The sequence below is a fragment of the Paenibacillus sp. PAMC 26794 genome, assembly GCF_000316035.1.
Taxonomy (GTDB): Bacteria; Bacillota; Bacilli; order Paenibacillales; family Paenibacillaceae; genus Paenibacillus.
Genome location: NZ_ANHX01000066.1, coordinates 1 through 57,671, shown reverse-complemented (window position 1 = coordinate 57,671; position 57,671 = coordinate 1). Strand labels below are relative to the sequence as shown.

Genomic DNA, 57,671 nt, shown 5'->3' with positions numbered 1-57,671 from the left:
TGAAGGGATGAAAAAGAAGGGTCTGGTATGGGCAATGTTGTTGATGATGGTCTGGGTTACTGCCTGTGGGAATAGCGGAGGTGCTGCTTCGGATGATCCGAATGCCGATGATACGGTAACGGTATGGACCTATCCTGTACATGGCACATATGAAGATGAACTGAAGGATCTAATCTCTGATTTCAATAAAGAACACCCGAACATTACCGTGAAGACGGAAATGCTCTCCTGGGCGGAAGGGCCCAAAAAATTCGATGTCGCTTTGAACGCGGGCAACCCGCCGGATCTTTACTTTCATAGTGTAGACGGCACATATGTGAATACGGGATTGGCACTTGAGCTGGACAGCTACCTGACACCTGAGATCAAGGACGACTACCTGCCAGGTACGCTTGATTTAGGCCAGATTCAGGGGAAACAGTACGGACTACCGTTGTATCAATTCCAATGGGCATGGGGTGGTAACAAACGCATTCTGGAGGAAGCGGGCATTGATTGGAAGTCCATTCAACAAAATGGCTGGACCTGGTCCGAATTCAACGATGCTGCTGCCAAGCTGACCAAAACGCTGGATGGCGGGGCCAAGCAATATGCACTGGTTACCGACGGAACCTCGCTTGACTTCATTGAAATGCTGTCCCGGAATAACGGGATGATTGATGTTCTTGATAAAGACGGCACGTTCCAATGGAATGATGGGCGCATTCTGGATACCCTCTCTTTTATCAAAAACCTGATGGATCAAGGGTATATGCCGAAGGAAACGGCGGCTCTTGCTCCAGCAAAGCGGACGGATATGTTCTACGCGGGAGAAACGGCGATCATCTCCAAAGCGATTCCTTATTATGATGTGATGATTCAGAACCGCAATAAGGACATCAATGATGGCAAGGTGCAGGGAGAGAAGATTGATTTTGTCCTGCTGCCTGTACCGCATAATGATGATCAACCTGCGGCCACGACAATGGGCGGCGAAGGGTATGTAGCCTTCAAACAGAAAAAGGACAAGGGCGAACAGCATGCCAAAAATACGTTCCTGGTGATGGAGGCGCTTAGTGGTGCCAAAGCAGGGAACTCGGCCAATGAACTTGCGCTTCCATTCGTAAGACAGTCCCAAGTGGATCTGTTTAAAGGAAAAGAGCTTGGTCAACCGGATAATCTGGCTGCTGCAAAAGTCATGGCAGAGAATATCGCGATGCCGGTTGTACTGGAACTGGATATCGACAAGGCATCTCAGCAAAAACAATTCAAGGAACAGGTTGTGAAGCCTAATATTCAGGCGCTGTTCTCGGGTGAAAAATCACCGGAGCAGATCGCAGAAGACTTCAAGAGCAAAGGCCAGCAGATGTTCGGACAATAACTCGGACCATTCTTTCGGGTGTTAATCGGACCATAAGCAACATGCATAATCACACTGATTAGGAGAGGAGGATTCGCCATGCAGACCGCCCTTGCGCCAAAACCGTCTGTGCCCCGGACTTCCCGGGTTGCCCGGTTTTGGCGAGACTACGGGTGGGCGTATTTGTTTATTTTGGCGCCTGTCCTGCTGTTTCTCATTTTCACACTGTATCCCGTTCTGACGGCTCTTGTGATGAGCTTCCAGAAATACAACATTATGAACTCGACGTGGGTTGGATTGGATAACTACGAGCGACTGGTGAAAGATGAGACGTTCTGGAAGTCGATTAAAAATACGGTGATCTTCACCGTAGGCACAGTCCCGGTCAATATTCTCATTACATTTGTACTGTCCTATTTCATCTATCAAATGAAAAGCAAATGGCAGACATTTTTCAAAGCTACCATGTATCTGCCTGCGGTAGCCTCCGGGGTGACCATCTCCATTGTATGGCTGGCGATCTTTGACCCGACGGATTCAGGACTGCTCAACCGTTTCCTCGGTCTGTTCGGCCTTGACCCGGTAATCTGGCTGGGCCAGTCGGGAACGGCACTCTTTTCCCTCATTCTGATGAACTGGCTTGGATCGCACGGAGCGGGCATTATTCTGTATCTGGCAGCCATGGGTGGTATTCCGAAATCGCTGTACGAGGCGGCGGATATTGATCATGCCAGCGGCTGGACCCAGTTCAGCAAGATTACATGGCCGCTGCTCAAACCAACGACGCTGTATCTGCTCGTCACGGGTGTCATTACATCCTTCCAGGTGTTTATCTCGGTATATCTGATGACACAGGGTGGACCAAACTTTGCGACAACTACAATCGCTTATCTGATCTATGAGACGGCATTCAAGTTCTATGAGTTCGGATTGGCTTCGGCTCAGTCGTTCGTACTGGCGATTATCATCATTGTCATCTCCGTCATACAGTTCAAATATTTCTCCAGCGATATTGAGTATTAGAGGTAGTTCAAAACACGGACTATTAGAGCACGTTGCATTAAGCATCCGGGGGTGAATAAAATCCATGAAATCAACACAGAAAAAGATCCTGCTCGTTGTTGCATCCATTCTGCTGGTGGTCTGGGCGCTGGTGACGGTCATTCCGATGTATTGGATGCTCGTTGGTTCGGTGCAGGATAGTGCGATGTCGGCTTCGTTTAAACCACAGATGATTCCGGAGCAGTTGTCATTATCACCATATGAGCGCTTCTTTGCCAAAACTGATGCCTGGCGCTGGCTGTACAATTCGCTGCTTATCTCGATCATTCTGACCGTAACGAATGTATTCTTCGCCTCCCTGGCGGGATATGCGTTTGCCAAACTGAAGTTTCCTGGTAGTCAGGCGGTATTCTGGACTTTGCTTGGGACCATGATGATCCCGGCGCAGGTTACACTGATTCCTTTGTACATTCTGATGGTCAACGTGTTTGACCTAGGGGACACGTATACGGCCATTATTCTGCCTGCTGCCGTTAGTGTAGGCAACATTTTCTTGATGAAACAGTTCATGTCTACGCTGCCCACATCGCTGATACATGCGGCGCGTATCGATGCATGTAGTGAGTTCGGCATCTTCTGGAAAGTCATTTTGCCGATGGCGAAGCCAGGAATCGCGGTGCTGGCGATATTCACGTTTGTAGCTTCGTGGAATGAATTCTTCTGGCCGTTCCTCATTACCAATTCCAACGAGATGCGTACCATTCAGGTGGGGCTGGCCTCGTTTGTATTTGCCGAATCAACGGACTTCGGCGCAATGATGGCTGGGGCTACAATAGGTGCGCTGCCCATGATCATTCTGTTTTTCTCACTGCAACGTTATTTCCTACAGGGCATTACGATCGGTGCGGTAAAAGGTTAACTGTTAGTTCAGGACAAGCGATAACGTAAAGGGGGATCTACCTATGGCACGCGTGGAGTTTCGCCAAGTGCGCAAAGAATTCAAAGACGATCATAAAGGAACGTTCACGGCTGTGGCCGGCTCGGACTTTGTTATAGAAGATAAGGAATTCGTAGTGTTTGTGGGTCCTTCGGGCTGTGGCAAGACGACGTCACTGCGGATGATTGCCGGACTTGAAAAGCAAACGAGCGGTGATATTGTGATCGGTGACCGGCTTGTTAACGATCTGCATCCGAAGGATCGGGATATCGCAATGGTGTTTCAGGATTATGCACTCTATCCGCATATGACCATCCGTGAGAATCTTTCCTTTGGCCTGAAAAATCTGAAAAAGCCAAAGTCCTATATTGATGAACAGGTGCAGAATGCGGCCTCCATTCTTGGACTGGAAGCAATGCTGGAGCGCAAACCACGCGAGCTGTCTGGTGGTCAGCGCCAGCGTGTTGCGGTGGGACGGGCAATCGTCCGTGATCCGCAGGTATTTTTATTCGACGAACCACTGTCCAATCTGGATGCCAAGTTGCGGGTGCAGATGCGGGTGGAGTTGGGAGAGCTGCATAAACGTCTCGGTGCCACGATTGTGTATGTGACACATGATCAGGTTGAGGCCATGACACTTGGGGAACGCATCGTGGTCATGAACCATGGAGATATCCAGCAGGTGGCTTCACCGAAAGAACTGTATGCGAGTCCGCGGAATATGTTTGTTGCCGGATTTATCGGTTCCCCGGCGATGAATTTCATTGATGCCCGGATTGAAGGCACGCAGGTTGTCATCGAGGGAGCATCATTCACTTTGCCAGCAGATGTACTCGCTCGTCTTCAGAGTCATCAAGGCAAGCCGGTGATTATGGGTCTGCGTCCAGAGCATATTTTTGGTGACGATGTCGCTCCGAATATCCCGACAGACCATATGCTGCAGGCGCGAGTTCAGGTTGTAGAACATCTGGGATCCGAGAATTTGGTGTATTTCCATTCCGGTGCCCGTACCGTTACGGCTAAGGTTCACCCCGAAACACATGCTTATGTAGGCATGGACAAAAATTTTGTATTGGACCTGCGTAAGGCACACTTTTTCGATCCAGAGACGGAGCTTGCGATTGGACGGGAGTAAGTGCGGCTGTCCTAAAAGCAATGAGCGTGAATGTGTATTATTCTTTGCTCGTTATCATTTGGTTTTAAGGAACCTTACACACGTTATTCGCTCTCATTTGCACCGGTTTGAAATGTAACGAATCACAGAGACGTTATTTACTCGAAGATGTTGTTTTTTAGGCTCTGACACCTTGTTTGTACCGAAATAACGGCACTGAAGTTCGTTACAATTGGCATGCCTCGAAAATCCGTCGTTTAAGGTGCGGTAGATTCGTTAGCACGTTGCAAGTTTGGTACAACATACTGACCGGCGGTGCGGCCAAGCCAACCGAAATGGGGAGCCCTTTTAAGACAGCCCTTGTGGGCTAACGCTTCGCTTCTCCAGATTTGTTCTGTTTTCTCCGTTATCGTGTAAATGTTTAGCCCAACTTATATAGAAGGGAGAATAAAAATGCGTAAGCTGAGTGAAGTATTGATCAAGTCGGGCGCGGAAATCTATCGGGATATTATTCCGGTGGCCTTGTACAGTGTCGTTAGTTCCATCGTATTGGTTCCCATTCTGATGTTTGCTCCGCTGCCGATCGCTATACTGCTTCTGGCCTTGATATATATGCCCATCCTGTTCGGTGTCTGTTATGCCGTGCATCACAGATTGGAACGTAAGGAACGGCGCAATGGGCTTAAGGATATCTGGATCGGAACGTTGAAGGGAATAATCCCGGGAGGCTCGGTGGGTGTGCTTTTCGCGGTGCTTGGCTTCATTCTATGGTCAACCTGGTGGTATTACGGTGGACAGGGTGGAATTACAGGTACAGCAGTGGGCGTATTCCAGACGTTCTTTGTTCTCATGGCGCTGATGTCACAGTTCTATACCTGGCAGCTTGTTTTACAAAAAAACATGGGCATCGTTCAGGCAATGGGGGAAAGTGTAAAGCTGTTCTTTCGTCACCCGGGGTACACGATGGGCGCTTGCATTCAGGCCATGTGCCTGACTGCTTTGCTGATGCTGACTGTTGTTGGTTTCGGAGCGCTGTTTGGAGGTATGATTGCCATCTATCAGCATAAGGTCGCTCTTAATGTGCTGGAGCCTGAAGAAGAGCCTGTCGTAACAGGCGGTAATGATCACCAGCATACAGGCTGGATCAGCCAGGGGAATGTGTGATGGGGCAGTTGAAGGGGACCGAGCAGATCCCGGCTGTAAAAACGGGAGTTGATCTTCTGTCCAGAGGGCTATCGCATCCATGGATAACGGGTAATCGAATCGGTCTAATTACAAACCCGACTGGTATTACAGCGGATTTTGTATCGACAATAGATGTGTGCGCAGGACTGGCTAATGCCGAGCTTACAGCGCTCTATGCGTGTGAGCACGGACTGGATGGAGAGCTTCAGGCGGGTGTCAGATTCGGAGATATGCTTCATCCACGTCTGGACATTCCGGTGTTCAGCCTGTATGGAAATTACAAGAAACCTACGCCTGCAATGCTGGCTGGAGTGGATACGGTACTGTTCGACATTCAGGATGTGGGCATCCGTTATTACACGTATGCCTCAACCTTGTTCCATATGATGGATGCATGTGCTGGAGCAGGCAAACGTATGCTGATTCTGGACCGTCCCAATCCGCTGGGTGGAAACGTTGTGGAAGGCGGTGTGCTGAACGCGGGGTATGAATCACTCGTTGGCGCTTGGGGTGTACCTGTACGTACCGGATTGACGGTAGGTGAACTCGCCCTGATGGTCAACAGCGAGATGGATGTACCTTGCGAATTGGACGTGGTTGCCATGGAAGGATGGCAGCGCTCCATGGAGTTTGCGGATTGTGGGCTACCCTGGATGCTACCCTCTCCCAATATGCCCACGCTGGACAGTGTGCGGGTATATGCGGGTACGTGCCTGTTCGAAGGCACTAATGTATCGGAGGGCAGGGGCACGACCCGCCCATTCGAGTGGATTGGAGCACCCTGGGTTGAGGGGGAGCGTTTGGCGGAACGATTTCGGGAATACAAGCTGGAAGGTGTGCATGTGCATCCAGTGTACATGTCCCCAACATTCTCCAAACATGCAGGTGAGCTGTGTGGTGGTGTAAGGATTTTTGTAACGGACAGCAGGAAATTCCGGGCGGTAGAGACAGGGTTGGTGCTTCTGCATGAACTGGTTTCACTCTATCCGGAGCAATTCTGCTGGCTTGAGCCACCACAGCCGAGTTCCCGCTATTTCATTGATCTGTTAACCGGGGGCAGGGGAGTCAGGGAAGGCATTCATGACCGCGCGGGCTTCGTTCGTTTAATGGAAGCGTGGAATGCACAGGCAGCGGAATGGAAGGAACGGCGGAAGCCGTTTTTCCTGTACCCATAAAGATTAATGTTGATGAATGGATGATCGCATAATGCACTGAGATTTGTCATTGGGAGGAGGTAAGGAATGAGTAGGCAAAAAGAGTTATACAAGTCGAAGCTGAAACAGATGACCTTGCGTGAGAAAGTCGGGCAAATGCTGCTTTGCGGCTTTCATGGTACTGAAGCTGCTGGCGATGTGGAGCCCTTTCTCCGAAATTATCCCATCGGTGGCGTGATCTACTTTGCACGCAACGTTGAGTCGCCAGAGCAGGTAGAGCAGTTATCGTTAGGGTTACAACAGATTGCCAAAAGCAGCGGTAATGTGCCGCTCTGGATATCCATGGATCAGGAGGGTGGGATGGTTGCCCGCATTACCGAAGGGATCGCTCTGATGCCTGGACAAATGGCTATTGCCGCTGCCGGTTCCATTGACGATGCGTATCAGGCGGCATATATCAGTGGGTTGGAGCTGAAGTCCATGGGCATTAACATGAACTTTGCTCCGGTATTGGATGTGAACAATAACGCAGCCAATCCGGTCATCGGTGTACGATCATTCGGCGAATCTCCACAATCCGTTGCAGAATATGGAGCCAGAACCATTGCGGGAATACAGGACGCTGGGATTGCAGCCACAGCCAAGCATTTCCCGGGGCATGGGGATACGGATACCGATTCCCATCTGGACCTCCCGATCATCACTCATGATCGGGAACGGGTGGAGCGACTGGAGTTGATTCCATTCCGAGCCGCTATCGCCGAAGGTGTCGATGCCATGATGTCGGCCCATATTTATTTCCCTGCACTGGAGCCAGAGCGTCTGCCCGTAACGTTATCACAAACCGTATTAAGCGGTCTGCTTCGCCAGGAACTGGGTTATCAGGGCATGATCGTGACAGATTGCATGGAGATGGATGCCATTGCCGTGAATTATGGTACTGTCGATGCAGCCGTAATGGCGGTAGAGGCCGGGGCAGATCTGGTGTTAATTAGCCATACGGCTAAGCTTCAAGCAGAGGCATTTGAAGCATTGTTAGCAGCTGTGAGGAGCGGGCGGATTAGCGAGAGACGTATTGATGAGTCGGTGAATCGTTTGCTGATGTACAAGGCGAAGCGTGGTTTGTTGGAGAGTGGAATGGGCGGTGCAGGTGATGATGAAGTGTATGGTGTAGTATCGAATGCATCATTGCCAAAGGCATCCAACGCTCCTGCTATATCCAGTGGGTCGGAGCGCAACAGTTCATTACATCAAGAGGTTGCCCGCCGTATTAACGAGAATAGTATCACACTGGTGCGCGATCAGCTGAATATGCTGCCTTTGAAGCCGGAACGCACGCTGGTCATAACGGTTGCCACGTCCGTGACGACAATTGCCGACGAACAGCTGACTCAGGCGTTCACTTTAGGATCAGCCTTATCCAACTATGGTCTGGATGTTGTCGATCTGACGGTCACGACCGAAGAGGTTGCCATCTGTTCCGCCCGTCTGCTTCAGGCGGCGGAAGAGGAAGACATTCGGCAGATTGTGGTGGGGACGTACAATGCAGGAAGCCCCTCCGGCGATCCGCAGTGCAGATTGATCGGCTGGTTGCAGCAATTGGGCAAACCATTGACGGTTGTGGCACTGCGAAGCCCCTATGATCTGCTGGCGATTCCGGATGTCCAGGTCTATGTAGCGGCTTACGAGAGCCGACCATTTGCCATGGATAGCGTCGCTCGGGCGCTGATGGGACGTATTCCTTTTGCGGGGAAACTTCCTGTATCCATAGATAGACAATAACGATATATCGGCAACATAAACATATGAATAAAATAAGGGGCTGTTCTATACGTCATGAGCATGACAGGGGACGCCCCTTATTGGTGTTGTTATAACTTTAATTCAGTTTGACGAGCAGAGGAAGTGAGTGATAATATTAAAAAGCACAAAAAACCAAAAAACAAAAACTCTTGAGGTGCATTCATGCCACTTACGAAACGACGGTTGCAATTGTTGAGGAAACTGGTTGAACTGTATCAGCGCAGCAGCTTGCCTATTCATTATGAGACATTGGCCCGTTCATTGGGAGTCAGCAAATGGACTGCGTATGACATGCTGAAGGAAATCGAGAAACTCGGGTTTGTGACTCGTAGCTATGAAGTGAACTCCAAGGAAACTGGACGTTCACAGGTCGTGTTTGCTCCCACAGGCAAGGCTGCCGATTTGTTTAAGCAAAACCTAAGCGATTCCTATAATCTGGCCGACTGGGAACAGACCGTGGCTCATATCCGCAGTCTGCTGAAAAACGTAAAGAATGGCAATATTAACGACCTGATCCGAAATTTGATGAATGAAATTCCCTCCAAGTCATCCAACATCGAGTTTTGCGGCTATATTCTCGGACTGCTGCTTGTTTATGTAAAGAAGCTTGGTGGCAGAACTGAAATGTTGATCCGTATGGTGGTCAGCAAAACACCGAACAGTGAGAATGGAACGCTTATGTTTGTTGGGACGGTTCTCGGTACGATTATCCAAGCCATCAATGACGAACTTGGGGACGAATTTACAGGACTGGTATCCGAATTTCTCCGTATCATGGACGAGCTGTCGAGTCAGGACCGACGACTGTTGTCAGATATGCTGCACGAAGCTTTAGCTTGACAAAGCTTCTGCTTTTGGAGTTTTTGGGTCTTTTGTGTTTTTTGAAAGGAGATTGACTATGAACCACTCCCGGAGGATATCCAGCACATGTTTTTTATTAACCAAGTTGGCTTGATGTACTGCCTTATTCTTACGATCCTGCTATGGTGGGTGGTTCAAGATTTATCCATATGCACAGCAATGCTTACCGGAACTCTGTTGTACAGCTTTTATGCGCAATGGAGGCATTTTGTGGCACATCGTCCAATTACACCGGGATCAGCAGAAGTAAATTATCCTGAAATACAGAAAACCCGATAGAAGTGGAGTGCAATATGGGGAAAACAGGACTTGTTTTGGGCGGTGGAGCTGTCAGGGGGCTGGCGCATCTAGGGGTTTTGAAGGCTTTTGAGAGACATGAAATCCAGATAGATCGTATCGTGGGCACAAGCATGGGTGGGGCAATTGGGGGCTTGTATGCTGCAGGTATCCCTGCTTGGGATATTGAACAGTTGCTGCTTAAAACACCAAAGTATCGTTTGCTAGATTTAGGAATACGGAACCGAGGCTTGTTTGCCGGCAATACGGTTCATAATACGATCAACGAATTGCTGCAAAGACATGGTAAACATGACTTGCGAATTGAACAGTTCCCAATCGAATTCAGAGCAATCGCGGTTGATCTGAACAAAGGTAAGCAGGTGGTGCTGGATGAAGGTGAGTTAGGCACTGCCCTCCGAGCCACCACTGCATTTCCAGGTGTTTTTGCGCCACTGATGGATGGAGATCAAATGCTTGTGGATGGCGGGGTATTGAACAATTTGCCGGTGGAGGAGGCAATGAGCGAGGATACCGCCTTTGTTATTGCCGTGGATGTGGCGAGAGAGCATGAGAATAAGCCGCCCCGCAATATGTTCGAAGTGGTTTATCGCTCGTACAGCCTAATGACAGCGGAGCGTAAACATGCAAGCCTGAGACTGGCAGATTTTGTGATCCGTCCCGACGTGGGCTCTTATGCAGCCTTTGACTTTACCAAGACACAGGAATGCATCAATGCGGGAGAAGAGGCTGCTGAACGAAGTATGGAAGAGCTTAAGCATCAAATTCGTATGGCAAAAAGTAAATCATTATCTTAAAGGAGCTGAAATAATGAAAACAACGTTAGAAAAAGCGATGCTGCTGGGGATTGGTTTGGCGGCTACAGGTAAAGAACAAATCACATTAACCGTGGGTGAGTTAGTTAAAAAAGGAGAGGTGGGACGTCTGGAGATCCGCTCATTAGCAGATAAGCTGGTCCACCGTAAGGAAGAAGAGGAGCGCCAGATGGAAGCAAGGGTTACCGAAAGGGTTCAAACGATATGGTCTGAACAAAGCCAAGTGGTCTTGGAGGAGCTTGAGCAGTTAAAGCTTCGTGTGCTTGCACTTGAGCAAAATAAAGATTTGCACAACTAACGGGGGTGCCAGTGTTGCTCCATCAGTGGGGGGACAAACGATACTCTGGAGGCTTCTTATACGGTGTATCCCTAGTTTTTGGGTCTTTTGTGTATAAACAATAGAATTGGAGTGAGAGAATTGTTTCTAAAAAATCTTTTTAACAACTTAGGAATGTTGATAACCAAACGAGCTATTTTGCTTGTTATCATTATGGCATTAATTACTGGAGGAATGGGGTATGGACTAACTCGTGTTGAGGTAAAAACGAGTGTGGATATGCTGCTGTCCAAGGATTCTCCAGTGTCCATTCACAATGAACGCTTTCAGAATCAATTTGGGGGAGAAAGTCTCGTATTGTTACTGCGCGGAAGTGACAATCTACTTTTGAATAATGAAACACTGGCGAGGCTAAACAGCCTTCAGCAGGAACTTGCCGCAAGTGACAAGGTCTTTTCAGTGACCAGCCCGGTATCCATTGCCAATGCTTTTGCACAGCAGGCTGAGCAGCAATCGAGTCAAATGCAAGAACAAATGACAAACCAAATTCAGCAAGCAATGACTGAGGCAGCGACTGCTGTAAAGATGAAAGGGGGAGATGAGAAACAACAAGCACAGGCAGTTGATGCGGCGAAACAACAAGCAGAACAGGCAATCGCTGCTCAATATGGAGAACAGATTCGTCAAATGAACGAGATTGGTGAATTGACCTCGACCAATGAGGCTTTTGTGCGCTATGCCCTGTTTGATGAGTCGGGTGCACCTCAAAAAGCCGTTGCACAGTTACTACCAGAAAATGGTCACAGTGTTTTATTCAATATACAGCTTAAAAGTGGGTTGACCTTACAAGAAATGTCGGAAGCGACCGATCAGTTAGAGCAGATCATTAATGAACATTCGATTGAACAAACCCATTCTTTGTTTTCCGGAATACCCGCTATATCCAAAACCATAGATGACTTCATCTCAAAAGACATTGGCACTATGTTGCTGACAGTCATTATATTAATGATAATAGTGCTGCTGCTTATATTCCCAGTTCGTTGGCGTTTACTATCGTTACCTGTTGTTATGATAGGTATGGTGTGGGTTTTTGGACTTATGGGCTACATGGATATGCCGCTGAGTATAGCAACCATGGCGTTGTTACCTATATTGATCGGGCTTGGTACTGACTTTGCACTACAGTTCCATAACCGTTACGAAGAGGAATTAGTAAAAAAAGAGGATTCATCCAAAGCAATGGCTGCTGCTGTAAGACATATGGCTCCTGCTGTTGGTATAGCGGTCATCATTATGGCTGCCGGCTTCCTAACCTTGCTGTTCTCGGAGATGCCGATGATCAAAGATTTTGGTCTAATGTTAGCAGTAGGCGTATGTATCATGTACACGGTAGGTCTTTTTCTTCTCCTTCCCATCCTTACACTTAGAGATCGCAAGGGCATTAAGTTGCGTAAAGGAAAGGCTGGCAATGTGGTCGAACGCGCTTTAGGTGGCTTGGCGAAGTACGTGATTAAACATCCCAAAGCAATGCTGATCCTTCCCCTTATTGTGGCCATCGCAGGGTTTAGTGTGGACCACAAACTGAATGTAGAGAGTAATATTGAGAAACTCATGCCTCAAAAAGCTCCTGCTTTGGTTGAATTAAATGAGATTCGCGAGGTGATGGGCAACACATTGACCTTGGATTGGATGATCGAAGCGCAGGATGTAACACAACCAGAAGTTATACAGTGGATGGATTCGTTTCAAAAGCATGCCGCTATGGATAACCCAGAGATAACGCAGAGCGCAAGTATCATTAATGCCATGTCTGCGATTCAGCCTGATGTTGTCACAGCTGACTCCACCACTATTGAGAAGATATTAGATCAACTCCCATCAGAGATCACTGCTCCGTATTTGTCAGAAGATCGGAGTATGGCTCATATTTCTTTTACTATTGATAATATTAGCACCCAGGATCAAGAGAAACTGCTGAGTCGCTTGGAGCAATATAGCAATCTTCCTGATGGAGTTAGTGCTAACCCAGTTGGTATTCAAGTTTTACAGGTAAAAAGCCTAAATGGTCTGACGGATAGCCGGCACACATCGTTATTTACTGGACTAATTGCCATTTTGTTAGGACTATTTATAATTTACCGCAGTTTTAAACGAGCTTTCTTTCCGATCCTACCTATTATCTTGGTTAATGGTTGGTCGACAGCGTTACTCTTCATACTAGGGATTGACATCAACCCATTAACGGCTGTCCTTGGTGCACTTGTGTTAGGCATTGGTACCGAATTTACAATATTGTTTATGGAGCGTTATTTGGAAGAAAAGGCAAACGGTTTGGATAAAAAGGCAGCCATTGTTACGGCGATGACAAAAGTAGGACGTGCTATTACAGCTTCGGGTCTCACTGTGGTAGGGGGTTTCAGCGCTCTGATGTTTACTAACTTTGAAGTGGTCAAGCTATTTGGGGTGACTACTGTCCTGGATACTTTACTGTGCTTGCTTAGTACCTTAATTGTACTTCCGGCGATCATTGTTCTTTTGGACAAAGACAAAGACGTTACTGAATTGTCGGGGAGAAATATTTAACGAATTACAGAGACGTTATTCCGTCAATTGGGCGATTTGTAAGTATCGACACCATGTTATGACGGAATAACGTTACTGTGGTTTGTTGGTGATTGGAGCGAGAGGGGAACCCGATTTGGGGTAGCCCCCCTTTGTATAAGCGATTAATTATGGATTATTGCAATTGTAGTGCTTTGGCTGTCTGTGCCTCAACTTCATCCAAAAGTGAAGTCATGTCCATACCTGCGTGGTTGCCGAGCAGGATAATGGTGATATCATCGGACAGATTACGTGAAAAGGCTGTAGCAAACCCGCCACCACTACCGTTGTGGAAGACGGTACGGTTGGTGCCATTCTCTTTGAGAATCCAGGCGTAGCCATAGTTTTTATCGGAGTAAGGCTCATACATCTGTTCAATCGTATCCTGGCTTAGAATCTTGTCCGTATACAACGCACGATCCCATTTCAGCATATCGTCCACTGTGGAATAGATGGTTCCTGACCCGGATTGAGACACATAGTAAGGCGCAGTTACCCATGTGTTATTTTGTTGAACAAAACCACTAATCGTATGCACTTTACGGGAAGCCTCTCCCGAATTTTTCATGCCAAGTGGTTTCAATATCGTCTGCTGCACATAATCGGCATAACTCATACCGGATACCCGTTCAACGACGTATGCAAGCAAAACATACCCGCTGTTGCTGTATAGATAGGCACTCCCCGGTTCAAACTTCAGCGTTTTGTGACGAATCTCTTCTACAGTCTCTTCCATGGAAGTTCCTTCATCCCGACCAAATGCGGATGGCAGACCTGAAGTCTGGGATAACAGCATATGCAGCGTGATCTGATCTCCCTTCGGTATACCGGAGATATACTTGGAGATTGGATCTTGCACATTAATCTTACCCTCCTCCACGAGACTCAGAATGGACGCGGCCGTGAAGGATTTGCTCAGCGATGCGATTCGGGTCTTCTGATCCGGGCGATTCAGCGTCTGTTCATCGGCAAGTCCGTAGCCTTGTCTTAGCAGAACATCACCATCGCGGGCAATCAGCGCCATACCTGGATAGTTGATCTCGCGCAGATATGTATCCACGCTGGCAACCTCGCTATTCAGCAGGCTGACCTGATCAGTGACCATATTGACACTCATCTGACCCGTGGCTGTGCGTTGGACCTTAATGTCTGCCTTGATTGCATTAGCCATGGCCCGGACAGGTACCATCAACGTACCGTTAACGGTACGTGAATTCACACCTGTAGCCAGATCGACCTGGTTTACCTTAATGGAATTGCTGCCAGCCTGATGGACCAGCTTGTCTCTGCCAACGGTAACGGTAGCTGTCTTGGTGCGAGCATCCCATTTCAACGTGCCTTTAACGGATGTGACCACATCCCGCAGTGGAACAAACGTTGAGCCTTTGATTATAAGTGGAGCGTTCTTCCAGGATTGCTGCTCACCATTCACTTCAATGTGAACTGCTTGCGTTGCCTGCGCTGCGGATGCCGTGATACCGGCTTGTCCCAGGATCGGGCCTGCGCACAGGATGAGCGCTAACAGGATACGGAACATGGATGAATATACCGTGGAAACAGGTTGTTGCACGTGTGACTTACGTAAGATTTGAATCCTCCCCTTCCAATCGTTTCATGAATAGACAACTTATGAGCATTGTAAACGATCTCGCTTAGAGGGTCAAAAACGATTAGCGGATATAATCTATATCATCTGATCAGATCATTTGAATTTGTACTAATTTAGTATCTATACATAATATTTTTACAGCAATTGTCCGATAAAAGGATGGGTGAAGATTATGATGGGGGATAGTTAAATGAAGAAAAGGATTCGAAACTGGTTTACTTTAACCGTAAAAAAACGTCTGATCGCGGCTTTGCTCCTGTTTCTGATAGTACCGAGCATTACCGTTGGTTGGTTATCTTATGAGAAAGCTGCTGAACAGGTCAAGCTGGAAATCATTCGTTCCGCACAGGCCAAAACAGAAATGCTTAGTCTGCAAATAAGTGAGATGCTGGAAATGGAGAAGGATAACGTAGCACAGATGGCGGCGGGTATTACTTCTAACGATATTATTAATAATTCCCCGGCGCTTCGAAGGCAGATGGATCGGATGTCCCAGAACCATAAAGAACTGGATGCAGTTACTGCAGGTGCAGAAGATGGCAGTTGGATGAAGTCCCCTGATCCTGGAGCACAAGTCTTTGATCCGCGGGAACGTTCATGGTATAAGCTGGCTATATCTCAGGACGTACCTGTAATCTCGGATACGTTCCAGTCCGTAGTGACGGGCGAATGGGTTGTAACGGCGGCAGCGAAGCTGGCTGATGGCAAAGGAGTATTCGGGGCCAATGTTAGTCTTAATCATCTGAAAGAATCCGTAGATCAGATACGTATTGGTAAAGAAGGAAAACTGTACATGCTGGATAACGGGGGTAAATTCCTGTTCCACTACAATATTGAATCCGGTACACAGTCGGATGAACCTTACATCAATGAGATGTATACGAAGGAAAGTGGAACCGTGAAGTATACATATGATGGTCACGAAGTGGAAGCAGTGTATTCCACCAATCCGGTGACCGGTTGGAAAATTGTTGGTGAGATGGTTCCTTCCGAAGCAACGGAAGCCGTAATGCCTATTTTGATCCGTGCAGTAAGTGTTGTGGGTGCTGCATTGGTTATTGGCTTGATTCTGCTTATTTTCATTATCCGCAGCATTCACCGGCCATTACTGCAATTAACACAGGCAGCATCCAAAGTAAGCGCAGGAGATCTCACCGTTCGTGTAGGCTTACAGCGTCGGGATGAGTTCGGACAGCTCGGGGAAAGCTTCGACACGATGACGACTTCACTACGTAGTGTGCTTGGAGAGGTGCATGATACGTCCAGCCAGCTGGCAGCATCTTCTGAAGAACTGATGGCAAGTTCCGAGCAGACATCCAAAGCCACAGAACAGGTGGCTGAACTGATGCAGGATGCAGCTGCGGGAACGACTTTGCAGAACAATAGTCTTGCTACTACAGGTCAACTCGTGGGCGAAATGTCCATTGGAGTCAAAGAGATCTCATCAAGTGCTGAAGACACCGCTCGTATCGCTCTGGATGCTTCCACCAAGTCGGAAGCGGGTATGGTTACAGTGGAAGAAGCGGTTACCCATATTCAACAGGTGAATGATGAGAGCAAAGCCATGTCTGTGGTCATTGAGGATCTGCGCGCAAAAAATGAAGAGATTCTTGTGATTGTGGCCGAGATTACGGCCATTGCCAAGCAGACGAACATTCTCGCATTGAATGCATCCATTGAAGCTTCAAGAGCTGGCGAGCAAGGGCGCGGATTCGCGGTCGTAGCCAACGAAGTGAAGACACTGGCTCACAGTTCAGGCGCTTCAGCCGAGCGGATTAATGAGCTTATGCATGAGATGCAGGAGAAAACCAATGCGGTGCAATCCACTTTTGCCCGTACGGGAGAAGGTATGATGAAGAGTTCGCAGATGGTTACAGAAGCGGGCGAAGCATTCCATAACATTCGTACTGCGGTTCAGTTGGTGGCTGCACAAGCTGGAGAAGTATCCGCGGCTTCCCGTCAGATTGATGGCGGCATGAGTCATGTCAACAAGGCAGTAAGTGATACAATGGTTCTGTCGGACAGAATTGCCTCTGGAACGGAAGATGGATCAGCGGCGGCTCAAGAGCAGTTAGCTACAATGGAAGAGGTTGCAGCTTCTTCGGCAGCATTGTCACGTATGGCTGAAGATCTGCAAAGCATAATTGAACGGTTTAAGTTGTAACAGGGATTGAAATGAGACAATGTGTCATGATGAATACTTAAGGAAGGAACTGAAATGCCCTTTCTGCGATAAGAGGAGACTGCAGGGTTGCGACCCTGCGGTCTTTTTTCTGTTGAACAAGGGGTGTCCGTTATGTTTTCACACACAGCATCCTTTCAGTTGTGTTGACATGTAATAAACAAAATTATATTATGTCTATAAATAAACAAACAAAAATATATAATGTTAATTAATATTCGATTAAACTGACCATAACAATGATAAGAGGAGCTTTGCTATGAAATCATCGGAATCCTGGTTGCAAACCGCTTCATTGGAAGAGATCAAGCGTGGTTATATGGAGGAGGGTGCTGCCTATACATGCGTATGCTGCGGATACAGGACGGAAGCGGGAATTATCTATCCTGAAGAAGGAGTCCTCTATGAGGCAGCCCGTTATATGCGAGTGCATATTGAGAAGGTTCATGGATCGGTATTTGAGTATTTGCTGGAGCTGGATAAAAGCGTAACCGGATTGTCTGATGTCCAGCGGGGCTTGTTGTCACAATTCTATGAAGGCAAGAAGGATGCTGAAGTACAGAAGACCCTTGGCATCGGGAGTGCTTCCACGATCCGGAATCATCGGTTTGTATTAAAGGAGAAGGAACGGCAGGCCAAGATATTCCTGGCATTAATGGAACTTCTCAAAAGTAAGGATACCCAGGCTCCAGCCGAATGGGTGTCGCCGGTGACAAGGCATGAACATACGATCCATCGTGATTCATTTGATATTACAGAACAGGATCGGGAAAAGGTGCTAAACAAGTATTTTCCAGAGGGCACCAGTGGTCCACTGACGACGTTTCATATGCAGCAAAAGCATAAATATATCGTGCTCATCGAAATTGCCAAACGATTCGAGACAGAGCGCAAATATTCCGAGAAACAGGTCAATGAACTGCTGAAGGAAGTTCATGATGATTACGTGGAAATACGGAGGTATCTCATCGACTATGGTTTGCTGGAACGTGAGCCAGACGGCAGTCAGTATTGGCTGGGAAGCCACGCAGATCAACAGAGTGCCAAAGTTGGAAAACAGGAGCGCAAAAAAAAGGGGGAGCAGGAGAAGATGAATCGTCGCAAAGAATTGCAGGAACAGGCCAAAGAAGTTAAAACGGAAGCGGGCGTCTACCAGATTCGGAATGAACATAACGGCAAAGTTTATATCGACAGCACACTTAACCTGAAAACCATTAACGGACAACGGTTTATGTTACAGATGGGTAGCCATCTGAATCGAAGGTTGCAGGCTGAATGGAATGAATATGGAGAGAATGCGTTTGTGATCGAGGTGCTGGAGACATTGAAGCAAGACGATAACCCGTATTACGATCCCAAAGATGCACTCGCCAAATGTCTGAATCGCTGGTTTGAACAGTTAGAGCCCTATGGAGACCAAGGGTACCACGGAGATAAAAAGCAATCTGCTGAATAGGAGAGGCATTTTCCTCTCCAAATTTCATGGCCTTTCATTACCAAAATCCCCTCTGCCAATATGATGGCAAAGGGGATTTTGATGTTACCGGCTACTTATTATCTAAGTTGAACTAATCTTTTGCACGATAACAGCGATTGGAAGGTTGTTCTGTCATCGTAGTGTCGGTGTAACTAATCTTTAGTTCAACGATTACAGCTTGAGTTGTTCCACGAGCTTCTGCAGCTTGTGAGCCAGATGGGCAAGGGAATCAGCAGAGGATGATATCTCCTGCATGGAAGCCACTTGCTCCTCCGTAGCAGCAGAGATGTTCTCCGTTCCATCGGCATTGGTTTCGGATATGGCGTGGATCTGATCAATGGATTGCACCACTTCGGCTGTGCTTGCAGACATCTGTTGTGAGGCGGCTGCAATGTTCTCAAGCTGATGATTGACGACCCCAACAGCCTCCCTAATCTGGGCAAAAGCTTCATCTGCAAACTGAACGGCACGAATGCCGTTGCTTACATCCTGTTGCCCGATCTGTACATTGTGATTGGCCATTGAAATCTCCTGTTGAATCGCTCCGACCATCTCTACGATCTTCTGGCCGGACAGGCTGGATTGTTCCGCGAGCTTGCGGACTTCGCTGGCAACAACGGAGAAGCCACGTCCATGCTCACCTGCACGTGCTGCTTCTATAGAAGCATTGAGAGCAAGCAAATTGGTCTGTGCAGCGATATCTGTAATGACAGATACCATCTCACCAATGGATGTGGAATGCTGTTCAAGTCGTCCAGCAGTATCTGCCATACCTTGCACAAAGCGACTCACGGAACTCATCTCGGATACGGCCGTCTGCATGGTTGCATTCCCTTTATCCGCGAGCTCACTTGCTTGCATGGCAGCTTCGGATACTTGCTGTGTGCTGTTCGTTACCTGTCCTACACCTCCAGCAAGCTCATTCATCTGTAGTGCCGTATGTTTCAGGCTGCTTGTTTGTTTCTCAAGTCCAGCTGCGGATTCTTCCGTGATCAAGGCGACTTGCTCTGTTGCTTTGGTTGTCTCCGATGAGTTGACTGCCAATTGTGTGGATGAGGCGGTTAACTCGTCAGCCGTGTGTCGCACGTCCTGAATAACGGTTCGCAGGGATTCGCTCATCTTATTGAAGCTGGTGCTCAGCTTGCCGAATTCATCCTGTCCCAATACAGCAACTTCGATGGTCAGATTACCATTACTAATTTCGTCAGATGCCTTCACCAGGCGGTTCAGTGGTTTGGTGATTGATTGCACAATCCAGAAAATAATGATGGAGCTTACCGCAATTGCAATCGCTACAACAATAAGTGTGGTGTATAGGATCGGACGGACAGAAGCCGTCACTTCCCCACTGTCAATGACACCAACCACGGTCCAGCCCGTCGTTTCATTAGTGGAGAAAAAAGCATGTTCCTGGTTTCCATTTAGTGTATAGGTCAGACTTCCGTTTTTCTGTGCAAAAATATCTTTATAGGGTGCCATGGTTCCTTCGGTCCCCGGTTTTTCGGTAGGATGTACAATGATTTTGTTGGCATTATCAATGATATAGATATAACCCTTCTCGCCAATCTTCGTGGAATTAACCGTCTTCGAGAGGGCTTCAAGTGACAGGCTGACAGAGACGACACCATGGCCATCCGCTGAGGTCTGAGCTACCGAAGCAACAACATTGCCGGTATTGCTTGATAAGTAGGGGGTGATTACGGTAGGGACATCTTTGTTCTGCGTAGCAGCCTGATACCACGGGCGTTCGCGCGGGTCATATCCTTCTTTGTTCACCGCAGTTACAGGGGAGTTAATATACACGCCCTGATCGGTACCGATGGAGGCAAGTTCCACGTCATCATGGGTTTCCTTATACGCGTCGAGCAAGGTACGGATGGTATCGGTTTCGTCACCCTGATTGGGTCCGACATTGCCTGCGTCCAGCTGACTTGCTAGGAAATCAACATTTTTGCGTGTTGCACCAATAATCTGGTCAATGGTCTGGTTTAGCACAGTAACACTGCTGATCGCGTTCTCATACATTTTCTCTTCAACCTTGGCTTCGGCTGTTTGGAAAGAGATAATGCCCAGACTGATTGTTGGAATGAGTAGTACGATGGCAAATGACAAAATCAGTTTCTCTCTCATCTGCAGCGTTCTTTTGACCCCTTGTTTACGAATTTTCTTCATACACATTCCCCCTCTGTGTAACCCATCCCCATGTCTAGTGGACAAGCCCATCTGGTAAAAGATATTTCATTCCATCCTTTCCAGAAGTTTCTGGTGCTATCGTATGACAAATTTCGCGTTTATTCAACACAATTTATGAGTTTTACGAAAATATTTTTCGATTTTATAGGTATTTAGGATTACATCTGTTCTATAAAAATTAATCTGTCTCTCCCTTAGTGCACATCTTGTGGTATATTTCTGAATTAATGTGACACGAAGAATGGACCTGGATGGATCTACATCCATATATATCGGTTTATAGGGACAAAAATTGGAGAGGGGTTGTACGGCAGTTGGACCAAAGTACACTACAGATATCTGGACAGGAGAACATGGAAGAGGTCCAGGATCAGGCTACATTCATGCAGGGGGTCAAAGATTGTATCCCAACCCTGCTTGGTTATTTGAGTATTGGCTTTGCGGCGGGTGTCATTGAAATGACCGCAGGTCTGAGTCTGGCGGAAACAGCTCTGCTCAGCCTGATTTTATATGCAGGATCGGCTCAGTTCATTGCAGCAGGCATGCTCGCATCGAATGGCTCAGCAGTAGCCATCATGTTCACCATATTTTTTGTGAATCTTCGCCATTTGCTGCTCAGTGCGGCTGTATAACCGTATTTTCGGCATCTGACCCCACTTAAAAATATGTGGATTGGTTCATTGCTTACCGATGAGTCTTTCGGCGTGGCGATGACACGTGCGATTGGCAGGGAAAGGCTTAGTGAACGCTGGATGCACGGTCTGAATATTACCGCATATCTGAACTGGTTCGTGGCTAATATGGCGGGAGCGTACTTTGGACGCTGGATCACTAACCCGGAACGACTGGGTCTGGATTATGCCCTGCCAGCGATGTTTATTGGACTGGTCGTACTCCAGTTGGTGCATCGCAAAAACAAAAAAATACACATTAATGTGGCTATGATCGCCGTTGTCTGTGTAATCTTCGCCAGCATGGCTTCACTTGGCAGCATGAGTGTCATTGTGGCTGCGGTCATTGCGGCAACGATGGGAGTGTTCATGGAACGATGGAAGTAAGATGGGATGTATTCTGGATTATTATGGGCTCGGCACTGTTAACATTTATCCCGCGTGTACTGCCGCTAATGCTGTTCAGCAAGATACAGATTCCAATGTGGTTGTTACGCTGGCTGGAGTATGTACCCGTAGCGGTCATGGCAGCGCTGATTGGTCAGGAACTGTTCATGTCGGGCAACCAGTTCGTGCCGATTACGCACAATGCAGCTCTGTGGGCATCCCTGCCTACGATTGCAGTAGCGATCTGGACACGCAGTCTGCTGGGAACCGTATTGGTCGGTATTGTGGCTATGATGATCTTGCGATACTGGATCGGATAATTGCTAGGAGAGTCATAAGATGGCGACACTCAGTGATGAAAACGCTATTTTCTATTATGGCCGAAAGGGATAAAATGGAGACTGAGGTGTTCAGTGTTTCCATTTTGCACAAGAGGAAGGAACGATTTCAATCATGAGTACAAGTCCATCCGTTATATTGTTTCAGGGAGACTCGATTACAGATGGGGGAAGATCACGTAATGATGATCCGAATCATTTTCTCGGACACGGGTATGCGTATCTGATCTCCAGCAAACTGGGTATGGAACTGGCGGGTAAGCAAAAGACCTTCTATAACAGAGGTATCAGCGGGGATCGGGCATCCGATCTGTACGCACGCTGGAATGAGGATACCATTAGCCTGAAACCGGACCTGATCAGTATCCTGATTGGGGTTAATGATGCCTGGCGCACGATGAATGGTGAACCTAGCGGGGTAACGGATCGTTTCGGACGGGCGTATCGCCATTTGCTCGAAGAAACTCGAGAAGTGATGCCAGATACGGGGCTGATTTTGATGGAGCCGTTTATTCTTAGAACCGGAGCGACCGCGGAGAAATGGGAAGCCTGGGAAGAGTATATCGGTCAATATCAGAAGCTTGCTCAAGGTCTTGCTGAAGAATTTGGAGCTGTGTGGGTGCCATTGCAACAGACGTTTAATGACGCTCTGAAGCAGGCGGATGCAGCGTACTGGTTATGGGATGGCGTACATCCAACCGCGGCAGGTCATGAGCTGATTGCACGCCAATGGTTGTCTGTTGTACAGAATTCTCCGCTTGCGATTGTGTAATAACAACAGCGGACAGTTGCGATATGGCAGCAGCATTATAGGTATACAGGATTAATTGAGGATGAGGATATAAGATAGTTAAGAATATGAGATAACCATAAAAAGCCTGTGGTGACAGGCAGAATGCAACGGAGAACCTGACGAAGGTTCTTCGTTTTTTTTTGTGTTGGGAAGGAAAAGGAAGTAACGTCGTGGAAAGGGTTCTAATGGATAATTCTTCAAAAGTGCTATCATATCCAGTAAAATGAAATCGATTACATTATAATTTTGGTATGACAATCCATTAACGAAGAGTGGTGAATCCAGTGGAAGATTCCATTCACGAAGTCGAAAATGAAAATATAAATCAACATGGAAAAGAGAGCAAAGTATTGAGTTCCTTAAGTGCCGACAGACTCTTAGAGAAGTTATCCCGGCCTGAATTGGCCACGTTATACACAGACTTGAAGGCTTACGGTGAACGTGCCTTGAAAGAACCCATGCCACCCTTGTCGTTCCGTCTATATCGACAGTTCAGCGATACGGGTGAGCGGAAAGCCTATGAAGAGGCTTATTTCGATCGAAGGGGCAGACTTGCTGCTGTGGCGATGCTCGCCTTGGACACGGCTAGGCCGGATGCACTGCAAGCGCTGGAAGAAATGTTGTGGGACGTGTGTGGTGAGTATACGTGGTGTTTGCCCGCGCATCTGGGTACGGGAGAGGTCAACCAGGTGAAGGGGAACATCGATCTGTTCGCTGCTGAGACGGTACATATGCTGGCCGAGATTGTGACCATTCACGCCGAGCAGCTCGATCGCCTTGTCCTAGAACGGATCAGGTCTGAAGCAGAACGGCGAATCTTCACTCCGCTTTACCGGGAGCAACGGAAGTTCCACTGGCAGACAGCGGATCACAACTGGTCGGCGGTCTGTGGTGGCTGCTGTGGCATGGCCGCATTGTTGCTGCTCGAGGATGAGTCCACACTAAAGGAATCGATCTGCCAAACAGTCAGCTGTATGAACGCATTCTTGAGCGGATATGGCGAGGATGGCGGCTGTGCCGAAGGCATTGGATACTGGGTATATGGCTTTGGATATTTCACCTATTATGCCGAGATGCTTCGTGAGTATAGTGAGGGCGAACTAGATCTGCTAGTGGGTTCCAAAATCGCAGACATCGCCGCATTCCCGCTGCGAGTTCATCTGTCAGGTGGCACATTCGTGAATTATTCGGACAGTTCCGAACAGGAAGAGATCCCTTCCGGATTACTCTCCCTGCTTGCATCCCGGGTTGGGTTGCAGGTGGATCTGCCGCTTCATATTCCACTGCTTACCGATGATCCCTGTCATCGCTGGGCTCATCTGTTGCGGAACGTGATGTGGAGCGATCCGCCAGTGTACGGTGATGAAGGTGCCTCTGGGCAGGCTGAACGAGGATTTATTTTTCGAAATCTGGGCTGGATGATTGCAAAAGGATCGCTCGATTCCCGGGATACAAAACAAGCGAACGGCGCACCCCTTCATGTGGCTATTTCCATTAAAGGCGGGCATAACGATGAACCTCACAACCATAATGATCTGGGGCAGTTCATTATCCATTGCGGTGGTGAGAATATTCTGTGTGATCCAGGAGCAGGGTTGTACAGCCAAGCGTATTTTGCACCAGGCAGAGAGCAGCTGTTCCACATCTCGTCATCCGGTCATAACGTTCCGCTCATTGAAGGCAAGGAGCAATGCTCCGGTCGGCAAGCGCAATCCCATGTGTTAGAGGCAAGGCTGGCAGAGGGTGGCGGTGAGCTGAATGCAACAATGGATCTAACATCCGCATACTCTGGGGCTGCTTCACTGGCTCAGTATACGCGCCAATTTCATTGGGAAATGTCTCCTGACGGTAGCAAAGATAGAGCAGAATTGCGTTTGATTGACCGTTTTCAATGGAAAAGCAGCATGGTGTCTTCGGCAGAACGATTCTCTTCGGTGGATGATTCAGATGCAGGATGTTCGAGCGTTGTGGAGCGATGGATGAGTAGAGTACAGCCTGAGGTGGTGAAGAGCGGTAATCTTCGCTGGCAAGGTGTACATGGAACGGTCCATATGACATATGATGCGAACCAGTGGCAGGTCTTTACGGAGGCTATGAACACAGTTGATCATGACAATGTTCCGGTCACATTCTATCGGACGTCACTATCATGGACAGGTGTGATCGATGAGACGGATGTTCAGACAGAACGCCCTAATCCGCTTGAAACGGTATGTGAGGTACGCTTCATCATTGAACCGAAAATGGGAGAAATCGAGGTGAGCATGCGTGAGTAAATATACATCTGCGTCCACGTATCCATGGAAAGACGAACTTGAACGTTACCGTACATTGGCAGAACAAGCGGGTCCCCCTCCGGCAGACGGCTGGAATAGGGAGCGCAAGTTGCCACTTGTTGAAAGTGTTGTTCGCGCTTACACACCATATCAGGATAGCCAGGGTGCAATTATCGACCCGTTCTCGGGTGTGGAGAGATATTATTCTACACCGGCCTATGCGATGGCTGCGGCAGTTCTGGTTGATGCGGGCCGTACAGATCTGCTTGATTCCGCAGCGGCAGCGCTATCACAGAGCATTGATGCCGTAGTCAATGGTAGTGCACCTGGCAATCATCCTGATTTTTTTCCGGTGCTCATGATGAGAGCTTATATGTTGTTGAAGTCACATCTGCCTGAACAAGCACAGATCTGGGCTGAGGCACTCAAGACGATCCACCCTGAACAAGATTATGTATTTACGATGAGCAAGATGAACAATCCCAATCGCATGATTAACTGGAACGCCATTATGATCTCTGGTGAATATCTGCGGTGGCATGAACAGCTGGCGAATGAGGGTACAGCGTGGATGGATCGTTATCTGGAAGCCTATCATGTGCCCCGATTTACGGCCCTTGGGTTGTATCAGGATGGACCGCTGGATCGACCCAATTGTCCATTTTCCTATGATATTGCCACCCGTTATCACCTTGAGGTGATGCTCCAAGCTGGTTACGAGGGAACGACTGCCGATACGTTACGTGAGCAGCTGCGCCATGGTGCCTTCAGCTCGCTACTGACGCTCTCGCCGCTAGGTGAGATTCCACCGCGTGGTCGCAGCTCCCAGCATCAGTGGAATGAAGCGGCGGCGGCTTATGTATGTTCTACACATGCAACACTAGCTTTGCAGGCGGGAGATCGGGTGATGGCCGGTGCTTTCGCACGTGCTGCTAATCGGTGTTTTGCTGCTGTGGAGCGCTGGAAAATGGAAGATGGGCGTCTGAAAATCGTGCGCAATGAATACAAGCCAGAAGATCGCCACGGCTACGAAATCTATACCAACCATACCTGTTACAATCTGTGGACGGCAGCAGCGCTGGGTCACGCTTGTCTCAGTGATCCAGGAGAGGATGTGGGCGAAGTATACCTTCCTTCCGAACTGGGTAGCAGAGTTTTGCAGACCGATGGGTGGTTCGAAACGGTGATTGCTTCCATACCTGGTCAGCAACTGGTATTACACACGGCGATGAATGATCCGTATACGATCCCTGGTTTGGTGCGGATTCAGCAGACGGGGTTACCTGGTCTGATTGGTCCGTCCGCTGCCAGCCATGTGCAGGCCGGATTTACGGAATTTGCCGAAGGGGCGGTTCGTCCGCTCAGCTACTGTCCTGCCTGGAAGACACCAGATGGGGTATGGCACAGTCTTGCAGAGGGGATTCCATCCGGTGGTGCATATGATCGTGACGTTGGATTGGACCCTGCACAGGGAGGAGGTTCCGTTGTGTACGAGAAGGTGGACCATGATACCCGGAATCAAGTGGAGCAGCATCTGGCGGAAAGAGCGGCAGAAGATGGCATAACTGTCTTGGAGAATGCTTTTGCCGTGACATGGGTCGGTCCATTACCCGGAATTGAAACATTGCGTACTCATTATGTGCAACAGGCGGATGTGCTGACCATAACGTATAAATTCGAAGGTGAGATCACGGCGGCAGGTGCACTCATTCCATTGATGTTCCATGATGGTCGTGAACAGGCGGTGATTACTCAAACGGATCATAGTGTACGAACGGAGTATCGGGGAGCGTATGTAGAATCTACAGCGCTGGATCAGGAAGCCATTATTCATCTGGAGGAACAGGCTGTGGCTTCACGTAATGGGTTGCTGAAGGAAGCACGGATTGAAGCGAACGGAGCACGTAGGTTGTCATTTACGATCCGATTGGGCGAGGTTAAATGAATCGAGGAGGGATATGTTCATGAACACATCAACGTCGGTAAAATGGCTCGAGGAAGCGTGGCAACAGGGGGCTGCCAAGACGATTCGGAATGCAAAGCGGATCAAGGATACATTCCCGCACATTGCCCCGCAAGGGACGTATGACCGGAATGATCCGGAATGGTGGACAGCAGGTTTCTGGCCTGGATTGTTATGGCTGGTCTATGAGGATGCGCCGGAAAGTGAAGCGGTCGCTCCGTTACATCGCATTGCCGAAAGCTGTGAGCGGCAACTGGAGGGTTGTCTGCGTGATCCCGAATCGGTGGATCACGATCTGGGGTTCATCTGGCTGCTTAGTGGCGTAGCCAACTACCGCCAGACGGGCAGCATGGATGGACGGCGGCGTGGCATGCTTGCCGCCAACCTGCTCGCTGCCCGGTTCCACGTGCGCGGTGAGTTCATCCGCGCATGGAACTTCAGCTCGTCAGCAATGGATACGCGCGGCGTAGCCATCATTGACAGCATGATGAACCTGCCGCTGCTCTACTGGGCATCCGAGCAGAGCGGCGATCCTCGCTTCCGCTGGCTGGCGGAAGCACACGCGGACACCGTGGCGCGCGAATTCATCCGCGCTGACGGGTCCATCTGCCACGTGGTGGAGTTTGATCCACACACGGGGCAGAAGTTGCGAGAGCATGGCGGACAGGGCCATGCTCCAGGTTCGGCTTGGGCGCGGGGCACCGCCTGGGCGTTGCACGGGTTTGCGCTGTCTTTCCGGTATACGGGCGAAGCCCGATATCTGGAGACAGCGGAGCGTGCGGCCGATTTCTTCCTCGCCATGCTTGGCGAAGAGATCGTGCCGGTGTGGGATTTCCGCGCACCTGCGGAGCATCAGGTGGCGTGGGACTCGTCCGCTGCGGCGATTGCCGCGAGCGGGTTGCTCGAGCTGGCGAAGCTGTCGCCACGCGGTGAGACCTATGCTGCCGCGGGAGAACGTATCGTCCGCGGCTTGCATGAGCACTATAGCTCCGGCGACTCGGCAGCGGAAGAAGGTCTGATCATGCAGGGAACGGTGCATTACCCGGAAGGGCGAGGGTTGAATGTGCCGATTATATACGGCGATTATTTCTATATGGAAGCGCTGGCGAAGCTGCGTGGACATGCGGGGTTATTTTAAAAGAAGAATTGAGAACTATGCATGAGAGAAACTGAGGGTGAGAACGGATTAGTAAGGTCGTAGTGGTATGAGCCTTCGAGTTGTTAGCAAACCATCATCACTTGTCCGCATAAGGCTGTCTCCAGTATCAGGAACGATATTCCTTCCATTGGAGACGGAGTATATCTAAGTTTGAGCTTTGAATAGACAAAACAAGGTGAGCGGACAGGCGGATGGTGTACATAATCGAAGGAAGACAAAAGAATACCTGGCATATCAATATCGCATTCTTACGGTTCCAGTTGGGGTGCAGACTTAGCTATGCTTTACTGAAAGAATCGATTTTCACTTCGAGGGCATGCGTCTCAGGATAACAAAGTCGGCAGAAGATTGATCCGGGTATCGCTGCGGAATAATCTCATGAACTTTGAAATCAGGGTAGTCGAAGAGATAATCGAACAGATTACGGTCCTGGATTGTATCAATCCCCGGGTTGCCGTTTTCTTTCAAACGGGTGTAAAGTACCACCCATGCTGTTGAAGAGTGCAGAATATCATAGAGGGTATTGCGAAAATCTGTTTCATCCGTGATGTGATATAACACATCCAGACAGACCGTCAGATCGGCTTGCAGGAAACCTCGGTTAATCCATAGGCCTGGTGTATACAACATGAAGCTCTTGGAATAATCCTTGGCAAATTGGGAAGCACAACGCTTTACTGAAGAAGCCGCCACATCCACGCCCAGGTAGTCCTCATAATTCATGTATTGCAACTGGTTGCCATCCCCACATCCAAACTCAATGACACGATGAATCCCTTCACGTTGAATCAGTCCGTTCACGACCTCGGCCTTGAATTCAGCCAAAACCCCGTATGACCCCCTCCCAGAACTTTCACCCGAACGATATGTTTCCTCCCAATACCCGATGTAATCAAAAGGCTGACGCATTATGTTTCCTCCAATCCTGTTAAAAGAAGTTCAAGACAGTCAATATACATAGGTATGCGCAATATTCGCAGGTATGATCGGTTGAAACAGGAATAGAAGATAAATTAATTTCCATAGAATTCCCTGAAAATTTCCTGAAAGTCTAAACATCTGGAAAGGACTTGCCGACATAAAACATAAGGAAAAAAATGATGATAATCGGGGGGAAATGATGTTAAAGCCAAGATTGACCAAGTACATGGTGATGATGCTGGTGTTGATGCTGAGTATTTCCAACGTAGGCTTGGCCGCTGCGGCAGATAAAGAACTGTCCAAAATTGTGGTTTCCAAGAATGAGATGTCGCTCGAAGTTGGTGATTCTGGGTCTGTTACGGTGACAGGGGTATATTCAGATAATACCTCGGCTAATGTAACGATTAGTACAACCTGGAGTAGCGAAGATACTTCGATAGCAACTGTATATAATGGTGCAATCACGGCCAAAAAGGAAGGTAAAGCGACGATTACCGCAGCTTATCAGGGTCAGAGTCAGACCGTTCAAGTGAAAGTAACGAAGAAGGTCAAAGCTCTTTCGAAAAACGTGCAAAGTCTGGATTTGCGCACGGGAGATACAAAAGAAATTATTTTGACAGCAACGTATAGTGACAATGAAACAAATAATGCAGCAGCAAGTACGGCAGAATGGTCTACCAGTGACGAGAAGGTTGCTACCGTTGTGAATGGTAAAGTAACTGGACAAAGCGCGGGTACGGCAGTTATTACTGCGAAAGTTGGCAGCCAGAGCGTGACGGTGGATGTTAACGTTGAAGTGGTTAAACGTGTAGATGTAGATAAACAGCAGGTTAACCTGTTGTTGAACAAAAGTGAAAGTGTGAAAGTGACGGCTACTTACCCAGATGGCACAACCAAAGATGTAACGGATCTGGCGGAGTGGACATCAAGCAATGAGAAGGTCGCAGACGTTCTTAAAGGCGAAATTACAGGATACTCGGCAGGTTCTGCCAAGATCACAGCCAAATACGGTACAAAATCAGTATCCGTTGACGTGGATGTGGATCTGACGAGCAAGCTGAGTGTGGAGAAACAAAGTATTTTCTTCCGTTTGAGCGAGACAACCAAAACGGCTAATGTCGTTGTAACGGCTTCTTATCCAAACAGCAGCGATGTGAATGTAACGGATCAGGCAACTTGGACATCCAGCAACGAGAAGGTTGCAACGGTGTTTAAGGGACAGATCACAGCCATTAGCGCAGGTTCAACAACGATCAAAGCAACCTATAGTGGAAAAACTGTAGAAATTGCTGTAGATGTAGATACGGCAAGATATCTGGATATCAAAGATGTAAATGACAAGCTCGCCATGAGTGTTACCGGTGATAACAAGTCTAAGACATTGGTAGCCAATGCCGAATATATTGATGCCAGTACAGAAAATGTAACTTCCAAAGCAACATGGACTTCAAGCAATCCAGATGTCGTATATGTATCAAACGGCGATCTGATTGCATACAAATCCGGTACGGCTACGATCACTGTAGCTTATGGCGGTAAAACGGTTAAATTCACAGTGAATGTAGACGTAGCAGACAAGTATGAGATGGACAAGAAGAAAGCATCGGTAGCCGTTGGTGGAACGACTTCTGCCAAAGTACTGGCGTTGTATGGTGAAACATCCAAAGATGTATCTGAAGATGCAACTTGGAGCAGCAGCAGCGACAAAATCGCTGAGGTAGATAGCAAAGGGGTTATCACAGGTGTTGCTACAGGTAAAGTAACCATTACCGCGAAGATTGAAGGCAAAACGCTGACTCTGCCTGTTGAAGTAGGTATGGCAAGTGGACTGGAAGCAGATGTGAACTTCGTCGTATTGTCTGCCAAAGAAACACAGAACATCCTTCTAACAGGTACGGATGAGGACGGCAACACGTTGGATGTAACATCCGAAGCAACCTGGAAATCGAGCAATGCACGTGTAGCGGATGTGAAAAAAGGCGTGATCACGGGTAACAGCAGTGGTAAAGCCAACATTACAGCAGAATACGGCTCCCAAAAAGTGACCATTCAAGTTGAAGTGGATGTCATCTCACGTATTGAAGCTTCTGAGCCGGTTCTTTCCCTGAAATCAGGCGATACAGCTGATCTGACGGTAACTGCCTTTTTGAGTGACGGTAGCGAGCGTGATGTTACGGACAAAGCTGAATGGAAAACGAACAGCTACAAAGTAGCTCAAGTGACCAAAGGTAAAGTCAAAGCTACGGGTTCCGGTAAAGCCAAAATTACTGCAAAATACGGTAGCAAGTCTGTAACGATTGCTCTAGATGTGGATACACTGAAATATTTGCAGACGGATAAAGTAACGTTGACCATGAAACCTGGTGAAAAGGTAACCGTGGCTGCAACTGCAACGTATGCCGATGGCAGTGAAGCTAATGTATCCAAACCGGCTCTCTGGAAATCTTCCCGGATTGCAACAGCATCGGTGAAAGATGGAATTATTCAGGCAAATGGCAAAGGTAAAGCAACGATTACGGTGACATTTGCAGGTGTGAAAACCAAAGTGACGGTAGTGGTTGAAGCGAAGTAATTGCTTTTCCATATGTGAGCGTGAAACGCGCAAATAAAAACGGTGATGCCAGCTAATAGCTGGTATCACCGTTTTTTGTTTATAAACTAGGCATGTCTTCAAGCGCTAACGAATCTGAAACGTCTTATTCAGGGGTCTGGAGCGTTTGCAGAAATCTAAGGAATCTGAGACACGTTATATCGGAAAGTACAGTCTTTTATAGCGCTTTTGTCAGGTTATTTTGGTATATAACGTGTCTGAGATTCCTTACAATTTATAAAGAGGACCTAAAGACCAAATAAGACGTCCTGAGTTCCTTAGAAAATGAAAATAATCTAGCCATTCGCCAACGCCCAGAACCCTTGCATACACCACCCTATTACAGATGTATAACCAAGTGATTCTGTGACGTTCCCTGTATGTTCTATAACTACATCGTGTGAGACAGTACCAGCGCACCATAGGCAAAAGCGATCACGATCAGAATGGCCGGATGCAGCTTGGTTTTGGTCATGACCCAGAGCGAGATGCCTGCAATGATCAACGTCTGCCAGATGCCGATGGAATCAGTGGACAGCTGCCCAAATTCCCATGTGAGCAGAATCATGAGTACGGCGATAACAGGCTGTACGAGTAGAGTCATACCTTTGACTTTTGGTGAAGTGCGATGTTTGTTCAACAGACGAAGTAATATAATTAATGCGGTTGCGGAAGGCACGATTGTGGCAAAACTTGCGATAAATGCCCCAAACCAGCCTGCTACGTGGTACCCGACAAATGCAGCAATTTTGGTTGCAATCGGGCCGGGAAGGGCGTTACCAATCGCCAGTACATCACCGAATTGCTCGGTGGTCATCCATTGGTAATGGTTCACAATCTCTTCCTGCATGAGCGGAATGGAAGCCGGACCGCCCCCATATCCCAAGATGTTTGCTACGAAAAATCCCCAAAATAATTCCCACCAGGTCTGGAGCATCCTTAGGACACCCCCTTATCGGACTCGCCTTTGGACTTGAAGCGCTGAACCAGATCCAGATGGAAGACACCATATCCCAGGAAAACTGCGATCACAATCCCCGGATGGATATCCAGCAGCTGTAATAGTACAAAGGCAATTACGCCGAATAGGGCGGCAAAAACTTTACCAAGTCCCTTCCAGGCTTTCATGGCAAATTCATAAGCCATCATGCCCAGCATGACAAAAATGACTGGCCTTACGGCGGCTACCATGCCTGCTACCACTTTCGACTCGCGTAGCGCGTACATGGAACCGAGCAGAGCAATAATGGCAATACTTGTCGGCAAAATATGTGCGAGTACAGACACGATCGCGCCCAGCACACCTTTGGTTTTATAACCGAGATATGCGGCCATTTTGGTCGCGATGGGACCCGGCAAGGCGTTGGCGATAGCCAAAATCTCGCCGAACTCCTCATCACTGACCCATTTATAACGCGTAACGGCTTCGTAACGGATCAACGGAATAACCGAAGGGCCACCGCCATATCCGAGAATTCCGGTTCGTACCATTCCGATGACGAGACCGTTGTAATCTTTCCAACCCATGCTGATTTCCTCCTAGAGTCTCATGCCCATCCGGCTTTTATAACGTTTCAACAATAGCTGTGATTCCACTTTGACGATACCCGGCATCTTATAGAGCTTCTCCAGCAAGAACTGCTCCATCTCTTCCATATCCGCAAAAATACCGTGCATGTGCAGGGTACTCGGGCCTGTCATATGATAGAGGCTGGTGACGGCTGGCTCTTCATCCAGTTTCTCAGCGACTTCATCCAGGAAGGGCGGTTCAACATCGACATTGAAAAAGGCCGAGACCTGAAGCCCAACCTTGCCAGGGTTGATCACAACGGTGAAGCGTTCGATGATTCCTTTTTCGGATAACGCATTAATACGTGCCTGAACAGCTACACGGGACAATCCGATCTGTGCACCCAGATCCGTATAGGATATTCGGCTGTTGTGGTGAAGCGCGGCGATGATTTTGCGATCCATCTCGTCGAGATTGTACATTTGTGGAATTTCTCCTCCTTTGGAGGAGCGTTTCTCTGACATGTTGACCATCCTTTTCTCTCGCTATATGAAATGAACAATGAAATTTTACTAAACATACAATGTGTATGTGGCATTCATAGTTTAATGACGAATCGTAACTGGAGTCAATCTATTTATCATGATTATTGAATTTAACTGATTTTGAGCCTTCATTTTGTCATCTCGACCAATCGGAAAATAAAAAGACCACTCGCACAGTCCAATAGCGAGCAGCCGTTAAATAATAGATAAGCTGGAGTGAAGCGCAAAGTGTGATACGAAGCATGTCCGGTTATACTTGGGCTGTCTTGGGCAATAAAAGGGTAACGGTGGTCCCTTCGCCAGGCTCGGAAGAAACTCTCAACGTTCCTCCTGCACCACGGGCACGCTCTTCCATACTGAACAATCCAACACCATTGCCAGCGGTTACTTCGCTGAATCCCGCGCCATGGTCTTCAATAATAACCATCGTCATGTTCTCAGCGTCTTCTATCGTAACACGTGCCTCGGCAACATCGGCATACTTCGCGACATTGGTTAAGGCTTCCTGAATAATCCGGTAGATGGCTATCTCCCGGTTCATCTCCAGACGTTTGCGCAAATTACATTCCAGATCAACTTCGATCCCGTAGTGACGGGTGTAATTCTCGATATACGTACGAATCGCCGGAACAACACCCAGGTCATCCAGAACGGATGGTCTCAGCTCCCATGCCATACCGCGTACATCCTCCATGATACCCGTGACCTGCTTACGAAGTGCTTCAACCCCGGGTTGATGCTGGTCTACCAGCAGTCGGTCCATCTGAATCACCAGAGAGAACAGACTCTGTCCAATCCCGTCATGCAGTTCACGCGAGATCCGGCGTCGTTCCTCTTCTTGAATATTCATGACCTGGGACATCATCTTTTGCAATTCGGCTTCGACGGATTTCAGCTTGGTGACCTCACTACGTACAGCCAGGTATTGATATGGCTCGCCGTCGTTATCGAGGAAAGGCACGATGGTAGTGTTGACCCAATAATAACTGCCATCTCTGGCACGATTGCGAATTTCCCCGTTCCATACTTTACCTGAGGATATCGTCTCCCACAGGTTTTTCATAAAGCCTTTGCCATGGTATCCGGAATTAATGATTCGGTGATCCTTACCAATCAGTTCCTCGCGCTCATACTGGGAGATTTCACAGAATTTATCATTCACATACTGGATCTTCCCCTTGCGGTCTGTCAGGGCTACAATGGAGGACTCATCCAGAGCAAACTTCAGATCACTCAGTTGATGCAGGGAGCCCTTCAACCTGCTGCGAAATTCATTATCCGTAATTTGATTGTCGATTTCGTTCAGCAGGAGGCGTACGGGTTGGTCTGCGAGTCCACTTAGTCTGTTCTTGCGTGCACTACTCAAAGTTCAGCAACCCCTTTTTCATGGCGAACTTCACCAGTTCCGGTCGTGTACGCAGGCCAAGTTTCTCCATCAGATTGCTTTTGTGGGATTCGACCGTTTTGACACTGATGATCAGATGTTCGGCGATTTCCTTGTTGGCGTATCCCTTGGCAATCCAGGACAAAATCTCTTTCTCCCGCTCGGATAACGTGTCATACGGTCCGGCGTTTTCCTGTTTGGCTTTGTCCAGGTATTCACTCATCAGTCGCTTGGTTGCACTGGGGTACAGATAGGCGCTACCCTCTGCTACGGAACGAATCGCGGCAAGCAATTCTTCATGCGGCGCACTTTTGAGTATATATCCGGATGCTCCCGCGTGGATGGCGCGGAACAGATATTCTTCATCGTCATGCATGGTTAGTATCAAAATGGAGACATCCGGCATCAATTTCTTCAATTCAGCGGTAGCTGTTAAACCGTCTTTGCCTGGTGGCATACTGAAATCCATCAAGACCACATCTGGTTTCAACTCTTGAGCTTTGGCAATGGCTTCATCGCCATCTGCGGCATCTCCAACGATATGTATATCATTCTTTCCTTCAAGTAAGGCGATCAGCCCGGAACGCACGACAACATGGTCGTCTACAACTAATAGTTGAATCACATGATTTCCCCCTGTCCGCTTCCTTAGTTCTATCTATATCATAACAAAAAAAGAAGCCATTCAGAGCTTTAATCTCCGAATAGCTTCTCTCACTCTCTACTTCAAACTTTTTATCCAAATACCTTCGGCTGAAGATGTAGAGCGACTTGCTCCGTCTGCCGGACCATGTCCGGTGAAAAGGTGCAAGGCAGTCTGCTGCCAACGAGCAGCACGGCACGAGGCACGCTTCCTTCCTGGAACACAGGTACCGCTATGGCACTTACCAGCCGCTCAGCAAGCATTAACGGGCAACGACCGGGTGTATGCTCCCCGGTGGATTGTGCATCAGATCGGGCTGTGCGTCCAGTCCGAAGGGCTGTGCCCACCAGATCTTGTCCGGGGCGCATTTCCATGCGTTTCACCCGATCATTACTAGCCCCAGAGGTATACTTCCAGCGTAGCATCGTCCCGTTCAGACAGGCAAGTCCACAGAAGTCGCTGGATGTGTTCAGGCGCAGGCCGTCGATCATCTCCTGAATGCCAGATGGCAGTTCATCATGCATGAGAGGACACTTCCTTTTTCGAAATTATAACGTACGTAACGTGTAATTATTATCATTAACCTTTCAGGATCATCTTAAAGTAAGGGTATTACAATGTTAGTTCTATTGTAGACCCATTCTCGTACGTTGTAATTCAGGGAAAACCCCTATTTCCGTTCTATAATCTACTGAACTTGGGCAGTGGAGGACTCCTGAATCAGGTACACCAAGGGATTGAAGAAATACGAAGGATGAGGCATATCGGTGAAATGTGACTTTTCTCACAGCAAACTCAGGGAGTTTCTCGTTAAGAATCAGGTAATCCCCCGATAACCCTCGCGCTACTTTCGCGGTATGATGGATACATAAGGAATCACCGAGGGGGACGAAGGTTATGGGTACAGTATTTGTAGAAAGAACAACCCAAAGAGCAGAGCAGAAACAAACGGAGGCGGGCAGAATGACACGAGAAACAGGCGGAATCCTTTCGTTTGTTACATCTGAGCAATGGGGCCTGATAGAAGCAAAGATGCAGCCCAAACGGGTGAAGTCGGGGTATAGTCTCTTTCTCGAAGGCGATGAAGCCGGATATCTGTACTACATTCGTTCGGGACGAGTGAAAATGACCAAGTCGACGGAGGATGGCAAGGAAATTATTTTATCCATTCAGCAAAGCGGCGATCTCATCGGTGAATTCGGCGGCATCGGCGGATTGAATCATAGCTACAGTGCAGAGATGGCGGAAAAAGGGGAACTGGCCATTATCTCGCTTAGCGATCTGGAAAGTATACTCAGCAAACATGGCGACCTTGCCTTGAAATTCTTGCAATGGATGGCACTATCGCAGCGGATCACCCAGTCGAGATTTCGTGATTTGCTGCTCTATGGCAAGGCGGGTGCGCTCGCTTCGACACTGATCCGTGCCAGCAATTCGTATGGCAGGGTTACACCGGATGGTATTGTGCTGGACATGAAGCTGAACCATACCGACCTTGCCGAGATGATTGGAGCGACCCGGGAGAGTGTAACGCGGATGCTGGGGGCATGGAAGGAACAAGGTACGCTGGATATGATGGACGGCAAACTGATGATTCGGGATCTGGCAGCCCTGCGCTGTATGTGTGGATGTCCGACATTCCCGAGCTGTCCGGTAGAGCTGTGCCGGTTGTAAAATAGCTTGTTCCGAGGTAACCCGAGATAAGGAAAGATCAATGGTTGCATCCCTGAGGAACAAATTCGATTTGGATTCCAAATGAGGCTTCAAGGCTTCACCTCCATTGGCGATTGGGGTCGTTACGGAGAAAAAGAAAAGAAAAGCTGGCGTCCCATATATGGGAGTCAGCTTTTTGTGTTTCCGTGAAATTGTTCATGTGCATATTCCTTTGCAAGAATCGAATAGATCACAGAGTCATGAAAGGAACCTTTGTAGAACCAGTGCTCGCGTAATAGCCCTTCACGCTGCATGCCAATCTTCTTCATGACATTCTCCGAAGCTGTGTTGTGCGGACGACATTTGGCGTAAATCCGGTGAACGTCCAGTTCGTTGAAACCGAAACCCAGTAAAGCGCGGGCTGCTTCGGTGGCATAACCTTTCCCTTGGTAAGCGGGGTTAAGGACATAACCGATCTCTGCATTGGTTTTCTCCATCACGTGAATACCTACTCCGCCAAGGAGAGTTCCATCACTTTTCAAACATATCGCCAGTTCATAGCCTTCTCGTGGTTTTGTCTGCTGCATGTCCAAGACAAACTGCACGTATGCTCGTGTATCTTCTACGGTATTCGGCCCCCACGCTGTATGCTGTGTAACTTCCGGCATGGAAGTATAGGCATGAATCCTCTCCCAATCGGTCTCCCGAATCTCCCGGATGATAAGTCGTTCGGTCTCCAGTTGCATCGTTGTTCACTCCTTCACGTTTGAATAACTTTACTGTACATTGTACAACAAAAATAGCCCATAACGGATTCAACGAATGAATCGGTCATGAGCCATAATGTAGATTTATGATGTATGTGGCATGCTATTGTGGTTGTTTACATTGAACTGCAGGATAAGTATAAGCCAGCTTACGGATAATTTCCTTTTGCCATCTCGTATCACCCAGATTGGTTGCCAGGTTCAGAAGATCCAAATAATCGTCAAGCTGCAGATCAGCCTTTTGCAGAGTTGTATTCATTCGATGTTCGTTCCCCTTTATCTATAAAATCGTAAAATCATATGCAGTAGAAAAGTACATTGAGACAAGTTCAAGAATGATAATCATTATCACATTTATATCTTCATTATGCAATGAACGCTGGCAAAATGCAATCCCAAGTCCGCAACGAATTCAACTTTTTTCTAAAAATAGGCTTCTCCACAGCACATAGGGAATGTATACACCGAGATATGCAGACGGATACAGGAACCAGCCATTCAGCAGGAAATGGTGAATCTCGGTGGTGAATGTGGTCATATGGGCATTCGTCGCATATACATCACCAGCAATGACGGTTGCAGCACTATAGAAGCAGAGCAGCGCAACAATATGGAACACTCGGGTAACCATCCGGGAACGAAGAGCAACATAAGCCATAATCAGCGGAACAACTAACAAGAGCAACAAAAATACCAATTTCATCATCGTTTTACTCCTTCAGTAAATGGAATCCTAATGATAATCAGTATGGGCAAATAGACTCAACTTCTAAACTTTTTCAACAATTTTACAAAAAGAAAGAGGAATTCACCATATGAACCATTAAATTAAAGGAGGACAACCATTATCAGGTAATTTGGAGGAGGAGAAAGGGAATATGAAGAAGGCGTTATGGCAGCACTGGATCGGGGCATTCCTGGTCTTTATCATGATGGCAACCGCACTGCTGGGGCCGGGTTCGCAAAGTTCGGTACAAGCTGCAGCACCACTTACGGTATCTCAGGCCATCGCTGCCCAGAGCGGTGGAGGAACAGCAACGGTTGAAGGAATCATTGTTGGACATGCTACCGGGTCACTTACCGCGAAGTTTACATCTCCGTATGCCAATGATTTTAATGTTCTGATTGCCGATTCAGCGTCAGAGCGAACCAACGCCAGATTATTGGATGTACAGATTCCCTCATCTTTCCGTTCGCAATATGGATTGGCGTCCAACCCCAGTCTTGTAGGCAAAAAGATCATCGTAACCGGAACCCTCGGTGCCTACAACAGCTATGCAGGAGTCAAAAACCCAACGTCCATCACACTTTCCTCCGGAACAACCAATCCTGATCCAGAACCGAACCCGGGCACAACACTGCCGGACGGCACCGGCAAGAAAGTATTGTTCGATAATACCCACGCCCAGACAGCAGGTGCTGCAGATTGGATTATTGACGGGGCATTTTCGGATTTTGCCAATGGTTTGCGAAACGCAGGCTTTGCCGTGGATCAGCTGGAACGCAGCATCCCGTATACATTCGGTGAGCAAGCTATCACCTATAATAAATTGAAAGATTACCACGTCTTTGTCATCGGCGAAGCCAACGTGCCGTTCAAAGCGACTGAGCAGGCTGCGCTGGTGCAGTACGTGCAGAACGGAGGGAGTATTTTCTTCATCTCCGACCACTATAATGCAGACCGTAACAAAAACCGCTGGGATTCTTCCGAAGTATTCAACGGTTATCGCCGCGGTGCCTTCCTGAATCCGGCCAAAGGCATGTCTTCGGCTGAAGCCGAATCACCAGCGATGCAGAGTGTGACTAGTTCAGACTGGCTGGCGACGAACTTTGGTGTCCGTTTCCGCTACAATGCCCTTGGAGATGTTAATGCATCAGATATCGTTGCACCTGCACAATCCTTCGGCATTACGGCTGGTGTTAATTCTGTAGCCATGCATGCGGGATCGACTATTGCGATTATAGACCCGAACAAAGCCAAAGGCTTGGTGTATGTACCAAGTGGTGTGTCCAAGTGGGGCAATGCTGTGGATCAGGGCGTATACAATGGTGGTGGACGAGCTGAAGGAGCCTATGCTGCCATTGCAAAGGTTGGTGCGGGCAAAGCCGCATTTATCGGTGACTCTTCACCTGTGGAAGACGCTACTCCGAAATATTTGCGTGAAGAGACCGGTGCTACCAAGAAGACCTATGATGGATTCAAAGAAGTGGATGATGCCACTTTCCTTGTGAATACTGTGAAATGGCTTGCGGTCAAAGAGAGTTATACCAGTCTGGCACAAGTGCCAGGACTGACATTGGATACGGCAACAAGCCTGCTTCCTATCGAAGCTCCGGCTGCATCAACCGAGCCGCAACTTGAGCCGTGGGCTGCACCTGCGGCAGGGTACAAATGGTATGATCCGACTACATTTAAGACAGGTTCATACGGCAAAGCTCAATAAGTAAAGTAAACAAACATCAAATCATTATGCGAATAGGGTCTGACCGTGGAGTTTTGCGGACAGGCTCTTTTTTGCTTGTTATATCAGTTACAATCAAGACCAGGATTAACTCAGACAGCATTGCTGCCATTGCATAAATGCCTGCTCTGGAGGGGAAGTTATGGGTACTAATGATGTGGTGCGAGGTACAACAGGTACAACCCAAAGGAGGAGGCGACGTATGATGAACCGGCAAGCAGACTGTGACAGTTCCTCGATGAGACAGAAGCTCAAGGCAGACCTCCATCGTGTAGCGGATCGAATGAATATGACGTTATCCCGTTTTGACAATGACAGTGTCTGTCTGCTAGGGCAATTTGCAGAGATTCGAGCGGAGATCAAGCAGATTGAGGTGCTCGCCTCTTCATTTTATCTGGATTGTTATCTGTCGCCCTTTACCGAGAAGTTTGCCGAATTAACATCGAGCGTACAGCATCTATCTGACCGGAGATATGGGGCGTTGATTGTGATTGAAAGGGAGATTCCATTGGAGTCGATCATTCACTCAGGTGTGGCTGTGGATGCCAGAGTCACCCATGCGTTGCTGGAATCGCTGTTCATTCCCGGTGCGCCATTACATGACGGGGCTGTGTTGATTCGTGGCAATCAGATTGTATCCGCTGGTAATGTGCTGCCATTGTCGCAAGCGGAAGTGCATGAACGAAAAATAGGCACTCGTCATCGGGCTGCACTGGGACTCAGTGAATTGACGGATGCGGTTGTGTTGGTCGTTTCCGAGGAGACGGGACAGGCTTCATTTGCCGTTGGGGGCGATCTGCATCCAATTAATGTGGTTGAGACGCTATCTTAAATGTGAACGATCAAGTGGCCTACTTGGGGCGATTAAGATGAGGCTGTTGAGGGAAGTGTACCTTTCTCCTGTAAGGGAGAGAGGTTTTTCTATTGATAGACGATAAAATTATAATCTGAAATTCGACAGCTATGCTCCCGCCATATGAGAAACATCGATCGATGCTTCTCTGACATTGCGATGTGATTTTGCACAAACTGGGTATTCATGGGTACAATAGAGGATGGTCAATGAATAGAGAACAATGCGATTGGATCGCAAAAATGGTTGGAGGAGACGGTTAGCACATGAGTTGGTTTGAAGCAATGGAGCATCACGATTATGAGGAACTGGTTCTGTGCCAGGATCGAAATTCAGGGTTAAAAGCAATTATCGCCATACACGACACAACACTCGGCCCTGCGTTGGGAGGCACACGGATGTGGACTTACGCTTCAGAAGAAGCAGCCATTGAAGATGCCCTGCGCCTTGCCCGTGGTATGACATATAAGAATGCGGTATCCGGCCTGAATCTGGGTGGCGGCAAAACCGTTATTATCGGAGATCCAAGGCGCGACAAAAACGAAGCGATGTTTCGGGCATTTGGACGATACATTCAAGGATTGAACGGACGTTATATCACAGCCGAAGATGTGGGAACAACGGAAGAGGACATGAACCTGATCTATCAGGAAACCGATTATGTGACAGGCATCTCGGCGAGTTATGGTTCATCCGGTAATCCGTCACCTGCAACGGCTTGGGGTGTATATCGTGGGATCAAGGCAGCAGCCAAAGAAGCATTTGGTACCGATCTGCTGGAGGGTAAAACGATAGCGGTCCAAGGTGTCGGCAATGTGGCGATGCATCTGTGCAAATATCTGTATGAGGAAGGTGCACATCTGATCGTTACGGATATCCATAAGGACTCGGTGAAACAGGCTGTAGACCGCTTCGGCGCGACAGCAGTTGATCCCGCAGACATCACTAGTGTGGATTGTGATATCTATGCACCATGTGCGCTGGGCGGCACGATTAATGACGATACGCTCAAAACGCTTAAGGCGAAGGTTGTAGCGGGCTGTGCCAATAACCAACTGCTGGAGACCCGTCATGGGGATCAGCTGTATGATATGGGCATCGTATATGCGCCTGACTATGTTATCAATGCAGGTGGTGTAATTAACATTGCGGATGAGTTGAACGGTTATAACGCGGATCGGGCGTGGAGCAAGATCGGAGAGATCTATTCCAATCTGGAGAAAATATTCGAAAGCTCACGTACCGAGGGCATCGCAACCTATGTTGCTGCAGATCGTCTGGCTGAGCGACGGATTGAACAGATGAAGAATACGCGCAGTACATTTTTGCAGAATGGTCATCACGCATTGAGTTCCCGGAGATTGCGCAAGTAAACTTAATAGAATCATAACCAAATTTAAAAGGGTCTGTTAGATAACGGCAACATCCATTCCCAAGATGGGTAGTCGATCTGACAGGCCATTTTTTTATGTTGCTATCAGAATTAAAAAAAGAAAAACAGTGGCAATATCTCCCTAATTGATCAATTTCACTATGGATTTTTCCGATAATGTATGTACATCGTTCAGATGCAGATGGTTTAGGGAAGTGGGGAGAAGGAAATGGGGAAAAGAAAAGGGGCAGGGCATAAGCTCAAAAATATGTCGCTTAAAATCAAGCTGCCTTTCATGATCAGTGTATTGGTTGTGTTGGTTCTGCTTGGTGCAACGACCACAAGTTATATGATTTCATCTGATGTTGTGGTCAAGAAAAGCAAGGATGAAATGAATGTGATGGCTGACCGCCTTGGGGAAGGGCTTTGGACAGCGATGCAGCTTCAACAACAATTGAGTCATGCGATATCCGTACATAATACCTTCAAGGAACTCTTGGAGCTGCGTAATACAACTGACATGACGGATGAAGAATTTTTATCGGATGAGAACCCGTATTTCAATAAGGCCAATACGATCTTGACCAACAGTATATCGGAAACGGAAGGAAGCAAGCCAGACCTGTTCGTTTTTGATAAGGAAGGAATCATGGTGGCAGGAACCATGCCGGAAGTGATTGGTCAGTCACGGGGAGATCGGGAATATTTTAAGGAATTCATACAGGGGAAGTCCTTCATCAGTGATGCCGTCGTCTCTAAGACTAGCAAGAAGCTAATTATTGTATTCTCGGAGCCCATCATCGATGAAGAGGGGAATAACCTGGGTGTGCTTGCTATGTCGGTGGACAGCAACTTTTTCCTGGGGCAACTCGGAGACATTAAAATCAATGCCGAAGGCAGAGTTGAAGTGCTGAGCCGGAGCGGCATCATCATGTATGATTCACTGGACCCTTCCATTGTGGGACAAACGCTGGAAGAGGATAAGGACGCGATGGGAATTATCGAGGCCAGAGCCACCGACAAAGTGAAAATCACTTCGATGGATCGAGATGATACCTACTATCGTATTAATCAGATTCCGGGTGCAGATCTCTCTGTGCTCATTATTGACGATTATGACGATATCAAGCGTCCGATAGAGGATATGCAGCGCCAGATGGTTATCGTGATATTGATCGGGATTGCTCTGGCTATTGGTGTGGGATTGCTGATTTCTCGCAGTATTACAAGACCTATCATACGTCTGAGCGGTCTGTTCCAACAGCTTGCTCAAGGCAATCTGACCGTTAAGGCCAATGGCAGATATAACAGTGAATTCAAGGATCTGGCGGAGAGCTTCAATGGTATGGTGGAGCAGAACAGGAACCTTATTACCGATATGAATAATTCAATCCATGTCCTTCAGGCCAGCACTCAGGAGTTGGAGGAGACATCCAGACAGACTTCAAGATCCATTGATGAGACATCAGCGACGTCCATGGGGATTGCAAAAGCCATGGAGGCCCAATCGGAAGATACGGAGCAGATTGCAGGCAAATTCAACAGCTTTGGCGATAAAGTGGCTGCCATGAACAGCAGTGCACAGGATGTGAAGGCAAGAGCGGATGAGATCGAGACTGTATTCCACAACGGGAATGAAGTCGTGAATGAACTGATGCGTATCAATGAGGTGAACGAGCGGGAAGTGGAGAAAATCTCGGAGATTACCGTCAAACTTCAAACGAGTTCGGGCAGTATTAGTCAGATCACGGAAGCCATCAGCCAGATTGCGAAGCAGACCAATCTGCTTGCATTGAATGCTTCCATTGAAGCATCACGGGCAGGTGAGCATGGCAGAGGATTTGCAGTTGTAGCTGAGGAGATCCGCAACCTGGCAGAGCAGAGTTCCCGCCAGTCCAAGGAAATCTCCAGCATTATCGAGCAGAATCTGGCCGATGTTGCCGAGAATAACCAAAGTGTTGCCGAAATTCACACCATCTCGTCCAGACAGGATGAGCTTGTCTTGCAGACTCGTCAGGCATTTGATTTGATTTTGGAGAAGGTAACGGTCATTAATCAACAGATCGCTAAGATGGCAGGACAGATGCAGGAGATGTTACAGAACAAGGATGATGTACTGGAGTCTGCCCATAGTTTGTCGGCTTCAGGAGAGCAGGTATCGGCTTCGGTTGAAGAGGTAACAGCAACCATGATGGAGCAATCTTCCACAGTACAGCAGTTGGCGAACATGGTTGATACGATCGATCAATTGACGCAAAAGCTGGCCGAATCGGCTGCGCGATTCAAGGTGGAGTAAGGGTTAATTGAATATGGTATAGAGGGTAAGAATAACGACCAAAAAAACACTCTTCGGAGTGTTTTTTTGTTTTGCAACCAGCACCCCTGTCCCCATCTAAGTAATGCGTAATAAGGGCAATGTTCCGTGTGATGTGGTATAGCTTGTATCTTCAAAACGTGATGCACTTCTGGTTCAGCAGCTTCATGAATTGATCCAACGCACTGCTGACATACCGATCCTCACCGCGGACAAAGGTTGTCGTGGTATGAGTATAGCGATCAGCCAGATCAAATACGGAGAATTCCTCCGGTTTCTTGTGTATAACGCTGCACGGCATAATGGTAAAAGCGATTCCTGACTCCACACAGCTGAGCAGGTTTTCCATCGTACTCACTTCGATGATATTACGTGCGGACAACCCTTCTTCCTGCAAAAATTCTTCTGTCATTTCACGATACGGACAGCCCTCGGGGAAAACAACCCATGATACTTGGCACAGACTTTCGGGTGGTGTATCTATCCGCTTGGAGATGATATGAACCGTGTCCTGCATCTCATATTCCACCTTCAAACCTTCTTTCACACAAGCCCCGCTGATAAAAGCACCATCAATCTCATCGTCCTGTATTTTCTTGCGCAGTACTTTGGGTGAAGTGGCGTTAACGAGTGAGATGGACACCTTCGGGTAGGTTATCTGATATTCATTCAGAATCTCCATAAAACGGCTGGATGCCGCCGTTTCTACAATGCCGATTTTTAGCGTGCCGGAAGGCTCACCGGGATCGGTCATATCCTGCTTCAGATCATGCAAAAGGTTGTGAATCTGTGTGGCGTACTGGACGAACTGTTCTCCTTTGGAGGTCAGTACAACACCTTTGGGAAATCGGTTGAACAGCTGGATCTGATATTCCTGCTCCAGTTTTTTGATGCGTGTAGTGACATTGGATTGCGCGTAATTTAGTTCTTTCGCGGCCTGTGAGATTTTGCCTGAACGCGCCACCGCGAGAACAATATCGATATCGGAAAGTTCCATGCTGTATCCTCCTGAACGTGGATTAACTTCAATTACTTCCGCAGACGCTGATGTTAGGTATCTCTCTGAGAGATACAACTATATATTTCAATCATTTTACGATATATCAGGGTCGCCGTACAATATCCTTAATGACAAAGAGAGTAGGGATATGACATGGATAACATAAATACACGTTCAACATTATTAAGCCCGGTAACGATTCATCAGTGGCAATTAAGAAACCGAATTGTGATGGCGCCGTTGACCCGGGGATTTGCTGATGATCGGGAGGGGACCGTGACGGATGAGATGGTGGCATATTATGAGCAGCGTGCGCGGGATGGCGTGGGACTGATCATTACCGAGGGCATAAACCCCAACCTGTCAGGCAAAGGCACTTACGGCATCCCCGGTTTATATACAGATGAACAGACGACTTCTTGGAAAAGGGTAACGGATGCTGTTCACAGACATGGCGGCACCATTATTGCTCAACTGTGGCATGTCGGCAGATTGTCCCATTCCGATCTGATCGGAACCGCTCCACTGGCACCCTCCAGCCTTGCAGCAGAAGGAAGAGTGCATAAGCTGCATAAGCCGTATCAGGTGCCCCAAGCGATGAGTACACAGGATATAGCGGATACGATTCAGCATTTTCAGACGGCAGCCCGCAATGCGGTTCTGGCAGGGTTCGACGGGATCGAGCTGCATGCTGCGCATGGGTATCTAATCGACCAGTTTATCAATGAGAAGACCAACCACAGAACAGATGAATATGGAGGCGACACTGCGGGCAGATTGCGGTTCCTGCGGGATATTATTGTGGCTGTGAAAAAAGAGATTCGTGTGGATCGCATATCGGTACGATTCTCTGAGAAAAAGGATGATGATGCATCCTATGCTTGGGTAGACAAAGCTGGAATGATCGATGTATATCTGAACTTATTCCGCGAGACGGGAATAACAATCTTGCATCCCTCAACAGATCATTATGCGAAAGCGTGGGATGGTGAGCAATCCTTTCACGAGCGGATTCGAAGTCGGTGGGATGGAATCATCATTGGTGTGGGGAATTTGGATGTTCAGACCGCAGAGCACGCAATTGGCAAGGGAAGCATAGATCTGGCTGCGTTCGGCAGACCGTTTATCGCCAATCCAGATCTGGTACAGAGATTGCATACGGGTCAGCAATTGATTGAGTATGATGCGAATGCACATTTGCCTGTTTTGGTGTGAAAATAAAGTGAAAAAAAGGGCAGAATAGGCTGCCCTGAGGTTCAGATACTTTTGGAGTGATCCAGCGGTTTCATTTCGTTTCTTCTTGTTGAGCTTTTTTCGATATACCAGAGAATGATCATACACAACGCATAGAACAGACTGACAGCCAGAATAATGATCCATACACTTTCCATGTCCATGCTTTTGATGAAAATGCCTGTCAAATATGGACTAAGTGTATAACCCAGGCAACCTACGAATAACAGCAAGCCATTAAACCGTCCCTGATGTGTATCGGGTACACGCGAAGCAATATACAGATTGATATTGGTCTGCACGAGAATCTCTCCAATGGTCCACAGCACCGTGGATAAGGCGACGATGGCGAAATGGGGAAAGTAACCGAGCAGGTTCAAGGCTCCAAATCCGATTCCATAGAAGAGTGCGCCTGTGGCTATGGAGTTTAAGGCAGTTAATTTGCGTGTAGCGGACAGGATCACGGTGGTAAGAATAATGACGCTAATGGCATTGATGGTCATGACAGAGCCGTAATATGCTGCCCCGTTCTCGCCAAATGAGTGATTCATCTGGAGTGGGAGGCTAAATGAGTATTGCATATAGATAAAATAGTTAAGAAATGACACAACGATGAAGAAGGCAACGAGTGGATTTTTCAGCAGTAGTCTGAATAACGGCGAAGGCGGTTGGCTCGATCGTTGTTGTTCTTGTTGTCCAGCATGTTCGCTGTTTGTTGATGCCAATTCCTTGCGTGTGCCGATCTTAACCTGGTTGATGATGATAAAGGTAGATATCAGAAACACGGTACCAATACTTATAAAGACAATGTTGACGTGATCCTTGATAAAAAAACCGGCGACCAGTGGTCCGATGGCTATACCCAGATTGGCCCCCAGATACATGAGGGAAAAGGCGGACTTTCGCTCTTTCTCCTCTGTGCACAGTTGAATAATAAGTGCATTATAAGCAGGCCGGGTAATACTGATGAAGAACATGACTGCAATCAGAAGATAACCAACGGTAATGGTGCCTGACCAAAAAGAGCAGCTTATAATCATGATGGCAGACAACAGTTGCCCGATGACAATAATTGTTTTTTTGCCCATAAGATCGCTTAAATAGCCGCCGAGAAGTACACCGGGTCCGCTAATCAGGGCTGCCATGGATACAAAGATCCCTGCACTGACCACATTCATGCCCATCTGTAACGTAAGCACCAAGGTAATCAGGGAGAATACAAAATCTCCCGTGCTGTTAATCGTTCTGGCTAAACAGAGATAATAGATATCGCGGCTCAGACCCGCGTAGGTTTTGAATAACGACAATAATTCCAGCCCTCCCCAAGATAACCGTCACTCCAGACCAAAAACGGTGAGTTATCCGTACATCTTATACGGTTTCAGCAACCGTCACTTCAATCTTGAAGCGATCGTACATATCCAGCAGGGTTTGACGCAATTCCTCGAACGAATCTCCCTCCACGATAGCATAGCCTGATCGGGTCATGGTATCGTTGACGTCCCCGGCGAGCTGCCCCACTTGATAGGATACATTGAACTCAACGATGCCAGGGATATCCGCATAATCCTCTATCCCGGATATGTGTTGAATTACCCCTGCGCGTGAAGGGAAGCAGATCATGCCTGTGAATTTATGGCTTGTCTCCTGTTGCTTAAATTCATATATTCCAACTTCCAGATCAGTGACGGCTTCGAAGAAATCAACGCCATGGGTGTTCTTGATACAAGGAGGCATAACATGCGATCCCCCGATTCTTGCACCAATTTCTCCAAACACCACTTCTCCTTCCGGAGTCAGAAAAAGTTCGGCATGTGTTACGGATTGATTGATACCCAAGGCAGCAATGACCCGTTCATTGAGTTCTTTGATGTGATGGATAAAATCAGCTTCCGTGCCTTCAGGGAACGTAATACTGGCTGGAGGTTTCTGCTTCGTCGCAATATCCAGGCAGTTATACAGGTATTGGGAAACAGATGCAAATACAACTTTGCCCTTAGACACAATGGAATCACAATGAAACTCCGTACCGTAGATGAATTCCTCCAGCAAATCCCTTTGCTGTGCTTGTCTTGTATGGTGAAGATAATGTACCAGTTCATCCATGCTGGACAATTTGAACGTATTGATACTTCCATATCCGCTGAGTGGCTTCACAATAATCGGGAAGCCGTGTACAGCAGTGAAACGAATATAGTCCTGTTCATGTAAAGCAATGGCAATTTCGGATGTCCGAGTTCCGCGTTGATGCAGCATTTGTTTCATGATCCATTTGTTGCGAACAGCCTCAGCCTGATTGCGCTGCATACCGGGGATCCCGAACTCGGAACGGAGCTGACCACCGATCTCAATCGCATTCTCACCCGGCGTTAACAAAGCAGAGATGGAATGAGATTCTCGGATCTGCATCATATGCTCCCGGATGGCATCTACCGACTCCAGATGATCGACATATCTAATTTCATCAAAGAAGTCCCTGAGGACCTCATCATGATGCAAATTATGCCGTTCAATAATCAGAATTTTCTTGTGATCCGCCAATTTTTGCAAAGGTTTAACGAAGTTTAATCCAGTTGGAAGCCTGAAATCAGATATGTATACAATGGTTTTCATACGTTCTCGTATATCCCCTTTCAACAAAATACTAAAAATAGTAAAAATTCATTTCATAACATTATAGCTCAATATTTTCCATTTTGAATACACCTTTTGGTTAAAAATATGAACTAAAATACATATTTATGTTGCGTTAAAGTGTTAATTGACAATAGGAATTTTTTGGTATACGATCTTTAGCGGATTAGAAATAAAAAGGAGGAAATAGAAATAAATGGAGATCGTTAAAGAGAAATATGCCATACTGGGAACGCTGGGAGACGATGAAGGATTCCTGACTTGCAGCATGCATATCGCGAAGAAGCTAGGCAACTCGGAACGTATCAAGCCATACCCTGAATTTGAAGCGGCTGCGGAAGACTTGAGATCAGGGATCATATCCTGCTTGCTGGTCCCCGGGGCGTATCCCAAGCTCAACAGCTTCATCATGGATTCTGAACTAGCGGTGTCTGAGAGTTTTGTGGAGAAAATTCCTGCGCTGGTTCTATCCGGCTTCCATGCGGTATGTCCCGATCAGATCGATATTATCTATCATCATCCAGCAACCACATACTTGTTATCTGAACTTGATACAACCTATAGAGAGAATAGCACCGTATCGTCCAACCCTGAAGCTTGCAGGAAGGTCATGCTCAACAAGGAGAAGTCCATTGCGCTCACGAATCAGTTATGCGCTGATCATTACGGACTTGTGACCTACAAGGTGTTGCGCGAGGGAATCAACATGCCATGGGTATGTTTTACACAAAATACACAGAGGGTGAATGCAGTCATATGAAAAGAATTACTATTATACTGGATAAAAATCTGGAACCTGGAGCCGCCGCCAATGTGGCCGCCCTGTTAATGGGACAAGCAGCCCTGAATGAGCCGGGGTTATATGCTGATCAACCTGTGCTGGATCATAGCGGCGTTCAGCATGCGGGCATCCGATATAGCACGGTCATTCTGAAGGCCGGGGAGAATCAACTGATCAATCTGGCCAAACTCTGCGCAGATGACAGCGGGGGACTGAGCCATATTGTTTTTTCACAGACAGGCCAATCGCTCAACAATGCCTTTGAACAATATGCAGTTGAGATTGCTTCGATGGAATTGGAAGCTACCAAAGTGGTAGGTGTCATTGTATGGGGCGAGGATGATCAAGTTAGGGCAGCGACCAAAAAATTCAGTGTCATGAAATAAGGGGAAAGGGCAGAAGCTGATCTTAGAGATCACTCTGCCCTTCTTTACATATGAAAGAATCGTTATAGAGGTTGTTCAAGGTACTGAAAACCGCCCTTTTTGAACACGCACTTATAGATGTTTGCTGACAACGGCTGCTTTCTTTTCCGTAAAGTAATACACCAAAGCGAGCAGCGGCATGATCAGGCCAATCAGCGTTGTGAGACTCCAGCCTCCGTTAGCATAAGACCAGCTTCCAAGGGATGAACCTATCGCACCGCCGACAAAAAAGATCGACATGAATATACCATTCACACGTCCTCTCGCTTCACTTCCTAACGAATAGATAATGCGTTGACCCAGCACCAGATTTCCCGAGACAGCCATATCTAGTGTGATCGCCACGATCACAAGCAGGATCAATGCCAACGTGGAGTGGCTCTGGAACACATAAGCAAGACCGAATGAAGCAGCGGCGATCACCATGGCAGCACCCGTCAGAATACGTGTTAGTCCGCGATCTGCCAATCTTCCGGCAATAGGAGCGGCAATAGCGCCTCCGACACCAGCCAGTGCGAACCAGGCGATTCCTTGCTGTGACATATCAAAATCGTTAGCCAGTCTGAGCGGAACCGTAGTCCAGAACAAGCTGAAAGCACCAAAGAGACTGGCCTGATAGAACGCCCGGCGGCGCAGCAGCGGCATCGTTCTGAACAGTGTGCCCAAGGACACGATTAATTGCCCGTATTTCAAGGTGGGTTCAGGCTGGCGAGCAGGAAGAGCACGTGATAGGAGCAACATGAGAAGTGTTATGACAATGGCGGAGAATACAAAGACCGTCTGCCATCCGAAGAGGCTGGTGATGAAACTTGCGACAGGACGAGCCAGCATGATGCCCAGCAACAAACCACTCATTACATTGCCTACAACCCGACCGCGCTGCTCTTCGGAGGTAAGATACGTTGCATAGGGCACCAGAATCTGAGCGACAACAGAACCTATGCCAATGAACAGGGAGGCAGTCAGAAATACAACAGCAGTGGGCGAGAAAGCCGCAGCAATTAGGGCAACGACCAGTGCGATGAGGAAAAGCACGACCAGGCGCCGATTCTCGGTAATGTCACTGAGCGGCACGATAAACAGCAAACCAATGACATAACCAATCTGAGTCAACGTTACGATCAATCCGGCAGCGGCAGAAGACAGCCCCGTTGTGATGCTGATCGGACCGATAACGGTCTGAGCATAATACAGGTTTGCCACAATCAGTCCACAAGCGGATGCCAGCAAAAAAATAATCCAGGTGGGCACAGGTGCCTTCTTCACTTGTTGTCTCATATCCATCATAATCATCCTCCATAGTTCTAAATTTGTATTCACAATAAACAGTTAATATTAAAAACGTTAATTACTAAACGTTGTGTTCACTAATTACAAACATATAATAAACTAAACGTATAGTATTGTAAATAGGCTCTACATATTTAATGAGAATTTAAATGAGGATAAAAAGGTGCGTGGTGGATGGAATTGTGTGTACTCATGGCAATTTAGTATAATGAACGTATCGTTTTTATGAATAATACTGATGATTAAATATATTTTATACATCCAGGAGGGCTCAAGATGACTGCCAAAAGAGGACGTCCACGTAACATGGAAACCCAGAATGCCATTCTTACAGCATCGTATGAGTTGTTGTTGGAACACGGATTCGGGGCGGTTACAATCGAGAAGATTGCTGAACGTGCACAGGTGAGCAAAGCCACTATCTACAAATGGTGGCCGAATAAAGGCGCTGTCATCATGGACGGATATATGTCTGCTGCAACGGCAAGATTGCCAGTGCCGGATACAGGCTCGGTATTGGAGGATATACGCATACATGCGAGTAATCTGGTTCGTTTTTTGACCAGTCGGGAAGGAAAAGTGATTACACAGATTATTGGGGAAGGGCAGTCGGATGCAGGGCTTGCCGAAGAATACCGTACAAGATACATCCAACCACGTCGGCGTGAAGCTCGGGGGATTCTGGAGAAGGGTGTGGAGCGCGGCGAATTGAATGCAGGGACGGACATTGGATTATACATTGATCTGATCTATGGGCCGGTGTTCTATCGTATGTTAGTGACGGGGGAAGCGATGGATGATGCGTTTGTAGATGTGATGCTCCGTTCATTGTTGGAAGGCATTCAGTCCAAGTAGATATAGGGATAGTCACGATAGAAGTGGGAGGAAGAGGGAATAGGGCGATTCGTAGGAATCACCCTGGAAGGAGCACATGTATATTGTACGTGGGAGATTGTTAGACCTGGAATATAGGTGTGATGGCTGTGGGCCATGAATCTGTAACATTAGAGGAAAGGAAGGATGAGTGCTGGGTTAACACCGGGGGTTCATTCCATACTGAACTGGGCAGTTCGCGGCGTAATACAGGGGCAACTTCCTTGGCAAAACGCTCCACTTGCTCCAACTGCTCGCTATGCGTCAATCCATCTACGCTGATACTCAGCACCTGATGTCCGTAAGCAGCATGATAGTCCAGAATTTTCTCAATGACCTGCTCCGGACTGCCGATCAACACAGGACCCCGTGCGATGTTATCCTCCAGATCGGTAAAAGGAGACTGGTTATGCTGTGCGGCGGCGGTGGCATGGAACGCTTCATAATATGGCTTATAACGGCGAATGGCTTCTTCACCCGTATCCGCAAGATAGAGACTGCCGGCACCAGAGCCAATCACTGCTTGCTGCGGATCATGACCATAATAATCAAGGCGTTCCCGATAATGATCAATTAACGCTTTGTATTTGGCTTGCGGATGGAAAGAATTCGACGTGAAGAGCGGTTCGCCATATTTGGCAGCCAGTTCGGTCGAGACCGTGCTGGAGGCGCTACCATGCCAGATCGGGATGGATTGCTGAAGCGGCCTTGGCCACGTGGTCACTCCCTCAAGCGGAGGGCGATACGTTCCCTGCCAGGTCACATTCTCTTCAGACCACAGCCGTCTTAGCAGATGGTAGCGTTCATCGAGTGAGTCCCATTGTTCCTCTTCGCGGATGCCAAACAGCGGATAGTGCCGAGGGTCATTGCCTTTCCCGATGATCATCTCCAGCCGTCCGCCCGATAATTGATCCAACGTGGCATAATCCTCGGCAACCCGAACTGGATCAAGTATACTAAGAACAGTGACGGTGGTTAGTAACCGAATGCGTGTGGTTGCTGCGGCTATCGCGGTTAATACGACAGGTGGCGAGGAAGATAGAAAAGGCGCACCGTGTCGTTCACCGATCCCATAGGCATCGAATCCCAGTCGTTCAGCCAGCTTTGCCTGCTCTAATATATTGTGGAATTTCTGCTGAGTTGTCAGAGCTTCCCCGGTTACGGCATTAGGCAGATTCATCATGAGACTAAACAAGGCAAATTTCATCTGACCTTCTCCTCGAACTGAATTGATAATTTCTGTGTCGTATAATCCTATTGAAATAGTAGGATATATAAGTTGGATTAAATGTATCACGTTCTTACGGATTCTTCTAATGGATTTTTTCTATAAGCAGGAACAGCGAAGCCTCCTTGCATGAATGTGAAGGAAATTGCCACGATTTTTATTGACCGCTGTAAAATTTAGGATTAAAATTGTGCTTATCATATAAATTCAAAATTATGGATTTTCATTGTGGAGGTGGGATACATGGAACCTACAACTACGATACGCTCATATATTGAGGACTACATCAGGAAACAGGGGTACACCCTACAGTATTTTGCCGATATATCGGGAGTTAATGCTGGAACGCTTAGCGCAATTATTAAGGGGACTCGGCCCATCGCTATGGCGCAACTGGATCTGATTACCCAAGGCATGAAGCTGGAAGAGGGGTATTTCTACGAGATATATGGGGCTGAATGTTTCGTGGAATCGGCACCTCATTGGAGGAGACTGGAACCATTCCTGCAACGCTGTGCTGAATTGGACAAGCTGGAATGTATTCATAAGGTTATCCAGGAAGTGACGGATGATCGCTCGTATATCTCGGAGTTGTTCGAGATGGCGGAAGGCATGCTTGAACGTGGACAGACGAAGGCTGCACGGATGTTGTACGAATGTGTGGCGGAATGTGAGAAATATCAACATTCGGAACGTCTGGCTCTGTGCCAGTATCGCATCTTCACCCTCTCGCTTGGTCAGAATCAACATGATAACCTACGGGCCGCTGTGCACTTTGAGCCTTATATTAATCGCTTGGATGAGGAGAGGCAGCTGGATGCGATTAAGGATTTGGCGAATACATACTCATCTCTGGAATACTGGGATAAGGTATTTGAACTTGGAGAAGATCTTGAACAGAAGATAGTTTTTTTACAGTCTTTCAAGAAAAAAAAGTCGGAAATTCAGAGAATATCCTCTTATCCTCTTGTCGTATACTCAGCATATTCGAACTTAATAAGGGCAGCCGCATGTGATGGGCGGCAAGAATATCCTGAAGCGCTCCGATATACCGAGGTTTACTCTAAATTAATTAAAATTGAGAACCCCAGTGATGAAGAACTCTTTTTTATTAATAAGTTTAATGCGTGGGCTGAGGTGAATCATTACTTATATAGACTTATGATGGGTGATTCTGCTGTTATACAGTCTTATATTAACTTTATTGAGAAAAATGAGGCAGAGGTACTACCAGGACTGTTGAAAATAATGGAAGCATCAAATCATCATAAGATGGATGTTGATTCAGTGCTTGATAAATTTGATCTCTATATCTCCAAGTATGAGGAAACATATGGTGATATAGGGAGTTATACAGAACAGATTACCAATGGAAGATACGTGCAATTCTTAAAAGAATTAACGATATATCAACTTGAGAGAGAAAGATACACAATAGGTTTTCAAAATTTATTAAAATGTTTGCAACTATCTAGAAAAATAAAGAGCGAATCTACTACTATACAGTGTGTTGGTCTATTCGAAAGACATAGAGGCAGGGCTTCAATAGAAATAAAAAACAAGTATAAGACTCTCATAGAGGAGGTTTACAGTAATTATGAGAAAAAAAGTAGCTTTGATCATAGTCTTGTCTAGTGTCTTTATATTAATTAACTTGTATCCCATACCTATCTCTAGTAAGCCTGTAATCTACAGTCCTAGCACTCATGGTAATGGGGGAGTATAGCAATAAATGTGCGACTATTAGCAAGGCTTATCTCCAGAATTGGATGTAAGCCTCTTTTTCTATTGATAACATTGGTTCTTAAAATAATATTTATTAATTATTATATATTCATTAGATTCATCTCTTATCATACATATGCGCATACTTATTTTATTCTTTAGGAGGCAGCCACATGGTCAGAAAAAAACGATTATTCTATTGGCTCTTTCACTGGCTATTTTAATCGGGGGGATTGGAGGAGTATATGTATTCAAATCACCCGAGCGAGTGATAGAACATGATCTGTCCCATTTTTATAAGAATGAGAGCACGTCTTACACCTATCCTGATTCTGTGATTCAATTCCTGAATTATCACACTATTAATAATCTCCAAAGACCTAGTGTCACTTATAAAACAATTAATAGTAATTCAAATTCAAAGGAAGTGCTTGCCAGTTTCGAGATCATTATTTATGACGACACAAATCAAATCACGGATATCAAATCGGGCGCTCTAATTTTTAGGATGACTCGCAATAATATCACGTGGAAAATAGCATCTGCTGAGATTATACGTAACATGGAATAGACTGAGATGATATTTACTTCAATTGAGTTTTGAGGTTCCCCTTTCCAATATTATATTATCAAAGGAGAATTTAATTTTGAAAAGTAAAATGATTTCCTTAGTAGCCCTTATCTGTTCATTTGTATTATTTGTTATTGGATTTCAGTTTATTGCTCAAAGTACTAATTGGGGTATGAACAAAGCTATGTTGGTTCTTGCAGAATACCAAAATGTAAAGTCTGATAACTCTGATATCTTTGGTAGTTTCATAACCTCAGAGATTTGGTCGTATAAAATTGAAGGAATATTATTGATATTTGTAGGGATGTTAATGTTGTATTTAGCAAATTCATTACGAAATAAATAAGAAAAAAAGTATTCGTACGTACGTACGTTACGTTTACTTTACTTTACTTATTAACTTATTATTAGTCGTTACTAGTAAGTAAGTAGTAAGTAAGTAAGTTACTTAACGTTATTAA

The 57,671-nt window shown here is 47.3% G+C and carries 47 protein-coding genes and 1 pseudogene; 31 read left to right on the top strand and 17 right to left on the bottom strand.

The features are described from left to right. Positions 1 to 7: 7 nt before the first annotated feature. The 11 genes from D829_RS0122000 (at position 8) to D829_RS0121945 (ending at position 13,370) form a co-directional block, all read left to right on the top strand. Positions 8 to 1,360, top strand: coding sequence for an extracellular solute-binding protein (locus tag D829_RS0122000; RefSeq protein ID WP_017691098.1), 1,353 nt, complete (start codon positions 8 to 10; stop codon positions 1,358 to 1,360). Positions 1,361 to 1,438: 78 nt separating this feature from the next. Further along, a complete protein-coding gene (locus D829_RS0121995; RefSeq protein ID WP_017691097.1) occupies positions 1,439 to 2,362 on the top strand; it encodes a sugar ABC transporter permease in 924 nt (307 codons plus the stop codon). Positions 2,363 to 2,426: 64 nt separating this feature from the next. Next, complete coding sequence (locus tag D829_RS0121990; RefSeq protein WP_017691096.1) at positions 2,427 to 3,260, top strand: carbohydrate ABC transporter permease; 834 nt, start codon at positions 2,427 to 2,429, stop codon at positions 3,258 to 3,260. Positions 3,261 to 3,303: 43 nt separating this feature from the next. After that, positions 3,304 to 4,413, top strand: coding sequence for a sn-glycerol-3-phosphate ABC transporter ATP-binding protein UgpC (gene ugpC / locus D829_RS0121985; protein ID WP_017691095.1), 1,110 nt, complete (start codon positions 3,304 to 3,306; stop codon positions 4,411 to 4,413). Between the two features lie 432 nt (positions 4,414 to 4,845). Continuing rightward, on the top strand, positions 4,846 to 5,556 hold the full coding sequence (locus D829_RS0121980) for a hypothetical protein (protein ID WP_017691094.1): 711 nt from the start codon (positions 4,846 to 4,848) through the stop codon (positions 5,554 to 5,556). Further along, entirely contained in the window at positions 5,556 to 6,752 is a 1,197-nt protein-coding gene (locus tag D829_RS0121975; protein WP_017691093.1) for a DUF1343 domain-containing protein, read from the top strand. The genes D829_RS0121980 and D829_RS0121975 overlap by 1 nt, the downstream gene beginning before the upstream one ends. 66 nt (positions 6,753 to 6,818) lie before the next feature. Then, positions 6,819 to 8,513 carry a beta-N-acetylhexosaminidase gene (gene nagZ / locus D829_RS0121970; RefSeq protein WP_017691092.1) on the top strand — a complete coding sequence of 565 codons (1,695 nt, stop codon included), beginning with the start codon at positions 6,819 to 6,821 and terminating at the stop codon, positions 8,511 to 8,513. 183 nt (positions 8,514 to 8,696) lie between these two features. Further along, positions 8,697 to 9,374 carry a hypothetical protein gene (locus tag D829_RS0121965; RefSeq protein ID WP_017691091.1) on the top strand — a complete coding sequence of 226 codons (678 nt, stop codon included), beginning with the start codon at positions 8,697 to 8,699 and terminating at the stop codon, positions 9,372 to 9,374. Between the two features lie 314 nt (positions 9,375 to 9,688). Then, a complete protein-coding gene (locus tag D829_RS0121955; RefSeq protein WP_017691089.1) occupies positions 9,689 to 10,489 on the top strand; it encodes a patatin-like phospholipase family protein in 801 nt (266 codons plus the stop codon). A 13-nt stretch (positions 10,490 to 10,502) separates the two neighbouring features. Beyond that, positions 10,503 to 10,805, top strand: a complete 303-nt coding sequence (locus D829_RS0121950) for a hypothetical protein (protein WP_017691088.1) — start codon at positions 10,503 to 10,505, stop codon at positions 10,803 to 10,805. Positions 10,806 to 10,925: 120 nt separating this feature from the next. Beyond that, complete coding sequence (locus tag D829_RS0121945) at positions 10,926 to 13,370, top strand: hydrophobe/amphiphile efflux-3 (HAE3) family transporter (RefSeq protein ID WP_017691087.1); 2,445 nt, start codon at positions 10,926 to 10,928, stop codon at positions 13,368 to 13,370. A 154-nt stretch (positions 13,371 to 13,524) separates the two neighbouring features. Here the strand turns inward: D829_RS0121945 and D829_RS0121940 are convergent, their stop codons facing one another. Next, positions 13,525 to 14,958, bottom strand: coding sequence for a serine hydrolase (locus D829_RS0121940; protein WP_017691086.1), 1,434 nt, complete (start codon positions 14,956 to 14,958; stop codon positions 13,525 to 13,527). Between the two features lie 229 nt (positions 14,959 to 15,187). On the opposite strand from D829_RS0121940, the gene D829_RS0121935 reads away from it, so the two are divergent. Continuing rightward, a complete protein-coding gene (locus tag D829_RS0121935; protein ID WP_017691085.1) occupies positions 15,188 to 17,161 on the top strand; it encodes a methyl-accepting chemotaxis protein in 1,974 nt (657 codons plus the stop codon). Between the two features lie 277 nt (positions 17,162 to 17,438). Beyond that, a complete protein-coding gene (locus D829_RS0121930) occupies positions 17,439 to 18,635 on the top strand; it encodes a DUF2087 domain-containing protein (RefSeq protein ID WP_017691084.1) in 1,197 nt (398 codons plus the stop codon). A gap of 192 nt (positions 18,636 to 18,827) precedes the next feature. Here the strand turns inward: D829_RS0121930 and D829_RS0121925 are convergent, their stop codons facing one another. Further along, entirely contained in the window at positions 18,828 to 20,828 is a 2,001-nt protein-coding gene (locus D829_RS0121925; protein ID WP_017691083.1) for a methyl-accepting chemotaxis protein, read from the bottom strand. 374 nt (positions 20,829 to 21,202) lie between these two features. Between D829_RS0121925 and D829_RS31705 the strand changes: the two are divergent. The 6 genes and pseudogenes from D829_RS31705 (at position 21,203) to D829_RS0121890 (ending at position 28,415) form a co-directional block, all read left to right on the top strand. Beyond that, positions 21,203 to 21,907 (top strand): annotated as a pseudogene (locus tag D829_RS31705) (AzlC family ABC transporter permease). Further along, positions 21,898 to 22,227, top strand: coding sequence for an AzlD domain-containing protein (locus D829_RS0121915; protein WP_017691080.1), 330 nt, complete (start codon positions 21,898 to 21,900; stop codon positions 22,225 to 22,227). Before D829_RS31705 ends, D829_RS0121915 begins: the two are co-directional and overlap by 10 nt. A 133-nt stretch (positions 22,228 to 22,360) precedes the next feature. Next, positions 22,361 to 23,017: an SGNH/GDSL hydrolase family protein gene (locus D829_RS0121905; protein WP_017691078.1), complete on the top strand. Its 657-nt coding sequence runs from the start codon at positions 22,361 to 22,363 to the stop codon at positions 23,015 to 23,017. A gap of 371 nt (positions 23,018 to 23,388) precedes the next feature. After that, the gene (locus tag D829_RS31700; RefSeq protein ID WP_152417117.1) at positions 23,389 to 25,314 is read left to right on the top strand and encodes a heparinase II/III family protein; all 1,926 of its coding nucleotides are present in this window, start codon (positions 23,389 to 23,391) and stop codon (positions 25,312 to 25,314) included. Continuing rightward, positions 25,307 to 27,259, top strand: a complete 1,953-nt coding sequence (locus D829_RS0121895) for a hypothetical protein (RefSeq protein WP_017691076.1) — start codon at positions 25,307 to 25,309, stop codon at positions 27,257 to 27,259. Before D829_RS31700 ends, D829_RS0121895 begins: the two co-directional genes overlap by 8 nt. A 19-nt stretch (positions 27,260 to 27,278) precedes the next feature. Next, positions 27,279 to 28,415, top strand: coding sequence for a glycoside hydrolase family 88 protein (locus D829_RS0121890; protein ID WP_017691075.1), 1,137 nt, complete (start codon positions 27,279 to 27,281; stop codon positions 28,413 to 28,415). A gap of 324 nt (positions 28,416 to 28,739) precedes the next feature. Here the strand turns inward: D829_RS0121890 and D829_RS0121885 are convergent, their stop codons facing one another. Next, on the bottom strand, positions 28,740 to 29,345 hold the full coding sequence (locus D829_RS0121885; protein ID WP_017691074.1) for a class I SAM-dependent methyltransferase: 606 nt from the start codon (positions 29,343 to 29,345) through the stop codon (positions 28,740 to 28,742). A 211-nt stretch (positions 29,346 to 29,556) separates the two neighbouring features. On the opposite strand from D829_RS0121885, the gene D829_RS31695 reads away from it, so the two are divergent. Next, positions 29,557 to 31,929, top strand: a complete 2,373-nt coding sequence (locus D829_RS31695; protein ID WP_017691073.1) for an Ig-like domain-containing protein — start codon at positions 29,557 to 29,559, stop codon at positions 31,927 to 31,929. A gap of 409 nt (positions 31,930 to 32,338) precedes the next feature. On the opposite strand, the gene D829_RS0121870 is transcribed toward D829_RS31695, so the two are convergent. The 6 genes from D829_RS0121870 to D829_RS31690 all read right to left on the bottom strand — a co-directional run bounded on the left by D829_RS0121870 (position 32,339) and on the right by D829_RS31690 (position 36,553). Then, positions 32,339 to 32,884 (bottom strand): chromate transporter, encoded by a 546-nt coding sequence (locus tag D829_RS0121870; protein WP_017691072.1) that lies wholly within the window; start codon positions 32,882 to 32,884, stop codon positions 32,339 to 32,341. A 2-nt stretch (positions 32,885 to 32,886) separates the two neighbouring features. After that, positions 32,887 to 33,474, bottom strand: a complete 588-nt coding sequence (locus tag D829_RS0121865; protein WP_017691071.1) for a chromate transporter — start codon at positions 33,472 to 33,474, stop codon at positions 32,887 to 32,889. A 12-nt stretch (positions 33,475 to 33,486) separates the two neighbouring features. Next, positions 33,487 to 33,981 carry an Lrp/AsnC family transcriptional regulator gene (locus D829_RS0121860; RefSeq protein WP_017691070.1) on the bottom strand — a complete coding sequence of 165 codons (495 nt, stop codon included), beginning with the start codon at positions 33,979 to 33,981 and terminating at the stop codon, positions 33,487 to 33,489. A gap of 271 nt (positions 33,982 to 34,252) precedes the next feature. Next, the gene (locus tag D829_RS0121855) at positions 34,253 to 35,368 is read right to left on the bottom strand and encodes a PAS domain-containing protein (RefSeq protein WP_017691069.1); all 1,116 of its coding nucleotides are present in this window, start codon (positions 35,366 to 35,368) and stop codon (positions 34,253 to 34,255) included. Beyond that, a complete protein-coding gene (locus tag D829_RS0121850) occupies positions 35,361 to 36,011 on the bottom strand; it encodes a response regulator transcription factor (protein WP_017691068.1) in 651 nt (216 codons plus the stop codon). The genes D829_RS0121855 and D829_RS0121850 overlap by 8 nt, the downstream gene beginning before the upstream one ends. Before the next feature lie 110 nt (positions 36,012 to 36,121). After that, the gene (locus D829_RS31690) at positions 36,122 to 36,553 is read right to left on the bottom strand and encodes a GAF domain-containing protein (protein WP_017691067.1); all 432 of its coding nucleotides are present in this window, start codon (positions 36,551 to 36,553) and stop codon (positions 36,122 to 36,124) included. 373 nt (positions 36,554 to 36,926) lie between these two features. On the opposite strand from D829_RS31690, the gene D829_RS0121840 reads away from it, so the two are divergent. After that, the gene (locus D829_RS0121840; protein ID WP_017691066.1) at positions 36,927 to 37,703 is read left to right on the top strand and encodes a Crp/Fnr family transcriptional regulator; all 777 of its coding nucleotides are present in this window, start codon (positions 36,927 to 36,929) and stop codon (positions 37,701 to 37,703) included. Between the two features lie 167 nt (positions 37,704 to 37,870). Here the strand turns inward: D829_RS0121840 and D829_RS0121835 are convergent, their stop codons facing one another. The 3 genes from D829_RS0121835 to D829_RS0121825 all read right to left on the bottom strand — a co-directional run bounded on the left by D829_RS0121835 (position 37,871) and on the right by D829_RS0121825 (position 39,155). Next, positions 37,871 to 38,428 (bottom strand): GNAT family protein, encoded by a 558-nt coding sequence (locus D829_RS0121835; RefSeq protein ID WP_017691065.1) that lies wholly within the window; start codon positions 38,426 to 38,428, stop codon positions 37,871 to 37,873. A 124-nt stretch (positions 38,429 to 38,552) separates the two neighbouring features. Continuing rightward, entirely contained in the window at positions 38,553 to 38,708 is a 156-nt protein-coding gene (locus tag D829_RS33810; RefSeq protein ID WP_017691064.1) for a hypothetical protein, read from the bottom strand. 153 nt (positions 38,709 to 38,861) lie between these two features. Continuing rightward, a complete protein-coding gene (locus tag D829_RS0121825) occupies positions 38,862 to 39,155 on the bottom strand; it encodes a hypothetical protein (RefSeq protein ID WP_017691063.1) in 294 nt (97 codons plus the stop codon). A gap of 223 nt (positions 39,156 to 39,378) precedes the next feature. On the opposite strand from D829_RS0121825, the gene D829_RS0121820 reads away from it, so the two are divergent. The 4 genes from D829_RS0121820 (at position 39,379) to D829_RS0121805 (ending at position 45,432) form a co-directional block, all read left to right on the top strand. Then, on the top strand, positions 39,379 to 40,893 hold the full coding sequence (locus D829_RS0121820; protein ID WP_085981467.1) for a DUF6359 domain-containing protein: 1,515 nt from the start codon (positions 39,379 to 39,381) through the stop codon (positions 40,891 to 40,893). A 223-nt stretch (positions 40,894 to 41,116) separates the two neighbouring features. Continuing rightward, a complete protein-coding gene (cdaS, locus tag D829_RS0121815; protein ID WP_152417119.1) occupies positions 41,117 to 41,743 on the top strand; it encodes a sporulation-specific diadenylate cyclase CdaS in 627 nt (208 codons plus the stop codon). Positions 41,744 to 42,030: 287 nt separating this feature from the next. Then, positions 42,031 to 43,137 (top strand): Glu/Leu/Phe/Val dehydrogenase, encoded by a 1,107-nt coding sequence (locus D829_RS0121810; RefSeq protein ID WP_017691060.1) that lies wholly within the window; start codon positions 42,031 to 42,033, stop codon positions 43,135 to 43,137. A gap of 228 nt (positions 43,138 to 43,365) precedes the next feature. Further along, the gene (locus D829_RS0121805; RefSeq protein ID WP_017691059.1) at positions 43,366 to 45,432 is read left to right on the top strand and encodes a methyl-accepting chemotaxis protein; all 2,067 of its coding nucleotides are present in this window, start codon (positions 43,366 to 43,368) and stop codon (positions 45,430 to 45,432) included. Positions 45,433 to 45,583: 151 nt separating this feature from the next. Here D829_RS0121805 and D829_RS0121800 read toward each other — a convergent pair whose 3' ends face one another. Then, complete coding sequence (locus D829_RS0121800; protein WP_017691058.1) at positions 45,584 to 46,447, bottom strand: LysR family transcriptional regulator; 864 nt, start codon at positions 46,445 to 46,447, stop codon at positions 45,584 to 45,586. Positions 46,448 to 46,603: 156 nt separating this feature from the next. On the opposite strand from D829_RS0121800, the gene D829_RS0121795 reads away from it, so the two are divergent. Next, positions 46,604 to 47,665 carry a hypothetical protein gene (locus D829_RS0121795; RefSeq protein ID WP_017691057.1) on the top strand — a complete coding sequence of 354 codons (1,062 nt, stop codon included), beginning with the start codon at positions 46,604 to 46,606 and terminating at the stop codon, positions 47,663 to 47,665. A 41-nt stretch (positions 47,666 to 47,706) separates the two neighbouring features. Here the strand turns inward: D829_RS0121795 and D829_RS0121790 are convergent, their stop codons facing one another. Both D829_RS0121790 and D829_RS0121785 read right to left on the bottom strand, forming a co-directional pair. Further along, positions 47,707 to 48,990 (bottom strand): MFS transporter, encoded by a 1,284-nt coding sequence (locus D829_RS0121790; RefSeq protein ID WP_017691056.1) that lies wholly within the window; start codon positions 48,988 to 48,990, stop codon positions 47,707 to 47,709. A gap of 64 nt (positions 48,991 to 49,054) precedes the next feature. After that, positions 49,055 to 50,296 carry an ATP-grasp domain-containing protein gene (locus D829_RS0121785; protein WP_017691055.1) on the bottom strand — a complete coding sequence of 414 codons (1,242 nt, stop codon included), beginning with the start codon at positions 50,294 to 50,296 and terminating at the stop codon, positions 49,055 to 49,057. A gap of 217 nt (positions 50,297 to 50,513) precedes the next feature. On the opposite strand from D829_RS0121785, the gene D829_RS0121780 reads away from it, so the two are divergent. Next, on the top strand, positions 50,514 to 51,077 hold the full coding sequence (locus D829_RS0121780; protein ID WP_017691054.1) for a hypothetical protein: 564 nt from the start codon (positions 50,514 to 50,516) through the stop codon (positions 51,075 to 51,077). Then, a complete protein-coding gene (locus D829_RS0121775) occupies positions 51,074 to 51,484 on the top strand; it encodes a DUF2000 family protein (protein WP_017691053.1) in 411 nt (136 codons plus the stop codon). Before D829_RS0121780 ends, D829_RS0121775 begins: the two co-directional genes overlap by 4 nt. A 111-nt stretch (positions 51,485 to 51,595) precedes the next feature. Here D829_RS0121775 and D829_RS0121770 read toward each other — a convergent pair whose 3' ends face one another. Further along, positions 51,596 to 52,810, bottom strand: coding sequence for an MFS transporter (locus tag D829_RS0121770; protein ID WP_017691052.1), 1,215 nt, complete (start codon positions 52,808 to 52,810; stop codon positions 51,596 to 51,598). A 279-nt stretch (positions 52,811 to 53,089) separates the two neighbouring features. Between D829_RS0121770 and D829_RS0121765 the strand changes: the two genes are divergently transcribed. Continuing rightward, on the top strand, positions 53,090 to 53,668 hold the full coding sequence (locus D829_RS0121765; protein ID WP_017691051.1) for a TetR/AcrR family transcriptional regulator: 579 nt from the start codon (positions 53,090 to 53,092) through the stop codon (positions 53,666 to 53,668). Positions 53,669 to 53,768: 100 nt separating this feature from the next. On the opposite strand, the gene D829_RS0121760 is transcribed toward D829_RS0121765, so the two are convergent. Next, a complete protein-coding gene (locus tag D829_RS0121760) occupies positions 53,769 to 54,893 on the bottom strand; it encodes an LLM class flavin-dependent oxidoreductase (RefSeq protein ID WP_017691050.1) in 1,125 nt (374 codons plus the stop codon). A gap of 264 nt (positions 54,894 to 55,157) precedes the next feature. Here D829_RS0121760 and D829_RS0121755 point away from each other — a divergent pair, with 264 nt between their 5' ends. Together D829_RS0121755 and D829_RS0121745 are read left to right on the top strand one after the other, a co-directional pair. After that, entirely contained in the window at positions 55,158 to 56,549 is a 1,392-nt protein-coding gene (locus D829_RS0121755; RefSeq protein ID WP_017691049.1) for a hypothetical protein, read from the top strand. A 737-nt stretch (positions 56,550 to 57,286) separates the two neighbouring features. After that, entirely contained in the window at positions 57,287 to 57,556 is a 270-nt protein-coding gene (locus tag D829_RS0121745) for a hypothetical protein (protein WP_017691047.1), read from the top strand. The last annotated feature ends 115 nt before the right edge of the window (positions 57,557 to 57,671 follow it).

Bases quoted from the DNA above. Each gene is read 5' to 3' on its own strand.
- D829_RS0121770 (WP_017691052.1), bottom strand. From the start codon at position 52,810: ATGATGGATATGAGACAACAAGTGAAGAAGGCACCTGTGCCCACCTGG.
- D829_RS0121760 (WP_017691050.1), bottom strand. From the start codon at position 54,893: ATGAAATTTGCCTTGTTTAGTCTCATGATGAATCTGCCTAATGCCGTA.
- D829_RS0121995 (WP_017691097.1), top strand. From the start codon at position 1,439: ATGCAGACCGCCCTTGCGCCAAAACCGTCTGTGCCCCGGACTTCCCGG.
- D829_RS0121885 (WP_017691074.1), bottom strand. From the start codon at position 29,345: ATGCGTCAGCCTTTTGATTACATCGGGTATTGGGAGGAAACATATCGT.
- D829_RS0121975 (WP_017691093.1), top strand. From the start codon at position 5,556: ATGGGGCAGTTGAAGGGGACCGAGCAGATCCCGGCTGTAAAAACGGGA.
- D829_RS0121925 (WP_017691083.1), bottom strand. From the start codon at position 20,828: ATGAAGAAAATTCGTAAACAAGGGGTCAAAAGAACGCTGCAGATGAGA.
- D829_RS0121765 (WP_017691051.1), top strand. From the start codon at position 53,090: ATGACTGCCAAAAGAGGACGTCCACGTAACATGGAAACCCAGAATGCC.
- D829_RS31690 (WP_017691067.1), bottom strand. From the start codon at position 36,553: ATGCATGATGAACTGCCATCTGGCATTCAGGAGATGATCGACGGCCTG.
- D829_RS0121800 (WP_017691058.1), bottom strand. From the start codon at position 46,447: ATGGAACTTTCCGATATCGATATTGTTCTCGCGGTGGCGCGTTCAGGC.
- D829_RS0121930 (WP_017691084.1), top strand. From the start codon at position 17,439: ATGAAATCATCGGAATCCTGGTTGCAAACCGCTTCATTGGAAGAGATC.
- D829_RS0121825 (WP_017691063.1), bottom strand. From the start codon at position 39,155: ATGATGAAATTGGTATTTTTGTTGCTCTTGTTAGTTGTTCCGCTGATT.
- D829_RS33810 (WP_017691064.1), bottom strand. From the start codon at position 38,708: ATGAATACAACTCTGCAAAAGGCTGATCTGCAGCTTGACGATTATTTG.
- D829_RS0121805 (WP_017691059.1), top strand. From the start codon at position 43,366: ATGGGGAAAAGAAAAGGGGCAGGGCATAAGCTCAAAAATATGTCGCTT.
- D829_RS0121980 (WP_017691094.1), top strand. From the start codon at position 4,846: ATGCGTAAGCTGAGTGAAGTATTGATCAAGTCGGGCGCGGAAATCTAT.
- D829_RS0121860 (WP_017691070.1), bottom strand. From the start codon at position 33,981: ATGTCAGAGAAACGCTCCTCCAAAGGAGGAGAAATTCCACAAATGTAC.
- D829_RS0121915 (WP_017691080.1), top strand. From the start codon at position 21,898: ATGGAAGTAAGATGGGATGTATTCTGGATTATTATGGGCTCGGCACTG.
- D829_RS0121955 (WP_017691089.1), top strand. From the start codon at position 9,689: ATGGGGAAAACAGGACTTGTTTTGGGCGGTGGAGCTGTCAGGGGGCTG.
- D829_RS0121950 (WP_017691088.1), top strand. From the start codon at position 10,503: ATGAAAACAACGTTAGAAAAAGCGATGCTGCTGGGGATTGGTTTGGCG.
- D829_RS0121810 (WP_017691060.1), top strand. From the start codon at position 42,031: ATGAGTTGGTTTGAAGCAATGGAGCATCACGATTATGAGGAACTGGTT.
- D829_RS0121795 (WP_017691057.1), top strand. From the start codon at position 46,604: ATGGATAACATAAATACACGTTCAACATTATTAAGCCCGGTAACGATT.
- D829_RS0121905 (WP_017691078.1), top strand. From the start codon at position 22,361: ATGAGTACAAGTCCATCCGTTATATTGTTTCAGGGAGACTCGATTACA.
- D829_RS0121990 (WP_017691096.1), top strand. From the start codon at position 2,427: ATGAAATCAACACAGAAAAAGATCCTGCTCGTTGTTGCATCCATTCTG.
- D829_RS0121785 (WP_017691055.1), bottom strand. From the start codon at position 50,296: ATGAAAACCATTGTATACATATCTGATTTCAGGCTTCCAACTGGATTA.
- ugpC (WP_017691095.1), top strand. From the start codon at position 3,304: ATGGCACGCGTGGAGTTTCGCCAAGTGCGCAAAGAATTCAAAGACGAT.
- D829_RS0121775 (WP_017691053.1), top strand. From the start codon at position 51,074: ATGAAAAGAATTACTATTATACTGGATAAAAATCTGGAACCTGGAGCC.
- cdaS (WP_152417119.1), top strand. From the start codon at position 41,117: ATGAACCGGCAAGCAGACTGTGACAGTTCCTCGATGAGACAGAAGCTC.
- D829_RS0122000 (WP_017691098.1), top strand. From the start codon at position 8: ATGAAAAAGAAGGGTCTGGTATGGGCAATGTTGTTGATGATGGTCTGG.
- D829_RS0121890 (WP_017691075.1), top strand. From the start codon at position 27,279: ATGAACACATCAACGTCGGTAAAATGGCTCGAGGAAGCGTGGCAACAG.
- D829_RS31695 (WP_017691073.1), top strand. From the start codon at position 29,557: ATGTTAAAGCCAAGATTGACCAAGTACATGGTGATGATGCTGGTGTTG.
- D829_RS0121755 (WP_017691049.1), top strand. From the start codon at position 55,158: ATGGAACCTACAACTACGATACGCTCATATATTGAGGACTACATCAGG.
- D829_RS0121935 (WP_017691085.1), top strand. From the start codon at position 15,188: ATGAAGAAAAGGATTCGAAACTGGTTTACTTTAACCGTAAAAAAACGT.
- D829_RS0121965 (WP_017691091.1), top strand. From the start codon at position 8,697: ATGCCACTTACGAAACGACGGTTGCAATTGTTGAGGAAACTGGTTGAA.
- D829_RS0121865 (WP_017691071.1), bottom strand. From the start codon at position 33,474: ATGGGTTGGAAAGATTACAACGGTCTCGTCATCGGAATGGTACGAACC.
- D829_RS0121820 (WP_085981467.1), top strand. From the start codon at position 39,379: ATGATGGCAACCGCACTGCTGGGGCCGGGTTCGCAAAGTTCGGTACAA.
- D829_RS0121840 (WP_017691066.1), top strand. From the start codon at position 36,927: ATGGGTACAGTATTTGTAGAAAGAACAACCCAAAGAGCAGAGCAGAAA.
- D829_RS0121870 (WP_017691072.1), bottom strand. From the start codon at position 32,884: ATGCTCCAGACCTGGTGGGAATTATTTTGGGGATTTTTCGTAGCAAAC.
- D829_RS0121835 (WP_017691065.1), bottom strand. From the start codon at position 38,428: ATGCAACTGGAGACCGAACGACTTATCATCCGGGAGATTCGGGAGACC.
- nagZ (WP_017691092.1), top strand. From the start codon at position 6,819: ATGAGTAGGCAAAAAGAGTTATACAAGTCGAAGCTGAAACAGATGACC.
- D829_RS0121780 (WP_017691054.1), top strand. From the start codon at position 50,514: ATGGAGATCGTTAAAGAGAAATATGCCATACTGGGAACGCTGGGAGAC.